Below are 57,671 nucleotides of genomic sequence, written 5' to 3'. Positions count from 1 at the left end.
GCCTTTAAAAATTAAACGCTAAAACAAGTTTGCCCAAGATTTTTCTTGGGCTTTTTCATTCAAAATCCCCGAAAAACCATTTCGATCTTTCGGGGATTTTTTTGCTTTCAGTTCACTGAATTCTTAATTGCCAATTAGAAAACGATACTGGCAAGCAAGAAACCGAACGGGATAGCGGCAGCCAAACCCAAGCAACCCGGCAGGAAGAAGGGGTGGTTAATCACAAACGAGCCGCTCCATTTACCCATGTAAGAACCCGTATCGTCGCAAGAAACGGCGAAAGCGGAAGTCGGGTAAACGTTCGTCACGAAGATACCGGACACGGCAACGAAGCAAGCCAAAATCATGGGAGCGTCGCAACCGAGGCTGGCAGCCACCGGGACGAGCAATGCGGAGGTCGCACCTTGCGAGAAGAGCAAAGCAGACACGCAGAAGAAAGCCAAAGCCAAGAGACCCGGGTATTGGCCGAGCAACACCGTAGCTTGTTCCTTAATAGAGGGAACATAAATTTCAATAACGGTAGAAGCAAACCAGCAGATACCGAGAATCACAACCAAGGATTCATAACCGCCATGGAAGATCGTGGATTCCTTAATCTTCGTGAGCTTGACATCACAGAACCAGTACATCAGCATCGAGATGAAGAGCATCGTGATAACGATGATGTCGCGAGAGCCTAATGTATGACCGATCTCTTGCTTAAAGAGCAACATCAAAACGATGAAGAGCACGCCCAAGAGGAACAAGCCCACAGAAAGCTTGGCTCCCTTCGGCAACGGCTTTTCAAGTTCTTCCTTACTCGTCATCGAAACGAGACCTTCCTTCATACGTTGTTGGAAGATCGGGTCCTTAGCGAGATCAACGCCTTGGAAGGCAGAGATCAAAGAAGCAACAGCGGCACCGAACAAACCGGCAGGCAAAATCACCATGAGGGCATCGCCGAAAGATACGCCCATCTTTTCAACCACGACATACATGGCGGCCGTAGCAGCAGAGATGGGAGAAGCGGAAATAGCGATTTGGGAAGCCACCACAGCCGAAGTCAACGGTTGAGAGGGACGAACACCATTTTGCTTAGCCACTTCTTGAACGACGTTCAAAATGGCCATCGTGGTAAAGCCCGTACCGGAGAAAATCGTCAACGTAAAGGCGATTGCCGGAGCGAGGATATTGATGTACTTCGGATTACTGCGCAAAATATGCGAAGCGACACGAATCATATAGTCCATACCGCCAGCGACGTGCATCACAGAGCATGCAAAAAGCACACTCATGATGATCAAAATCACGTCAAGAGGCATCGGTCCGGGCGGGATACCGAAAATAAAAACGGCGACCGCCATACCGAGGCCGCCAGCCATACCTACACCGATTCCACCCAATTTAGCCGCGTAGATAATAATGGCAAAAAGGAAAATAAAATGTAACCAAACCATAATATGGCTCCATAAAAAACAGGAGAGTTTTTATATTTTTTGTGTTTACTCCACTTAGAACGCAAACACACAGACAATAGACAACGTCCGCTTTCTATCATCTGCAATTTCGATTCTATTACTACGTACTATTGAGCTTTGTTCTTGTTATCGGTCTACTTGATTGCTATCAACTTAATTTACAAGGTTTTACTTATTATTCTGGCTATCCCTTAAGGGAGAACACTACCTCAAGCATTCTTATTTAAAACTCTTTTGTAATAACACTTCTTTAAGCGCTTTTATGTTGGGAGAGTTCTCTGCCCGCAAATACATTAAGTCAACTTGAACAAAGGCTAGGGACTTGGGCAAGGGATGAATCGAAACCATGTCAAAACAATTAAATTGTTCTAACCAATAAAAAGGCACAATGGCAAAACCCAAACCGCCAGCCACAGAACCGACAATGGCTGAATATGACTGAAGTTCAACGATTCGAGCTGGCATTGTTCCCATATAGTCAAACCACTCCAAACAACGGCTGTAATATTGACCCGTGGTATGAAACACCAAAGCGGTCTGTGTCGAGAGCTCTTCTTTTAAAACAAAACGATTTTTTTGAGTGATAACAACCAGTTTTTCTCTAAAAAGCGGAATACTTGTCAACCGTCCGTCACCCTTAGAGTGAAGCACAACACCGGCATCCAATTCTCGGCACAAAATAGCTTCTTTAATGCGCTCACTTGGAGCAACTTTCAATGACAAATCAATTTTTGGATAGTGCTTAAGCAACTTGGAAATCGGACGACTAAGCCGTGTCCCCACTAAGTGGTCCGTTGATCCAAAGCGCAGTACACCGTGAGGTTCCTCATCGAGGATTTTGCTTTCGGTCTCCCGAACAAGTGAAAGAATTTTTCTGGCATCTTCTGCCAGTGCTAAAGCGTGAGAAGTCGGAGACAATTGACGTCCGCGCTTTTCAAATAAAGTTACTGATAGACGATTTTCTAAATTCTGCAATCTCATACTGACAGCAGAAGGCACCCGATGCAGCGATTGAGCCGCTTTTATGACTCCGCCCGTCTCCACAACGGCCAAAACCGTCCGTAAATCATCAAGGTCAATCATTCAAGAAAATTGAATTAAATAATCAAGATAATTTCATTGTACAGAATATTAAACCCACCTATACTTCTTAAGGGTCAAACCCGATGGCATTTCCCCAATAGAATGTCATCGAATAATATAGCTCCTTCCTTAGGGAACTTTTTTGGTCCTGCCATGCGCAGGACTTTTTTTTCTCCGCATGAAACAAATGAGCAAAAATATGCTTTTACTGCGGAGGTTTTTGTCCGTTTCCGAGTCTAAGCTTTGGCTTGTCTTAAGCTTTTTATTGGAGACTGATGATGACAGGAGAAAAATTCGGACCTTTTGCCCGAGGAGCCAAAAATGATGCATACGCCCAATATTTTATTGGACAGAGTTATCTCAACATGCTCACAACGAGCGGTGTTGTGACAGCCAACGTCACCTTTGAACCCGGTTGCCGCAACAATTGGCATATTCACCACAAGGGCGGACAAATCTTATTAGTCACCGCTGGACGCGGCTACTACCAGGAATGGGGAAAAGAGCCGCAGGAACTTCATCCGGGGGATGTCGTCAATATCGCTCCGGAAGTTAAACACTGGCATGGAGCTGCACCTGACAGTTGGTTTGCTCACATCGCCATTGAAGTCCCTGCCGATGGGGCCAAAAACGAATGGTGCGAACCAGTCGGTGATGAGGAATACAGCAAATTAGCCTAAATATATTAATGGCCGCAGAAAGAAAATTTTGCGGCCATTGCCTTATCCGACACTAGGCTAGTTTTCTTGCCCCGATCCTGCTTCAGACTCAGCCTTTTCTTCAATGCAAGAGACCAACACTTTATCGATACGTCGGCCATCCATATCAACAACCTCAAAGCGCCAGTTGTCCCACGTTACGACATCTCCGGTCTTCGGTAAATGACCAGTCATCCAAATAATCATTCCGGCCAATGTGTTGTAACGGCCGTCAGCTTCATTGGGCAACTGTTTAAGGTTCAACTGGTCTTTTAACTCCGGCACCGGCATCATGCCATCGACCAAAAGTGACCCATCTTCACGTTTAATTGCCCAGTCTTCCTCTCCCGGAACGTTTTTAAATTCACCGGCAATAGCTTCGAGCACATCGCGAGGACTGACAATACCCTGCACGGAACCATACTCATCAACCACAATGGCAAGCGGAACGTCATTTTCTTTAAAGTTATCCAAAAGTTCCAAACCGGTTAAGGATTCCGGCACATAAACAGCCGGTATCAAGTGTGTGGTGAAATCCACTTCCCCGGTGTCTACAATCTGCTGCAAAAGGTAACGGGTAGAGCAAAAACCTTTGATATCGTCAAGCGAACCATCGCAAACCGGCAATCTCGAATGTTTCGAAGTCACCAATTTTTTAATGTTTTCCTGTGCTCCGTCCTGAATATCAATCCATTCCACTTCATTTCGCGGAGTCATTAATGTACCGATCGTGCGGTCATCCAATCGGAAAATATTGCGCACCATGTCACGCTCTTGCACTTCAATGGTTCCGGCCTCACTGCCTTCGACCACCATTTGGTGAATTTCTTCTTCAGTTACAGCCGCTTCCTCTACATTTTGCTTTCCAGTCAGTTTCAAAAGCAGATCCGTTGAAACCGACAACAATTTCACGAAGGGCGCCATTAAAACAGCTAAAAAATTAATCGGCGGAGCGATGCGGCAAGCAACACCTTCCGGATTCATTTGTCCTAAACGTTTCGGAACCAATTCACCCAAAACGATGGAGAAATAAGTCACTAAAACGACCACTAAAAGCAATCCCACTGCACGGGCCGTATTGACTTCTACACCGAAACTTTCATTTAACCAAGCCGCCACTGGCGTTGCTAAAGCAGCCTCACCGACAATACCGGACAAAATACCGATTGAGGTAATGCCAACCTGAATGGCAGAGAGCGCTCGTGTGGGTTCCTCGTTGAGTTTAAGAGCAACTTTCGCTCCGGAATTTCCGTCATCAATTTTCATCTGCAAACGGGCTTTTCGGCTCGTCACCAATGCGATTTCACTCATCGCAAAAATACCGTTTAAGAAAATCAGGGCTAAAAGGCAAAGAACATTAAACCAATTGTCCATTTTTCATTCACCAACGATTCAAAAATATTCCTATCAATTTTTCTCAATCAAATGACAAAGACCTTCAAGTGCCGTCCTTATAGTCGACTCGCGCACAGCGTTGCGATCACCGGAAAACTGATGTCGTTTAACAACAGGGATTTCTCCTTTTTTGCACCAGGCCAAATAAACGGTTCCAACGGGCTTGCCGGGAACAGCACCGCCGGGCCCCGCAATTCCGGTTACAGCCACCGCAACCGTTGCCGTTGATCGGCTTAAAGCGCCGAGAACCATTTCAGAGGCGGTTTGCTCACTGACAGCTCCGTAGCGACAAAGCGTTTCATGCTTCACACCCAGCAAATCCTCTTTAGATTGATTGGTATAGGTGACAAAACCTCGATCAAACCATTCACTTGATCCTGCAATTTGAGTGATTGCACAAGCGATGCCTCCGGCCGTACAGGACTCCGCCGTGGCCAGCACTGCTTTGTGCGCCGACGCGCACCGACCTACTCGCTCAGACAATTCAACAAAAAGTTCCATATCAGTACAACACCCACTGCACGGCAAATAAAATCAGCCAAGCGTAAACAGCCGCGATGGCATCATCGAGCATAATGCCAAAACCATTCTTCATTTTTTTATCGAAGTAATCCGCGGGCGGCAACTTGACAATGTCAAAGAAACGGAAAGCCACAAATGCGGCGATCTGCCACAAAAGAGTCGGCGGCATCAGCGCCAAAAGCAACCAAATAGCAAAGACCTCATCAATCACAATGGAACCGTGATCCTGAACCCCCAGGTCCTCTGAGGTCTTCTGACAAGCCCAAGCTCCAATAAAAAAGGTCGCGGCTACAATAAAAAACCAAGCCGTATATGGAATCCAAGGATCTAACAAAACGAACACAATCCAACCGGCCAATGTTCCCCAAGTGCCTGGGGCCGGACGAATCACTCCACTGGCAAAAAATGAAGCAATGATGTGCGCCGGGTGACTGAATGCAAAGGCACAAGTCATTCGGATCCTATTGACCGGATTGTTACTGCTATATTTTTCAAACATTTTCCTGAGCGAAATGATCAAATCCATAGAAAGTATTTTGAATTTCGCCACCATCATTATTTAAAAGTTTCAAACCGCTTGAAACAACCTTTCCTACTCTGGTCAGTAGTAGCGGCTGTCCATTTTCCTGACATTTTTGTGCGTAATCAATGATGCGTTGTCTGGCGCTTTCCGGAGCGGTCCAGACCAATTCATAATCATCGCCCCCTGCCAACTGAGCCTGTCGGCGCTCTTCTTGTGTTCGCCGGGCTAATTGCGGACTAACTGCTAGACGATCGACATAAACCTCAGCACCAACATTCGATCGTACAAGAATGTTGCCAAGATCTTTTAAAAAGCCATCGGAGATATCGGCGCAAGCCGTTGCAAAATGACTCAAAAATTGCCCCAACGCCACTCTGGGCACAGGCGTATCCATCGCCGCAGCCAAATAGCTGTCACAAGTTCCTGTCCACTGCCCCGTTCTTAGCATCAAAGCTAAATAAGCATCCCCTACCGTTCCACTTACCCAAATGTCGTCACCAATCTGTGCCCCCTGGCGGGTAAGTCCCCGCTCAACCTCTCCGATCGCCGTGATCGTGATACTGAATGGCGCTTGAGAATGACCAATTTTTGCAGTCTTTGTCGTATCTCCTCCGATAAGAGGACAAGCAAATTCCTTTGCACATTCGTAAAGACCACGGCTAAAGGCTTCAAGCCACGACGAATCACTTTTAGGCAACGACAACGCCAAGAAAAAACAACGAGGATCAGCCCCTGCGGCAGCCAAATCGGAAAGATTGACAGCTAAAGATTTTTTGCCAACCGTGTAGGGATCGGCATTGGGCAAAAAATGCGTTCCCGAGGCAACCGTATCTGTCGTTACCGCTAAACGCCTGTTTCCTACTTGAATGATCGCGCAATCATCCCCGATCCCTTGGGTAGGCCATTGACCGGGGATGTTGAAATTGAAGAAACGAGAAATGAGCTCTGTTTCACTAAGGCATGGGCCCATAAAATTACTTTTTCGCACCCACCTCAGTCGCACGCACATCAGCGGCTACTTTATCCAACACACCGTTGACATAGCGGAAGCCATCGGAACCGCCAAAAAGCTTAGCCAATTCCACAGCTTCATTAATCACCACACGGTACGGAATCTCAATATGAAATTTCAACTCGTAGGTACCCAACAAAAGAACCGAGCGTTCGACCAGGGACAAGCGTGAAATGTCGCGATCAACGTGCTTGGAGAAAATCGCTTGCAAATCTTCTGCGTGTTCAATGACACCGGCCAACAACTCCGAGAAGTGCTTCTTGTCGCAGCGCTCAAAATCGGCTGCATCAATAGCCGCTCCGGCAATGGGTTCACCGTCGTCACTTAAAACGCTCAAAAGCGTACGTTCAATTGTCACGGCATCCGCACCGCTTACCAACCATTCGTATACGCCTAAAAGAGCGAACTCTCTGGAAAGCGAACGCGCACCGCGGCTTGGGCGATGGGGTTTAACGTCTGTCATTGATTACTCCCCATCTTCCATGTCGTACTCAAATTCTTTACGAAGATTGGCCATCTCAACGGCAACCTGCGCGGCATCCGTGCCCTTTTGTTGCAAGCGGGCTTGAGCTTGCTCATCGTTTTCAGTGGTAAGCACGGCGTTTGCAATCGGGATATCAAAATCCAAACCAACCTGCATGATGCCGGAGGCCGATTCATTGGAAACAATTTCAAAATGGTATGTTTCACCGCGAATCACGGCACCGATCGCAATTAAAGCGTCATACTCTTCCGTTGCGGCCAATTGTTGAAGGGCAAACGGAATTTCAAGAGCGCCCGGCACGCGCATGAGCGTGATGTCTTCCTCAACCACACCCAATCGATCTAATTCTGCCAAACAAGCCTTTAACAGGCCTTCGCCGGCATACCCATTGAATCGAGATTGAACAATGCCGATTTTCAAACCGCGTCCGTCTAAGGAATTCTCAATAATGTCCATGGACATTGTGTTTCTCCGAAGAAATTCTGTTCTTTATGTAAATTGGCATATTGTACCGTGTTTGGGCGCGGACAACACGCCTAAACGGTACAAAAATTAACGAAAAATCAATTCGCTAGAGATTTTTTAACGGTGCATTCCCCGAACGTAAGAGGGTGGGAAATCCACTTTTTCTCCCAACTCCAGCGCAGCCTGCCAACCCCAATGGGGATTAAGCAACATTTGCCGACCAACGTCGACTAAATCCGCCGTTCCTTCCACGAGTACGCTTTCGGCTTGACGCGCGTCTTTAATTAAGCCGCAAGCAATTGTCGGAATCCCGGTTTGCAATCGAACAGCACGAGCAAACGGTAATTGATAGCCATAGGAAACGTTGATCTTTTGACTGCTGTGCAAGCCCCCTGTTGAGACATCAACAAACGCGCAGCCCCTTTCTTTAAGGCTTTCGACAAGCTCGAGGGTTTCTTTCAGATTCCAGCCGCCCTCAATCCAATCTGTAGCGGAAACTCTTACCCCGATTTCGACATTGGGGGCCGCCTTTTTCATCGCATCAAAAACAGCCAACGGCAAACGGGTACGATTTTCAAAACTTCCACCCCACTCATCGGTGCGAAGATTCGAAATCGGTGAGAGGAATTGGTGCAAAAGGTAGCCGTGAGCCATGTGAATTTCAATGGCATCAACTCCTGCGCGCTGAGCACGTTCGGCGGCGTTCGCAAAAGCCTGAATAGTGGCTTCTATGCCACCCGGAAGCATTTCCCTCGGAGTCGGCGCATCACCCCCGGCGCTCACCGCAGACGGAGCAACTGGCTCCCATCCGCCTTCTTCCGCTAAGAGATGGCCGCCTAACCAAGGAGCACGTTCAGAAGCTTTACGTCCCGCGTGACTAATTTGCACAGCAACTTTCGTTGTCGGATCTATCGCTTTCATTGTCTGAACGATTTCTGCAAAATAACCCGCCAACTCATCTGACCAAAGTCCCAAATCTGAACCGGTTATACGACCATCCGGCGTCACGGCCGTGGCTTCTATACAAACAAGTCCCGCACCGGATCCAGCCAATTTGCCATAGTGAACTTTATGCCAAGTTGTAGCCTTTCCATCAATGGCTTGATACTGACACATCGGCGGCACACTGATGCGATTGCGAAGTTGCATCTGACCAATTGTGTAAGGAGAAAACAACTGCGTTTTCATGATTGGATTCCTTTTGTATCAAAAGAGCCCATCATCGTTTTTAAGGCTCATCATTCGTTCCACGTAGCGAGCAATCGTATCGATCTCAAGGTTGACCCAAGACTGAGGTTTTAAGTGCTTTAACGTGGTAACTTCCACGGTGTGCGGAATCAAATTAATGGAGATACGAGTGCCCACCGGCGTATCTTCAACATCATTAATTGTCAAAGAAACTCCATTGACTGTCACCGATCCCTTATAGGCCAAATAGGCAGACAATTTCATGGGGGCACGAACCACTAAATGCCAACTTTCGGCCTTGGGTTCCATCACTTCCACCTGGCCCACACCGTCCACATGACCGGAAACAATATGACCGTCCAATCGATCACCAACACGGAGCGCTTTTTCCAAATTGACTTCGCCCCAGGTATCTAATCCACATGTTTTTGACAAACTTTCTGCGGAGACCTCAATTTGAAATGTATCTCCTTCAATATTAACAACGGTCATGCAAGCGCCATTAACCGCAATCGATTCGCCAATCTCGGTCCCCTTAAGCCAGCCTGCCGGTGTGTCAATCGTCAGGCGAACACCGTCACCTAATTTTTCAGGTTCGCGGACCTTGCCAATTGCTTCAATAATGCCAGTAAACATCGTTTTATTTCCTTTTTCGTAAGATTATTCGAACATCTTCGCCCACTTGGCTCGTCTGAACCGTTGTCCATGTTTCACAATCAGACAACGATTGAAGGGGCGGAAGATCGAAAGCACTTCTGCCCTGTCCTAATATTTTCGGCGCAATGTAGCATAAGAGCTCATCGACTAAACCTAATCGGACCATTTCACCGGTTAAAGTTGCTCCCGCTTCGACATGCACCTCATTGACTTCACGTCGTGCCAGTTCCTTCAAAAGCGCTTGCAGATCAACTCGACCGTTTTCGCCCGAAAGACTCAGAATTTTTGCGCCTTTTTCTCTTAATCGCTGGGATTTTTCGAGATCTTCCTTGGCACAAACAACAAGTGTCTGTCCTTCATCAAAAAAATGATTTTCAGGATTAACTCTCAAATGAGAATCGACGAGAACCTTCAATGGTTGCCTTGATTGAAGCTTTCCATCCACTCTAGCCGTCAACGACGGATTATCAGCCAATACCGTTCCAACACCCGTGAGAATTGCCCCGGCCTCACACCGGTAGCGCCTGCCGTCTTCCCTGGCTTCAGGTCCTGTGATCCACTGACTTTCTCCATTTGTCAGAGCCGTAAATCCATCTAGGCTCATCGCGACTTTCGCGCGCACCCAAGGGCGATTTTCTGTCATTCGTGTCATAAAGCCTGCGTTCATCTGCCAGGCCTCTTTTTGCAGCAATCCGACATCCACGGTGATTCCGGCTTGCCGAAGCATTTCAACACCACGGCCGGCCACAAGCGGATTGGGATCCAAACACGCGACAACGACTCGAGCCACTTGTTCTTTAATTAACCTTAGTGCACAAGGAGGGGTTCTCCCATAATGAGAGCAAGGCTCCAACGTCACGTAAACAGTCGCTCCCTTTACATCATGCCCTTTTGCCGCTGCATCTTTAATCGCTTGAATCTCTGCGTGATCAGAGCCCACCTTTTGAGTGAAGCCCTCGCCTAAAACAGAGCCCTCTCGAACAATGACGCAACCTACGGAAGGATTAGGCGGACTAATCGGACGGGCCTTAGCGGCAAGCGTTAAAGCCTCTCGCATATAGTCTCGATCTGAAGAGAACATCTCTGACTAGACCTCTCGAGCCATATCAGCAAATTTTTGAACGTCTTCAAAATTGCGATAAACGCTGGCAAAGCGAACATAGGCGACTTTATCAAGACCGCGCAGCTCTTCCATCACCAATTCGCCCAAGCGATCGCTTCGGACTTCCCGTTCTCCTAGTGCAAGCATCTTTTGCTCAATACGGTTAATTGCTTCATCCACCCGCTCGCGCGATACCGGACGCTTACGTAACGCGAGCATCATTGAAGCACGAAGCTTCTTTTGGTCATACTCGCAACGTCCGCCTCCACGCTTAATAATGGAAGGCATCGAAAGTTCCACTCTTTCATAGGTGGTAAAGCGTTTTTCACACTTTAAGCAACGACGACGTCTACGAATAGTCGTACCATCCTCACTTGTGCGAGAGTCAATCACTTGGGTTTGCTCATGTTTACAAAAAGGACAATGCATACCCCCATCTCCTTTGTATGACCACTAACGATAAAAACTTTTTAACCACAATATATGGTATTAAAGCATTTAGGTTTGATTGTACTCGTTGCCACACTATCTGTGGAGATTTTTTCGATTAATATGGAGAATTTGTGTTTTTATCGAAGATATTTCAAACGAAATACAATTGAGAGAGAATTTTTTAAATAACTAAATCTTGAGGGGTTATGTAAATAACTAAAATCAATTTCACAAGCACACTGCATGAGAAACCAGCGATCGGCTTACAAAATCTCGCATTTAAAATCAGCACTGCTCAAATACTAAAAAGGGGCAATCCCAAACGTCTTTGAGATCACCCCCACTTCAATCAAGTCGGCCGGAAGGTAGTAGAAAACCAGCGTTAACTTAGATTAGAAGACTTCTCAGATTAGAAGTTGTGAACGATACCGGCAACGACTTCTGTCGCCTTAGCTTCGACATCACGGTCTTCGCTCTCACCGCTAACCTTGGTATAACCAGCAGCCGTATAAACATTTGTACGCTTGCTCAACGGATATTGGTAACCGACGCCAAATTAGATCGTATCATTGGCGCCTGTTGGCTATGGCTAGCTGGCAGCATCCCACAAGCAACTGATCGACTTGGAGGTGGGTAGTCATTTTGAACCAGCAAATCAATGGGTTGTCTTCAGCTGTGACCTTTCACCAAAATTCACTGCTGGCCAAATCAAAAATGTGCATAGCCTGTTTTAATGGCCCTGTTTCCAATAAATACAGGGCTGCCAAAATGTTGCCTCAAAAGTAGGCCCTACCTGCGTTTTCTAATTAAAAACAAGCTCCATTTGCGGTATGTTTTTTGGAGGGGCTTGCTTTGGGATTCTGAAATCCGGGCGATCTATCCATACATCCAGTTTTTTATGAGTTAACAGATTTAATCTGACAAACTTCAGTAATCTGGAGAAACTCCAGTGATAACGGGCGATGCGTCGTAATATCTCAATTAATAACGTCGCCACGGCTGCTGTCCAGATCTGGTTCATCACGGCGTTTTCCGTGGTTCCAATGAAACTCTTTATCTTTAAGTTCTGTTTGAGTTTTTTGAAAAACAGCTCAATCTGCCAGCGCTTACGATACAAATCCGCAATCTGCTCGACCTTCAAGTCAAAATCATTACTCAAAAATTCAAACCATCGATCATTGTCCGAATCGTACCATTGCACCAGTCGGAATCGCGTGTCTCCACAAACTTTTTTGGCCTGCTCTTGGGTAAAACGAAAGCCATAATCCCCATATGATTGGGTTTCTTCAATGACATCGTCCTTTAGTTTCGTCGTCTTGGCATTGTCTTTAATGCGGGTAACAAACTTGGTTCCACGTTGGGTCAGCCACATAAATAGGGCGTAGTCGTTGTAGCCTCGATCCATGACTACGGTGATTTCTTTTGCACCAATAGCTTCAATCGCCCCTTTAGCCGCCTTAACATCGGCTCTTTTCCCATGGGTCATGTCCATGACAACCGGCAGTTGAATATCTTCATCCAACACGGTGTGCAACCTGAAACCGCCCTTGGCGCGGCGATAATAAGCCCATTGAAATCGAGATAAACACACAGAAATAGTCGTGGAATCCAATGCATAGACCGGTCGTTTGAAGTCTTGATCTAAATGCCCTCTAAATAGGTTGCCGTAAGTTTGCAGCAAACGAAAATACAGTCGCTTGGTCATTTCATAGGGACGATGTTCATTGGCGTAGGCCAAAGTTGTACGGCCCATGGCTTTGGCTGAGAGATGTTGAAGCTTGCCGACAGCAGAAATGAGTCCATCTTCAATCTCTCTGAGCGAATCACAACCAGCCAGATGGCAGAACAATAAGGAAACGATTTGATCCCACAGAGTAAATTTACGTGCGTTACACCTGGGACTGAGGCGTTTATCTTCTTCAAGAATCCAATCTTGGGGTAAATACTTCAGGATTTGAGCGAAGAAGCTGATGGGAGCATTTTGGTTGGCAGATTCGTTAAAATGAATATCCATGGCGGTTTCTTAGGTTTTTTGTGTGGTAACTAAAAATCTACAAAGAAAACCGCCATTTTTCTGTCCGTTATTTCCCTACTGTAGGCGAACAGATCTTGACTGTACTTTTAAAGGCCGATTTGGACACTACTGTTAAATTTTAGTAATAACGTTGACAGGATAGATTTAGCCGATGGTGCTGGAGCAATTAATTTAATTGATAGCACTGTGCAATTTGAATTGGGTACAGAAAATAGTCTTAAGGTAGCTTCTTTAAGTACTGATGCAAATTCTAAAGCGAGCTTCAAACTTAGTCGCATGGGTACTGAGCAAGAAAAAGTACTCGATGTCACTGCGGTGACGGGCGATGGCGATGTCAACGTCGGTTACACGGGCAACGTTAGTGATGAGTTGGCTGGTGGAGCTGATGAAGTTGATTTGTTCAGTGGCGTAAACCTGGGTGATCAAACGCTTGAACAAGTCAGCGTTGATGAAGGTATTTATGGAGACGGTGCCGTTTATACTCAAAATGCTGACGGAAGTGTTGTTAAAACAACGACCTCTACGAACTCTTTGTTGACATCTGCTCATGATTTAGCTATGGCGAATGCCTACATGTGGCGCTCCGAATTAACATCCTTGTCCGACCGCATGGGTACTTTGCGCACATTGCCCGAAACAGCTGGCGTTTGGGCTCGCTATACGGGCGGCAGTTTCGACGGTGATGATTTCACGCACGATTACAATACGATTGAAATCGGTGCTGATATAAGTGTTGGCAAGAATTTCTTGATCGGCATGAGCTTTGACTACACGCAAGGCGAAAGTGATCTCGCGGCCGGTAGTGCCGATAGCGATAACTACAGTGTGGGTTTCTATGGTAGCTATTTTAACGATAACGGTTGCTTCTTGGATGCAATGTTTAAGATCGGTAGCGTTGATGCCGATTACAAACTGAATAATGGTTTCGCAGAAGAGGGTGATTACACATTAACCGGTGTGATCTTCGGTATTGAAACCGGTCATCGCTGGACAGTGAATAATTGGTTCATTGAGCCACAACTGCAATTGACTTACAGTAACTTGGCCTCCGACAGTTATCGTACTAACTTGCGTGAAGTAAGCTTTGACACGATGGAAAGCTTGATTGCGCGAGTTGGTGTGATGAGCGGGTTAACGTTTGCTCAAGATAAGGGCTCTGCCTACGCTAAGGTATCATACAATCATGACTTCTTGGGTGATGTAGAAGACGACTTCACTACAGACGGAGTTACTCGTACGTTTAAGGACGAACTTGATGATAACTGGGGCGAAGCCTCTTTGGGTATGAACTACCGGGTCAATGATAGTGTCAACACTTTTGTTGACCTTGGTTGCACCTTCGGTGGAGACATTGACCAGGATTGGCGTGTGAACCTCGGTGCACGTTACATGTTCTAAATTAAATGTAAGCAAAAACTTCCGCTCAAATTCATGAGACGGATGTCTTAAACACAAGTTCGGGCAGGTCAAATGACTTGCCCGAGTATTTTAAAGATTAGAACAGATAACCCAAACGAGCTTGAGCATACCAAGTATTCTTCACGTCACCCGCAAAGTCTTTTGAGACTTGTACTTGAAGATTGACGTGATCTTGGATTTGCATATTGGCTGTTAAGCCGATATTTAACCAAGCGTGCCGATCTCCCCACGTGACATCAGTCGTGTTTGTGCCATCGGTGTAGTTGGCGTCTTGACCGTCTGTGAATTGATAGAAAACGTTTGTCGCCAGATATACCTCACCGGCAGTCTTAGCGGTGCTCCATTCTTTGCCGGCACGAACACCGGCGCGAGCCGTTAGCACGTTGGCAGAATCGATGTCTGCCCAAAGGTCTCGGTTGGTTTTGTAGCTTTCAGATTTGATATGCGTGTATTGAAGCTGTAATTGTGGCTCTAAGAAAACGTTTTGGTCATCGGTATAGCGGTAGCCATACTCACCGGATAGGGCAAAATAGTTTTGCTCAAAGTCACCGCTTGTCGACAATGTACCGATTTGATTAACGGCATTAAATTCCGTATCTAATTGTCCGATACGTCCGACAACGTCTATGTAATGAGAACCGAGCAACCACGTGTTGTACAGCATTACTTCATATCCGTCGGATTCCCCCGTACCTGTCACATCAACTAAGTTAACATCGGAGTTATTCAAAGAAACAGCAATGCCAGCGGATTGATCGTTGTTATGCAGCAATTGTGCCCCAATCGTAAGTGTGTCATAGTCTCGGCGGTATTGATTGTCGATGCCACCGTGGCCATAACGGTATCGAACCCAAAGTCCGTTGTTGGCACGACTTTGACCGTCAACTCGATCATGGTAACTATCCATTTGTGTGATGGTATCGTAGGCTGCGTAGCCGATGCCTGTCATCGCTAAACTGGCGGCGGAAGAGGAACGAATAATGCGGGTAATGATCCAGTTGGTGTAGGTATTATCAAAGGCAAGAGCGTTTTCGCCGTCATCAACGACACGATCTTCATATTGCGCATTGTTTGGATCGGCAGGATCATAAGTTTCTGATGCAATCTCAAGCTCATAATCGTAAAGCGACTCACCATAAAAGTTTTGCTTATCTGCGAAAGTTACGCCGGAGTCTGTTTTAACGGTGGCAAAACGCAACGTGTTATCAGGGGTAATGTCTGTGAGTTTTTCTAAATTGTAGGGTTCAATATAGTGCATGCCAGGCTTTGATGAGCCTTCGATAAAAATCATGTCACTATTAGCGACATTTTCTGCATCAAGGTCAAGACGGAAAATGCCACCTGAACCCTTAAGGTCACCGATTCGAACGTAATTGTGTTCAACATTGTAATGTTCGGCTTGTCCGCTGATTAAATCGGTCAGGCCGGTTTGATCTAAAAGCCAATCGACATGTGCATCAAAAAGGTTGATGACTCCACCGTTTTGTAGGGTGATTGACGAAATGCGTTTGACAATTGTATTGGCAAAATAGCTATCCGTTGTGCGGTCGGCATCAAAACCGAAATAGATCCATTGAGCGCCGTCTTCAAAGGTGAGGTTTAATTGATCTTTGTTCTGGGGCAGATCTTGATAAGAAATCGTTTGACCGTTTAGAGTAACATCAGCATTTTGCCAAGATAGCTCATCACCGAACCAATAAGATTCATCACCGCTGAAGGTAATCGTCACTGCCGAAGCATTATTACTACTTGATTGTGAACCTAGGAAATCGATGGAACCAACTAACTGGTTGCGTGTTGAGTGAACCGTTACAATACCACCGTCTTTGGCGGAAATTAGATCAGGCTTAGAAGAAATCGCCCAAAGGCGGGTCGTAGTATCTTTACCTTTGGTACCAAGGATTATTTCCCCATCGTTACGAGCATAAAGTGCATTTCCTCCGATTTCTTCTATCTCTATATTTGGCCCATGTGCTAAAACCAGGTCTACATTGCCTTGAAGGTGGATTAAATTTCCCTCATTGCGTGAGTAAAGAATGTAATTGCCTTGGTCCCAGCCAGACACTAGAGTATTTGCTGATACATGAATATTGGTGTTGCCAGTAACGATCACTTGGTTTGGATTATTCGCATTGCTAATATCGAACGCAAATGAATTCTGTTCAACTAATGCATTTCTTATATTGACGTTAATATAGTCTAAATTTGCAGAGTTGTTGATAATGGGGTTTGTGCGGAACGAATATAACTCATCAGTATCGATATTGATAAATGAGTCTCCATAAGCATATCCATGCGAAAAGGTCAGCATTACGCAACTGATAGCTCGATATAAGACTATTTTATTGATTTTAATTTGAGAGTTGTGTGCGGGGGGGGGCAGCTGTCTCATTTGAGTTCCTAACGAATAAATTAATAAATATGATTTATCAGTAGTGTCCAAATCAAACTTTAAAAATGCAGTCAAACTCTGTTCGTCTCCGGTAGGGAAATAACGGACAGAAAAATGGCGGTTTTCTTTGTAGATTTTAAGTTTCCAGACCAAAAATCAAAAAAACCGATATGAACGCTTATTGTAACGAATCTGCCAACCAAAATGCACCGATCAGCTTTTTTGCTCAGCTATTAAAGTATCTTCCCCGGGACTGGATACTTTAGGAAGATAAACGGATCAGTCCCAAATGTAATGCCCGCAAATTTTCATTATGGGATCAGCTCGTTTCTTTACTGTTCTGCCACTTAGCCGGCTGTGATTCACTAAGAGAAATTGAAGACGGATTGATTTCAGCCGTCGGCAAACTTCAACACTTATCAGCCAAAGCCATGGGGCGAACTACTCTGGCTTATGCCAACGAACACCGCGGCTATGAGAGCGCTCAGAAACTGTATTTTCGCTTGTTGCAAACTTATAGAAACCTCTTTAACGGTCATCTCGATCAAGACTATTTGCGTCCGGTCTATGCGTTGGATTCCACAACGATTTCGGTCTGCTTAACTCGGTTTAAGTGGGCGCATTACCATCGAGCCAAAGGTGGCTTTAAGTTACACACGGTTCTGGATGAGGACATCCAACTGCCGGTTGTTATGAACATGACTCATGGAAAAAGGGCCGATGTTAAAGAAGCCAAAGCTGTCATTGAAGCCCTCGGAAACAAGGATATTACGGTTGTCATGGACAGAGGTTATAACGATTATGCCCTTTTTATGTGGCTAACCCGTCGAGGCACCAAGTTTGTCACTCGAATCAAAGAAAATGCTAAAACTACTCGATTAAAAGATGATGTCATTGAAGAAACGCAAACCTATGGGGATTATGGGTTTCGTTTTACTCAGGAACAAGCGCAAAAAGTTTGTGGAGACACTCGTTTCAGACTGGTGCAATGGTACGACTCGGATAATGAGCGTTGGTTTGAATTTTTAAGTAATGATTTTGATTTAACGGCTCAACAGATAGCTGATTTGTATCGTAAACGTTGGGAAATTGAGCTGTTTTTCAAAAAACTCAAACAGAATTTAAAGATCAAAAGTTTTATTGGAACCTCTAAAAATGCGGTGATGAACCAAATATGGACAGCAGCCGTAGCTACCTTGTTAATCGAGATATTACGGCGTATTGCACGGTATCACTGGAGTTTCTCCCGATTATTGAAATTTGTGGAATTAAATCTTTTAACGTACAAAAAATTAAATGTCTGGGTTAATCGACCGGATTTCCGAGTTCAGAAGCAATCTCCGCCCAAAAATCTGCGACAAATGGAGCTGGATTTGGATTGAAAAGTCTCGGGAGGGCCTACTTTTAAGCAGCGCTTCGGGAAGCCTCATGTTTATTGAGGTGAGACCTCCTAAATTAGCCTATGCACATTTTCGATTTGGACAGAAGTGATGATTTATAAAGAACATTTTCCAATATTCGTTAAGCTTTTGCAAAAATTAGGTTGTACAGAACAATTGCATATGTTGTAAATTGATGCAATATCATTTTGAGGCTTCAATAGCCTCAAGAACAGCAGAAAAATTCACTGCTGGCCATCTATGGAACCCGACCGTTTGTCAAGGGTAAGAGGAAAAAATTTTCCCATTTAACAACAGCCAGTGGCTGTAGCTAACTAGTTGTTTTCTGAACGTGGTGGATGCAACCGTGTCAAGCCAACGTGGAATACCGAGCTCAGGTAACTGAGCGAGGATATGCCGCGAAAGGGCTTGCACACGCTCTTTTAAGAAATATCATCCACTAGGGGCAAGACTGAAAAGCGGCGCTTTGAGGTCTTGGCCTTAGTGACTTACATTTTCTCATTGTTAAAGCAGTCATTGAACTTGGTTACGTTAATGAAAGAGTCTGTTTCTAGCAATCTATCCGGGCTGTTTCAGAATTCCTAACGGATTTCATTTGCCCACTATGAACTTTCAGAAAAGGACTTCCAATGCCCAATAAAATGGATTGTCTGCAAGACAATGGACAGCAACGGGCTGTGTGGAAGCGCCTCTGGCTTTCTCATAACGTATTGTTCTTGATTGCTCCTCTGTTTAATCTTTACACTTTTATTGCACTGCGAGCAACACCGGCTCGGGCATAATCAAAACCCGTTCCATATTTCATCACCGGATAGGCGATTCTCAATAGTTTTGCCGCCAGTTGAATGATAAATTTTTGGTACGGCATGATTAAAAACTTCTTATCCATCCAACGTTTGAGCTTCCAGTTTGGTAAATTCCCGTGCTTGTTCATCCTGTAGAGACAATTGGCGGCAAGCACAACATTGCGTCGCATTAATCGATCGCCCCGTTTGGTGATGCCAGCTGTCTTTTGGTGGTGTCCGGTAGTTAGATTTCTTGGGACAAGTCCGCAATAGGCAACCAAATCTTTCGGTCCTTTGAAGTCTTGATCTAAATGCCCTCTAAATAGGTTGCCGTAAGTTTGCAGCAAACGAAAATACAGTCGCTTGGTCATTTCATAGGGACGATGTTCATTGGCGTAGGCCAAAGTTGTACGGCCCATGGCTTTGGCTGAGAGATGTTGAAGCTTGCCGACAGCAGAAATGAGTCCATCTTCAATCTCTCTGAGCGAATCACAACCAGCCAGATGGCAGAACAATAAGGAAACGATTTGATCCCACAGAGTAAATTTACGTGCGTTACACCTGGGACTGAGGCGTTTATCTTCTTCAAGAATCCAATCTTGGGATAAATACTTCAGGATTTGAGCGAAGAAGCTGATGGGAGCATTTTGGTTGGCAGATTCGTTAAAATGAATATCCGTGGCGGTTTCTTAGTTTTTTTGTGTGGTAACTAAAAATCTACAAAGAAAACCGCCATTTTTCTGTCCGTTATTTCCCTACTGTAGGCGAACAGATCTTGACTGTACTTTTAAAGGCCGATTTGGACACTACTGACCAAAATTAAATTTTCAATATTGACATATACCGTACTTTTGTAACACTGCGCTGCAAATTCTTTCATTAACCTCGTTCTGCCAACTTCTCTTGCTCCACAAATGACAAATGGATTCCTATTCCTTTGAGCGGTTCAATAACTTTGCGGTACATAAATCCGTGCCCTATTGCATTTAATGTACAAAAAATGAAAAACGTCTTGTCAATAAACCTAAGAACAACTTGGGGGAGCAACTCGCTCCCCCATTAGTCTATCCAGTGAGAATCGCTTAAAGCGGTTGCAACCTGGGATTCAAACTATAAATTCCTTGGATCGTTGCGCTGGCCAGAACATGCGAAGCCATACGTTGGCAAACTTCCTGCCAACGAGCCGTATCGGGCAAGTCCAATGTTTTGACATCAAGCGCATACACTCGGAATTCATAACCGTGAATACGAGCATCGAATCCCGGAGGACAGGGACCATCGTAGCCGCGATGAATTTCCGCCTCTGAGCTATAGTCATTGATCGCTTCAATTCCCATCGGTTTGGCAAAACGCTTACCGCTTTTTTCATCACCGACACTGGCTTCGCCTTTTTTCACTTCGCAAACGGCAGGATCCATGTCCCAAACCAACCAATGCACAAAGTCGCGTCTTGGTTGATCAGCAGGAATTTCACCCTCTTCATTCAAAGCCTTTCGGTCCGTCGGAACATCCGGATCAATACAAGCTAAAACAACGGATTGTGTTCCTTGCGGCAAACCGCTCCATGAAAGGTGAGGGTTTAAATTTTCAGCCAACGCGAATTTGCCGTCAACTAATTGCCCGTAGGCACATTCGCTCGGAATCCACTGTCCGTGCTCAAAATCTTGACTGGTTATTTTCATAGGCAATCCTCCCAAGATTACTAACTTGATTATTCGTTGCTTCAGACGCTTTTGTCAATGTTTTAACACTTTAGCCAAATCGTCACCGGACCGTCATTGATTAAGGCCACCTGCATATTTGCGCCAAACTGCCCTGTTTGTGTTTTAAGACCACTTTCTCTAACTCTTTCAATAAAGTGCTCATAAAGACGCTTTCCCGTTTCGGGATCCGCTGCAGGCGTAAAGCTCGGGCGAAGTCCTTTAGCTGTGTCCGCAGCAAGGGTGAATTGGGAAACGATTAATATTTCTCCACCGATATCGGACACACTCTTATTCATCTTGCCGTTTTCATCTTCAAAAATCCGATAGGCCAACACTTTTTTGACAAGCTTTTCACATTGCTCTTCGCTGTCGCCTTTTTCTGCACACACTAAAACCAAAAGACCTTTTCCCACGGCACCAATGACTTGGTCATTGACCGTCACGGACGCGTTTTTAACCCTTTGCAGTAATCCGATCATTATCCTATCCTTTATCAAAAAGCCGCGGCAAAACTTCGTTCGTCGCGGCTTTTGTTTTTCATCAAATGGTCTTAGTGAACCGTCACTTTAGCCCACTTACGCTTACCCACTTGAATGGTATACGTGCCGGCCTTAAGTTTTAATCCGCGATCGGTTACGCGGTCTCCATTGACGCGAACACCCCCTTGGTCAACGTTACGGTTTGCTTCGCCGACGCTGGGCACCATGCCGGCTTCCTTAATGAGTTTACCGATGCCGATTTCGCCATCCACAGCGGCCACATTAACTTCCGGGATTTCCGAGGGCATTTCGCCTGCGCGGAATCGGTTATTAAATTCCACTTCCGCGACATCAGCATCCGCGCTCGTGTGGAAACGTTCAACAATTTCTTTAGCCAAAAGAACCTTGGCTTCACGAGGATTTCTACCATTGGCACACTCATTCTTGAGCGTTGCGATTTCGCTGTTGCTCTTTAGGCTCAAGAGGTCGTACCAATTCCACATCAAGTCGTCAGAAATACTCATCACCTTGCCAAACATATCATTCGGCGTATCGGTGATACCGATGTAGTTGTGTTTGGACTTACTCATTTTGTTAACACCGTCCAAACCGACAAGCAGGGGCATGGTCAAAATGCACTGGGGCTCTTGATCGTATTGGCGTTGTAATTCACGGCCGACAAGAAGATTGAAGCGTTGATCCGAGCCGCCCAATTCCATATCAGCCTTCAAAGCCACGCTATCGTAACCTTGCATGAGCGGATACAATAGTTCATGCATGGCAATCGGGGCTTGTTCAGCATAGCGCTTGGCAAAATCATCGCGCTCAAGCAAACGGGCCAACGTATAGCGAGAGGCCAGTTTGATCATATCGGTAGCCGTCATCTTGTCGCTCCATTCGGAGTTGTAACGGATTTCCGTTTTTTCGCGATCCAAAATAAGGCTTGCCTGATCCAAGTAAGTCTTAGCGTTGACTTCAATTTGTTCGCGAGAAAGAGGCGGACGGGTCACGTTGCGACCAGAAGGGTCACCGATAGCGGCCGTGAAATCACCGATCAAGAAAATGACGGTGTGGCCCAAATCTTGCAATTGACGCAATTTATTCAACACAACCGTGTGACCGATATGAATATCCGGAGCTGTGGGGTCCAAACCGAGCTTGCAGCGCAAAGGCGTTCCCGTTGCCTGCGAGCGAGCCAACTTTTGCTCAAGATCCGATTCAATCAAAAGCGTGTCAACGCCGCGCTTAATGGTTGCCATGGCTTCCTTGACCTGTTCGGTCACAGGATATTTTTGTTCAGTTTCGCTCATAGATTTTTTACAAAAAAAATTACATAAAAAACAGAATATTCAATCGGTCTCGTAGAGTAATTCGGGTAAAATTAGTGCCGTTTTCCGATTGCGTATCGGCTTATTGTAACCAATCAATCCTCTAATGTCTGCGCCCAGTATCCTTGCTAAGAATTTACGTACCGTTGGCCAAGGCTTGTGCCTTGTCGCCCGCGGCTGCGCTCGTTCATGGGATCGGGTTGCTAAAAGCCCATACAGACGTTTGGTTTTTGGTATCACCTTCGGCATTTTGCCCGCTTCTGTTGCCATCGCTACCTATTCGGCCTATCCGTCCGATGATGAACAAATGGCAAGAAGCCTGCAAACGGAAATTGTCGCTCCGCTTCCCATTCCATCCATTGCGGACCAAATCACCGTTGTGACCACGCATAGTGCCGTAACGACACATACAACAATGATCCGAGTCAACGATACGCTCGGAGCTATTTTCTCAAGATTAAATATTGAAGACGCGGCGCTGCAGCGCTTCATTCGTGGTCAAACATTAGCTCAACCGCTCTCGACACCTCGAGAAGGCGTTTATGTACAGGCAAAAGTGACTGCCGACAAGAAAGCCCAAACCCTAAAGATTTTCTTGGAAAGCCGCTCAGCTAATCAAAAAAATTCTGTCGTCACGATCTCACGCAGAGGCGAGCGTTTTGTCATCAACTCAGCTCCCTTCGTCTATGAAACACAACAAGCAATGAGTGCCGGACTTGTTGAGGAGTCACTGATTGAGTCGGCCAAAGCTGTCGGAGTCCCCGGTGAGATTGCAGAAAAAATGCCCTTGGCGTTTGAACGCGCGATCAACAACGGCCTAGACATTTCAAAAGGCGACGATTTCCGCGTTATTTATGAGCGCCAGTTCCTCGAAGGAGACTTTGTCAGAAACGGAAAGATTTTGGCTGTCTCCGTGACCCATCACGGCAAAACATACGAAAGTTTCTGGGCCGATGACGGCACACGAAACGGAGGTTTCTATAGCCTGGATGGTACCTCCAACCGTACAACCTTTATCCGCGTTCCTGTTGAAGGCGCTCGCGTGACTTCCAGTTTTATGCCGATGAGACGCCACCCTGTGACGGGGGTGCTTCGTCCACACCAAGGTACTGACTTTGGCGCTCCCCGAGGCAACAAAATTTTTGCCGCTGCCGACGGCGTTATTTCCAGACGTTCTTTTGATAAACGCGGTTTTGGCAACTATCTCATGATTAAACATGATGATTCACGCACAACGTTGTATGGCCATATGTCCCGAATTGCCGAAGGCATGAAGGTCGGTGTCCCCGTTAAACGCGGGCAGGTTATCGGCTATGTCGGAGCCACAGGCTTGGCGACCGGTCCTCACCTTCACTATGAATTGCGTGTTAATAACCGTCAGGTCAATCCGTTGAAAACAAGTATTCCGGATAAAGAACATCTGACGAACGAAGAAAAACATAAACTTCTAGCCTCCGCCCGTCCTCTGACGGCTCGACTGGCTATGCTTAACCGTATTCAATCCGTTAAACCGCTGACACCGAGGGAAGCGGTTGCTAAAGAAGAAAGCACCCCGGAACAACCCAGGTCATAAGATGAGCAGGCGATCGGACATTTTCATTGGTTTGATGTCTGGAACGAGCCTTGACGGCGCCGACGCGGTGGCTTGCCAATTCAAGGCTGACCGAGTTCAATTTCTCGGGCACGAACACTTGTCTTACAACCTCTCACTGCGAAAAGCTCTTTTATCGCTTTTAACATCCGGGCCCGATGAAATTAATCGGTGCGGCCAAACGGCCATTCAATTGGCTCACTTTTACGCACAAGTGGTCAAGCGCTTGTTAGCCAAACTTAATCTCACTCCTCAGGATATCGCCGCCATAGGGGTTCACGGACAAACCATTCGCCATTGCCCGCAATTAGGGTTTACTGTGCAGCTGAATAATCCGGCCTTACTAGCAGAACTCACCAACATTGATGTCATCGCTGACTTCAGAAGTCGGGATATGGCCGCAGGGGGCGAAGGTGCGCCGCTTGTCCCCGCCTTTCACGCCTGTATATTCTCCGGCGACTCACCTCGAGCCATTGTCAACATCGGCGGCATTGCCAATGTGACCTTATTAAAAGGAAAGACTGTCTTAGGTTTTGACTGTGGCCCAGGCAACACATTGATGGATGTGTGGGTACAAAAGCACTGCGGACTGCTTTTCGATGAAAACGGACGTTGGGCTTCGAAGGGCAAGATTGTTGGCGCGTTACTTGAAGCGTGTCTGACAGATCCTTACTTCAAACGCAAACCTCCCAAGAGCACTGGTCGAGAATATTTCAACGAAAACTGGCTTCTGGAGCGCTTTCCTTTGCTCCCGTCGCTTAATCCTGAAGATGTTCAGCGCACCCTGATTGCCCTGGCCGCTCAAGGTATTCTCTCTGCTATCGCGCAAACGCAGCCTGATACGAAAGAACTTTTTGTCTGCGGAGGCGGAGCGCTTAATCCTTTGCTGATGCAGGAGTTGCAAAAAGGACCTTATGGCGTCTTCAGCACCTCTGTTTTAGGCGTTGACCCCATGCATGTTGAATCCATGGCTTTTGCCTGGCTTGCCTATCGTTTCGCCAATAAAAAAGCCGGGAATCTCCCGGCTGTTACGCGAGCTCGAGGCGAGCGCATCTTAGGCGCGCTCTACCCGGCTTACTAAACAGAAAAAGATGAACCGCAGCCGCAGGTTGTCACGGCATTAGGATTGCGGATAACAAACTGCGCTCCCGTCAAATCTTCCTTGAAATCAATTTCTGCACCGACAAGGTATTGATAACTCAAGGAGTCAATTAAGAGCGTCACTCCATCCTTAACCATTTTGGCGTCATCTTCGTTTTCTTTTTCATCGAATTGAAAGCCATACTGGAAACCTGCGCAACCGCCGCCTTGCACGAATACACGCAGTTTCAGATTGTCATTGCCTTCTTCTTCAATCAGGCTTTTAACCTTTGCTACCGCCGCATCGGTAAAGTGGATGGGATCCGGAGCCAAATTTGTTTGTGTGTTGTCTTGCATAGTGATTTTGTCCATCAGAAAACCTGTTGATTATACGTTTTTTAACACGTCATTTTTGTTGCGAAACGTTATCCTTCCAGTCCAACCAGTATCACACCTAAAGTCATCCCGATCACCCCGGCCAGACGTGTCACTGACAAGCGCTCTCGCAAAAGTAAACCGCCCAGGACTACCCCAATCATCATGCCGACTTCTCGGCTCGGGGCCACATAAGCAAGCGGAGCAATGGTCATGGCATAAAGTACCAGAATATAGGCTAAGGGAGAGCCCACGGTGACCACTGCTAAAGCCTTTTGCAAACGCGGTGTGGTGAGAATCTCTTTTGATTCTGCCTTCCAATTGGCATGCATCATAATAAAGGGGGCAAAGACGATCGCCCGCACCGCAATCGATGGGAAATAAAAACTCAAAGGCGTAAGCCCCGTTTCTTGCTGCACGGCCCAAGCATCACAAAATGAATACCCGGCAATAAAACAGCCCGTCAAGAACCCCCAAAATATCCCCGCGCGAATACGAAGATCCTGCGTTTGCTTATCTTGCTTGTGCGGCATCGCTAGAAGCACAATGGAGGCCAAAATCAAAGCAATGCCAATCCACCCCCAAAAAGAGGGTCTGTCACCCAAAATCAACACTGCACATAAAACAGTAATCAACGGGCCGGTTCCGCGTGCTGTCGGGTAAACAATGGAGTAGTCTGACTTTTTGTAGCCTATCTGCAAAACTTGCCCATAGATAACGTGAATAGGCGCAGACAGTGCGATGACCAGCCAACCGGTCGGAGTGATATTGGTGAGCGCTTGCGGATCGTAGATAAAAAGCGTCGGGACGGTAATGACCGCCGTGATGATATAAACCAACCACCAAAAGGGTCGGGTGGCGTTGGCTTTTTTAAGAAAATAATTCCAAGTTGCGTGCACCAGTGCCGCTGTCAACACCAGTGTCAGTGCCGTTAAAGACATTTTTAGACAAATAAAAAAACAATCTCGCTATTGTACGCCTACAAAAAAGGCTCTCCAACTTTGGAGAGCCTTTCTGTTGCCAATCCCGCTTGAGGCAGGATTGAAGCAATTTGCAATCGTAAAACGATTAGCGCTTGGAGAATTGCTTACGGCGACGGGCCTTGCGAAGACCGACCTTCTTACGTTCGACTTCGCGAGCGTCACGGGTCACGAAGCCCGCGGCGGACAACTGGGCCTTCAAGCCTTCGTCGTAGTCAATCAAAGCGCGGGTAATGCCGTGACGCACAGCGCCGGCTTGACCCGTTTCACCACCGCCACGCACGTTGACCATCACGTCAAACGTTTCAACGTTTTCGGTGAGTTCCAACGGTTGCATCACGACCATACGGCCGGTTTCACGGTGGAAGTATTCATTCAAAGGACGACCGTTGATCACGATCTTGCCGGAACCACGCTTAATAAAGACGCGGGCCACGGAGCTCTTGCGACGGCCGGTGCCGTAATTGTAATTGCCGATCATGCCGAATCCTTATTAGATGTCGAGGTTCTTAGGTTGTTGAGCCGTATGCGGATGTTCTTCACCAGCATAGATCTTCAACTTCTTAATCATGGCGTAGCCCAAGGGTCCCTTCGGGAGCATGCCCTTAACAGCGATTTCAAGGGCGCGACCCGGGTGGCGTTGTTGCATCTTTTCGAAAGTCGTTTCGATGATGCCGCCAGGATAACCCGTGTGGCGATAGTAACGCTTGTTCTTAGCCTTGTCGCCACTCATCTTCATCTTGGAAGCGTTGATCACAACGATGAAATCGCCCGTATCAACGTGCGGCGTGTATTCAGGCTTGTGCTTGCCACGCAAACGGGCAGCAATTTCAGCAGCGAGGTGACCGACGATCTTATCGGTAGCGTCAACCACGTACCATTCGCGAGTCACTTCGAGCGGCTTAGCCGAGAAGGTCTTCATTATTCATTCACCTATCAATGAAAACGCACGACATTTTCATTCAAGTCGCGCGCAAACGGATTGTCGCTTAAGGCCGCAAGCACCAGCGACAGAGTCCAAAAATTCGTTTCCCGTTAATTCAAAAAGGCGACAGAGAAACACCTATTGAAATAACAAGGGTTGGGATTTTACCTAAAAAATTGAAGAAAAACAAACCTGTTAGAGGTCCGCCAGCCAAAATCTTTTTGCGCTGAAAAGAGCACTGACACAGCCCTTAAACGAAGCCTACAAAACAGTTTGTAGACTTCGTAAACGGACATTTTTATTTGGCAGTCTCACGGTAATTAAGAGCGGCCCTAACAAACGCTTTAAAAAGCGGATGCCCAAAACGCGGAGTTGAGGTAAATTCCGGATGAAATTGCACGCCAAAAAAGAACGGATGATTAGGCAACTCCATCATTTCTGGCAAATGTTCCTCCTGCGTGCAGGCAGAAATGACCATTCCTGAAGCTTCAAATTGGGGAACATAGGTATTGTTGACCTCATAGCGATGGCGATGACGCTCTGCTACCGTACCGCCATAGATTTCGTAGGCGAGCGTTCCCTTTTTTACCGGCACTTCCTGCTTGCCTAAACGCATCGTTCCACCTAAATTGCTTTGCTCATCGCGTTTTTGCGTAGCTCCATCCCGATCAGTCCATTCTGTAATTAAAGAAACAACCGGGTGTGGTGTATCAGGATTAAGTTCTGTTGAATTGGCTTGATCCAATCCGCAAACATGCCTGGCAAATTCAATCACGGCCAATTGCATTCCAAGACAAATACCCAGATAGGGAATCTTATTCACACGCGCATATTCAATAGCTCGAATCATACCTTCAGTGCCACGCTTTCCAAATCCGCCCGGCACCAAAATAGCGTCCATGCCTTTGAGCTTATCTGTGCCTTTTTCTTCAATTTCCGTTGCATCCACAAAAATGCGATTCACCCGTGTGTGAGTATGGATTCCTGCATGCAAAAGCGCTTCGTTCAAACTCTTGTAGCTATCGGCATAGTCAACATATTTTCCTACCAGCGCGATATTGACTTCGTGTTGAGGATTTTGTAATTCTTCGCAAATTTTCACCCAAGCAGAAAGGTCTGCTGATTTGGATTGATCTAATCCGAGCCGTTTGCAAATAATCTCATCGAGATGCTGCTCATGCAACATCAGCGGCACTTCATAAATTGTTTTAGCATCCCAAACGCTGATAACGTGATCAACCGGCAAATTGGCAAAGAGGGCAATTTTGGCTCTTTCATTCTCGGGAATAGGGCGATCCGCGCGACACAAAAGGACATCAGGATAAACGCCCTCTTCCCGAAGCTTTTGCACTGAGTGCTGGGTCGGTTTGGTCTTTAGCTCACCTGCGGCCGCAATCCAGGGGCAAAGCGTTAAATGAACAAAGCAGCTGTTTTCACGCCCTACCTGTAAACTCAACTGGCGAACCGCTTCAACAAAGGGAAGTGATTCAATATCCCCTACCGTTCCGCCGATTTCGACAACAGCAATATCGGCACTGCCCGCTCCTCGCTTCACAAATTCCTGGATTTCGTTAGTTACATGCGGGATAACTTGCACGGTCTTACCCAAATATTCCCCGCGGCGTTCTTTGCGCAAAACGCTCTCATAGATCTGACCGCTCGTGAAATTATTGGCCTTGTGCATTTTGGCTGAAATAAAGCGCTCATAATGCCCCAAATCCAAATCGGTTTCCGCTCCGTCCTCGGTTACAAACACCTCTCCGTGCTGAAAGGGACTCATGGTGCCCGGATCTACATTTAAGTAAGGATCCATTTTGATCATGGTGACGCGATAACCGCGCGATTCCAAAATGGCAGCTAGAGATGCGGCGGCCACACCTTTGCCTAAAGAAGACACAACGCCGCCTGTGACAAATACGTATCTGGTCATTTGTCAATCCTTTCGGAAAAGTATCAAACCAACCGTCGATTTTAGTAACCGAAAAAAGTAAAACGCCACATCGCCACTGACTATTTTTGAGTTCCCTAACTATTTTGTTTTAAGCACTTCATCCCATTTAAAACAACCGTGTTATGCAATAAGAAAATCGGTTATCTCAACCATCAAATACTCTCAAGCAATCCTTCTTTTTTCACAGATTTGTAATCCTTCTGACATCTTTTTCAAACAGTTCTGTCATTTTGTAAGCGCATACTGCCGCCAACTGCACTTGTGTGTTCACTCTTATTTTGTTCAGATAACGACGTTTTTATCATGGAATACTACTTTCTCGCTCTACTTGCCTTTCTCGCTCTGATAGCTGTTTTCGATATTTTTGTCGGGGTCAGCAATGACGCCGTCAATTTTTTAAATTCGGCGTTGGGCTGCCGAATCGCTTCTTTTAAAACCATCATGCTCGTGGCGAGCATCGGTGTCATGTTGGGCGCAACATTTTCGTCGGGCATGATGGAAATTGCCCGCTCTGGTGTTTTTAATCCGCAGATGTTCACCTTTTCCGAAATCATGGTGATCTTCTTTGCGGTAATGGTCACGGACATCATTTTGTTGGACCTTTTTAATTCACTTGGCCTGCCGACATCAACCACGGTATCCATTGTTTTTGAATTATTGGGAAGTGCTCTGGCTGCCGCGGCTTATACACTCTTAATGGATGGAGCGTCGCTTGCGAATGTTATCGATTACATCAATAGCTCCAAGTCTCTGACAATTGTTTCCGGTATTTTGATTTCCGTTGCCGTCGCCTTCGTAACGGGCGCAGTTGTTCAATACATTACCCGCCTGATATTTACTTTCAATTTTGAAAAGATGTACCGCCGCGTGGGCGGCGTTTTCGCCGGCATCGCTTTGACGGCCATTTTCTATTTTCTCGTGATGAAAGGAGCCAAGGGGGCAAGCTTCATGCAGCCCGAATGGATCCTGTTCATGAATGAAAATACTTGGCCAATTGTTGGAACCTTATTTGTGGTTCTTTCAGTTGTTTTTCACCTTCTCATCATTGTCTTCAACGTCAATATCTTCAAAATTGTGATTTTGGCCGGCACATTCTCTTTGGCTTTCGCCTTTGCCGGCAATGACCTCGTGAACTTTGTCGGTGTTCCCCTTGCGGCTTGGGACTCCTATCAGGAATGGGTAGCTTCAGGCGCTGCCGCCGAAGCCTTTACCATGGAAGGCCTTTTAAAACCGACTGTGGCTGCCACCGGCTTTCTGCTTTTCTCAGGCCTTGTCATGGTGCTCACGCTTTGGTTCTCAAAGAAAGCTCAAATCGTCATTCAAACATCCATTAACCTTTCTTCCAGCAATTCCGGTGAACAGGAACAATTCGGAAGTTCCTTGCCCGGCCGCATGATTGTTCGTGCCAGTATGGGACTGGGGCAAGTCATTCACCAGATCATTCCGATTTCCGTACAAAAAGGTATTGATCGCCGCTTTGAGCCCAAGAAACTTCAACGCGGTGAAACACCTCTGCCTTTTGACTACGTTCGCGCCTCGATTAATCTTGTCGTCAGCGCGGCATTGATCGCCTCGGCCACGAGCCTTCAGTTGCCGCTATCGACCACGTATGTCACCTTCATGGTTGCCATGGGTTCATCCTTTGCAGATGGCGCCTGGGATCGTGAAACAGCGGTTTACCGTATTTCCGGCGTGCTGACGGTGATCAGCGGTTGGTTCCTGACTGCTTTGAGCGCCTCAACCATGGCTGCCATCGTTTGCGGTTTTACGCTCTGGGGCGGACCGATTGCGGCACTAATTTTGGCCGTGGGATCAACCGTTCTCTTAATCCGATCCAACCTTCGTACAAAACTTGACACCGTCAATATGCGGGCCGATCTTGACACGCGTTATGACGCGAAAAAGGTTCAAGAATTGGTTGATCAAAAGGCTGACGCCAGTTTTGAAAAAACGCTTACCGTTTTCAATCAATTGGTCCATGAATTTCTCAATGACAACGAAAGCGCTCTGCGTCGTGTCAAAACCAGTAGTTCTGATTTGTTCGATGAAATGAGTGCTGATCGGGGACTGTATTACCGCATGGCTAACTCAAGCTTTAAGCCTACCAAGGATGACTTTGACGCCCGCTATTGCTACTACCGAATTTTCACCAATATTCGAGAAATCGGTCGTTCGCTGCAATCTTTGAGCAAACAGGCCACTGATCACGTAGCCAATCGCCATCGTATTTTCCAAGGTGACTTGAAAAATGACCTTTTAAGCCTCGTAGGTTATCTCGACAAAATTGCAACAGGTTCCGACAAAAAGTTGGATATCCACGCCATTCTTACCCACTCTCATGAAGCCATTGAGTTGATTGACCATATGCAGGCTGAGCTTTTGCGCAAAATACCCAATGCCGGCTTATCCGTTCGTGGCAGTGAGCTTTATCTAAATTTCCTGGTTTTCGCCCGTGAGCTTGTTAATCGTTGTGCGATTGCAGCCGCGCTTGAAAACCGACTGGCAACAATTGTTGCCCAACCGTCCTCGAAGTAAGAGCTAGTGTGTTCTTGCTTCTTTCTCCACGTCGGGCAACTGACGTGGAGTTTTTTTTCTTTTGTTGGGCCTCTCTATAATTCAATACCTCTTTAACTGAAGTTTGATTTTTATGTCGGATCATCGTTTAGGGATTGTTGTTGAGGGAGGTGGCATTCGTGGAATTTATGCCGCCGGTGTTTTAGATGTCCTGTCAGACCTTAATCTTCCTGTCAAAGGCGTCATTGGCGTATCAGCAGGCGCTGTTCACGGCTGTTCATTTGTTTCCGGCCAAAAAGGCAGAAGTCTTCGTTTCTACAAACGCTTTTGCGGCGATGACCGTTTTTTCAGCTTTAAAACGTTAATCAAAACTGGCAATATCGTAGACACCCAGTTTTGCTACCACGATATCCCCTACATCTACGATCCGTTCGATAACGATACCTTTAAAAATTCCGGCATTGCTTACTATGTCACCTGTACCAATGTTGAAACCGGAGAGCCAGAATATCTGCATTTAACGGATATGGAAAAAGAAATTGACGGTTTGAGAGCTTCAGCGTCTCTGCCCTACGTTTCTCAAATCGTGGAATTTCGAGGTAAAAAGCTGCTCGATGGCGGCTGCTCTGACCGTATTCCTTTAAAAGCATTCGAAAAATTAGGATTTGACCGCAATATCGTTATTTCCACTCAACCGCGTGAACACAAGGTCAAAGATCGGGATGCGTATCTGGCAAAACTCTTTTACAGAAAATACCCCCAGTTCTGTGAAACATTTGCCCATTCCCCTTTGACCTATGAACAAACACAAAAAGATATTGACGAAGCGTCTCAAAAAGGCAATGCATTTGTCATTCGGCCACAGACGTCTTTGGGTATTAAACGTCTGACTCATGATCCTCAAGATGTGCAGCGCGGCTACGATGCGGGACAACGAGATGCTCTGGCCCTAGTCCCTGCTCTGAAAAACTGGATTCAACAAGCTCTTTAACGGTTTAACCAACGGCAAAATGCTTTGCCGTTTGAATTGACGCTTAGCTTTATTTTGCGTACATCTGCCTTTCGGGGCTTCACGGAAAGTTCCTTCAAAAGACCGCTTCTAAATACGTGCAGGGAGAAAGATTTTGCTTGGCCGTAGCGCTTAAGAAGCTTCTCTAAATTGCTCTTGGTAACGCGGATGGAATCAATAGCAAGGAGTTCATCACCAACACAAAGCCCCGCAAGCTCGGCGACTCCCGCTTCATCGAGTTGACTGACTTTAAGTGCGTTTGTTCCGGACAAGGTCGCCTGCAACACTTCCCGTTCAATGGGAAGTTTCTCTTCGGTCAAGTCAATGCCCATCGTTTTGAGTACACGCTTGTAGTCCGGTTCCTCGCAACCGTAAACCCAACGGTCGATTTCCTCACTCACGTCAATTCCGGTCGCCTCGAAAATGATCTCCGGCATCATCTCTTCATCTAGGCCGGCATAGTCTTTGCCCACCTCTTTAAATTGCTGCCACGCAAAACGCAAAACATCATCTAAAGAGTGTTTGCCTACGCTTTCTTTCTGAATGAAAGCGTCCAAGGCCATGGCAACAAGCGCCCCTTTGTCGTAGTAACTCGTGACCGAACGGCTTCGGTTGGTTCTGACTTTATAGTATTTAATCCAGGCGTCAAAGGAAGATTCGGCCAAACTTTGTCGATTTTTCGCACTGCCCAAATAATGGCGGTTTAAGGTTTCGGACAAGGATTTCAGATAGCTTTCTGTATCCGTCGCACCACTTCGCGCGGTCAACAGCGCATCGTAATAACTTGTGAAACCTTCAAAAACCCACAACAGGTTCGTGTAAGTTTCCTGCGTTAAGTCATAGGGAATAAAAACGGAAGGCTTGACCCGCTTAACCCACCAAGCATGAAAGTACTCATGGGTAAAAAGCTCCAAAAGCTTAGCGTAACCGGCACTGATGGTTGTCTCACTCTCAATGGGTAAATCAAAAAAGGAAGCCGCCAGTGCAGTGCTTGCGCGGTGCTCGAGTCCTCCGTATAAATTCTCACTTAAATTTAAGAAGAAACAGTAAGATGCAAAAGGAGCTTTGCGTGTCTTTGGCTCAAAAAACGAAATAACCGTTTCCACACAACGCTTAACATCGCTTTTGAGTCGTTGCCGGTCAAACGGCGGCACCTTCCCACTTAAAATGATTCGGTGGCAAACGCCATAAGCTTTGAATTCAATAGCTTGCCAGGGACCAATTTCCATCGGCGAATCAATTAATTCGTCGTAGTTTTCGGCTTGATAGCGCCCAAAACCATTTTCTTTGATTTCAAGAGGTGAAAGCTCTGTTGCCACTTGCCAGCTACCTACCCCTTTGGGTTCACAAATCTCTACTTCTATCGCCTCTTTTTCGCTTCCGATCGGGTACAGACACAAACTTGAGAAGGTTAAAAAACCTCTGTCAGTATCTAAATAAGCCCGCCGAACTGATGGGTCCTGGGCAAAGACTTCATAGCGGACGGTCACTCTCCGCTGTTTATCACCGAGCTGTACGCGCCACGTGCTTTTATCGACTTTGCGGCAGTCGAAAGACTGGCCGCCGCATAAAACATCCAAGGACTGAATTTCTGCTGCCATATCCCGAATCATGTAGCTGCCGGGAAGCCAGGCAGGCAGACGCAACAATAATTCATCGCAAGCGCTCAGTACCAATTCAACGTGAAATGTTCCTGAGTAAGGAACAGGAGTAACTGTATAACGCAATGTCATTTCCACACACTCCTTGGCTGAGCGCTTTTTCTTATCACTCGGCCTTTTCACCCTCTACAGGCAAATCAAACCATTCTTCATCCTCGTCGGTCGTCTGGAATTCTGCCACCGGTTGAGCCTGAACAGCCACGGGTTCTTCGGGCGACTGTTTTACCTCCTCGGCCTGAGCATTTTCAATTTCACGGGTTGCTTGCTTAATGGCATCTTCACCCATGATGCCGGCCAAAGCAATCAAATGACGCAAGACGGCATTGACAGCCTCGCTGGTAGCGAAAACGCGAGCCACATCCGCATCAAGCGTAATGAGCGCATTGCGGCTGGGAGCTGTTTGGCGACGGGCAACCGTGCCGCGTCCTGCCATAGCGGCACGGGCTCGGGGACCGGACCGTACTCCGTATAGATTCTCAGCGAAATCATCGCGACGCTTAGAGAAACCACCCCTGCGGTCATCTCTGCGTTTATCACGGCGAGCAAAATTATCGTCACGACGTCCAAAGCCGTCTTCTCGACGATCAAATCGACGATCAGAACGGCGCTTGAAACCATCACGATCGTCAAAGCGGCGGTCTGAGCGACGCGGACGATCCTCAAAACCAAAATCATCACGATGGCTGCCCGCTTCTTCCCAAGGTTTACGCATTTTTTGTTTTCCTTTTATAAACGCGCTTTGTAATCAATCAGTTGCGCGAATAGTTTATGTAAGATGGGCGCGATCTTAGCAGAAAACACAACAAGTCATTGGAAATCGTGCATTAACATTTTCTTTCTTCTTTGCGCAATCTTTTGCTTAAAAGCACAATTTGCTCGGAATAACTTCAGTACACTATGAAGTAGGAAGGGAAGAGAGCCATCTTCCCACTCTTTCTAATAACAAAACAAAAAGAGGGATCTATATGGCACAAGCATTACAAGTAACATTCCATGGTATCAGTCGTTCCGAAGCGGTAGAACAAGCTGTACAAAAAGAATTGAACGATTTGAGCAAATTTGACCGTAACTTGGGCCCCTGCCACGCCACCATCACTCAAGAAGGCCATCAGACGATGGGCGCCTACACTGTGCGTGTCACAATTGTTGCCTCCGGCAGCGACTTGGTGGTCTCCCGCACCAACAATGACGTGATGCTTGCCATCAGAGAAGCCTTTGATACGCTACGCCGCTCAGTGAAAGACGCTGCGGAAAAATTGCGCGGTCATTAATCATTACTGATTAAGTCAAGGGGATCTCTAAAAAGATCCCCTTTTTTCTGAGCTACACTTAGCCCAATCAACCTTTTCTAACAAAGGAAATAAAAATGCCTTCCATCGCTCGTATTGAAGAGTTGGCTCAGGAATTCACCCGCATCCGCCGTGAATTCCATGCCCATCCGGAATTAAGCAACCAAGAATTTGAAACTTCTAAGAAAATCGCCCAATACCTGACTCAATGGGGTATTGAAGTTCACACCGGAATCGGCGGAACGGGCGTTGTCGGGGTTCTGAAAAACGGAAACGGCACTAAACGCATTGCCTTGCGTGCTGATATGGATGCACTGCCCATTACAGAAGCCAATCATTTTGAACATGCTTCAAAAAATACCGGAGTCATGCACGCCTGCGGCCACGATGGTCATATCACGGGACTTTTGCTGGCTGCCCGTTATCTTTCCGAAACGAAAAACTTCAACGGTACGGTCATTTTTGTCTTCCAACCCGGTGAAGAAGGCGGATTCGGCGCTCAACACATGATTGCCGACGGGCTTATGGAGAAGTTCCCGGCTGACTTCTACCTTGGCTGCCACAACTGGCCTGAAACACCGGCGATGAAAATTGGCATTAACAAAAAGGCCATGATGGCAAGCGGCAACGTCTTCAAAATTGATGTTGATGGCCGCGGCTCTCACGGCGCCATGCCCAATTTGTCCATTGATCCCGTGTTCACGGCTATTCAAATCTGCGAATCTATTCAGGGCATTATCACTCGTATGAAACGCCCGATTGACCCGGCTGTTTTAAGTATTTGCAAGATTGAAGCCGGTACGGCCTATAACGTGGTGCCCGATCATGCTAGCATTTTAGGCACCGTCAGAACGTTTGACGATAAGGTCACTGACATGGTCGAGGAAAAACTTGATCAAATCAGCCGCAACGTCGCACAAGCTTTCGGTGCAAAAGCCCATCTTACTTTCACGCGTCAATACGCTCCGGTTATCAATACGCCGGAATGCGTTGACCGAGTTCAAAACGCCGTGAAAGAACTCTATGGAGAAGACCGCCTGCACGAACAAGAACCGGTCATGCCTTCGGAAGACTTCGCGGACTACCTGCAAACCACGCCCGGCGCCTTCTTCTTCGTGGGTTCCGGCGACGGTTCGCATCGCTTAGAAGGACACGGAGACGGCCCGTGCTTATTGCATAACTCGTCTTACGATTACAACGACGCCTGCTTACCGATTGCGGCAAGCGTTTTTGCCCGTGTGACAGAAGACTACTTGCGTTAATTCTCTGATTTATTCTTCCCCTTGCTGAAGTTTTTCAACAAGGGGATTTTTTATCCTTTCGGATTGCCACAATTGGATTAATCCCAGCCCCCAGGCTCGCTAAAATCATTCCCATTGGAGTGATCAACATGGCGCTAAATACAAACTTTAAAACCCTTGATATTCGTGAAGTGCTCGATGCCACTCACATGAGGGGAAGGGACATCACCTTTATTGATGACTTTTCTTCTGAAGAAATCCTCAGTCTGTTTCAAGCAGCGGAAATGTTCGAGCCCTTTATGCGAACGGGGTTAAATCTTTTAAATGGGAAAGTACTCTACACCTTGTTTTTTCAGCCCTCTACCCGCACACGCTGCTCGCATGAAAACGCCATGCTTCGCTTGGGAGGCTCTGTTATCACTGAAACGGATCCCTTGCACAGCGCCTCTTTTGCCAAAAATGAGTCCTTAGCCGACAGTCTGCGAGTGACTTCAGAATATGCCGATGTCATTGTCATGCGTCATCCCGATGACAAAGAGGCGCTGCAAGCATTAAATGCCACTGAAGGTTACTGCGCTCCGGTTATTTCCGGAGGCTACGGTCATGTAACTCATCCGACTCAAGGCCTTTTGGATGCCTATACTTGTTGGCGGGCCTTCGGCGAGCTATCCAAAGTCACTGTCGCCATTGCAACCCCGGACTTATCACGAGCTCGCTCCGGTCACTCATTTGCTTTAACACTCGCCGCCTTAGGCGCCAAAATCATTTACACCGGAACCAGTGCCTTACCGATACCAGAAATCGTTCGTCATAAATTGACGGTCATGGGAGCTCATTTTGAAGAGCATTTTGATTTGACAAAGAAAGAAAATGAAATCCTCTACATGGATGAAAAGGCTGACTTAATTTATCTACCCGGCTGCTCAGTAAAAAAGGATGATCCCAACCGGGCGGATTTTGAAAGAAAAATGGCGAATTTCTACATCTCGCTGGAAATGCTCCAAACCATTAAAGATAAAACTGGCAAAATAGTTGGACTTCATCACTCTTTACCCCGCAATCCTGGCGAATTCGATTTCACCATCGACAACACCGAACATCAACTCTACTTTAAAGCCATCGGCTTTTCTGTAGCTTTGCGTATGGCACTGTTGGCTGCGGTTGTAGGGGTTCATTAGCTTCTGGGAATTTTAAACATGCGCATTGTGATCGCTCTCGGAGGGAATGCTCTTTTAAAGCGAGGAGAACCCATGCACTATGAAGTGCAGCAGACCAATGTGCGCATGGCGTGTCAGCAAATTGCGAAAGTTTTACCTGGCAATGAACTCATCATCACGCACGGAAACGGACCTCAAGTAGGACTCATTGCGCTACAACAGAATGCTTACCCCAATGTACCCATGTATCCGCTTGATGCAATTGGCGCAGAATCTGTTGGTATGATCGGTTACATGATTGCTCGGGAACTCACCAATGTCGTTTCCCGATCCATCACTGTCATCAATGTTTTGACGCAAACAGAAATTGATCCAAATGATCCGGCTTTTAAACACCCGACCAAACCCATCGGTCCCATCTACACAAGAGGAGAAGCTGAAAAACTTAGTCAAACACACGGTTGGACAATGGCCTCTGACAACGATAAATTCCGACGCGTTGTAGCCAGCCCCGATCCTCAAAGGATATTGGGATTGTCAGCGCTTAAGACACTAATTGAAAACAGGCATCTTGTCGTTTGCTGCGGCGGAGGCGGTGTGCCAGTTTATTTTGATAGTGAAGGACAGCTTAACGGAGCCGAAGCGGTGATTGATAAAGATCTTGCTTCTTCACTTCTGGCCATCTCGATTAATGCAGATCTGTTTGTTATTGCAACAGATGTCGATGGTGTTTACACGGACTGGGGAAAGCCCTCGCAATCACTAATCAGACAAATAGATGCCACTTCTCTACGAAGAATGTCTTTTGCTCAAGGCTCCATGGGCCCTAAAGTTGAAGCCGCTTGCCGTTTCGTTGAACAAACAGAAAGAACAGCAGTTATCGGGGCATTGGATCAAATCGAAAAGATTATTAATGGGGAGAAAGGAACACAAATACACCTATAAAAAGCCAATGCCGTAAATGCATCAAATTGTATATAAATAGATGCATCCGCACATTAATTTATATAAAAATTGATGCATATATGCATCAAAATATAAAAATAAATAACAAGTTAGGAATTATCATAACAAGGCAAAGCCACAGAGTCCTTTACCTCCCCCTTCGTGAAACGATCATCCTGAAATTATTTCGGGTACCCCACCGTAAAGAGCAAAATCGGTTCAAGATACTCAGTCAAGTTTATAGCCTTGCGAAGTTCTTCATGGTCAAATGAGGCACGAATGCATCCAGCCAGCCCCATGGCAGTGGCTGCCAAATAACAATTCTGTCCCATTGTGCCAGCATCCACATAAACACCTGTCGGGCGGGCCGTCTTAGAGCGTTCTTTATCGGCCACGAAAACGATCGTTACCGGAGCTGTCTTAACATAGTCAAATTGACGAACGGTAGAGACTTCGCGCACATCTTTGTCGGTTGTTTGTTCCAGACAATTTTGGGCCGCGTTGTAACGCCAGGCGCCATCAGCGCGCAACACATAAGACGTTACCGCGCGCAAATCCATCGTTGAAGGAACCGTTCTGCGGCCGTCTTCGTCGGTAATCCCCGCACAAGCCCAAAGAAGTGTTGATAAAACCTCTTCATCTAATTGTTTGCTTTGACAATCTCGATTAGTGCGACGTTTTTGAAGAACCTCCCCCAATGCCATATCCAATTGAAGATGAGCTTTCAAATCAATGGTTTTCATTTTCCACTTCCTTATTCATATGTATGACGAGGACTCGGTCAGAGTTTTCTCAACTTTTTCGATAATAGTCCCGCATTTTCTTTCTGTGTGCGAAATTTCCCTAAAATGCGCCTTTCTATGATTTTCTACCACCATTCCCCTGCTTTCTGAAGTGACTGTCGAAATTGTTTTTTTCTATTAAGTCATGAGGAAAAAACCATTGGATAGAATCGGCAAAGGACCATTAAAATCAGATGGCGTTGTCAATGTGCAATTTTTGATACGGATAATTCCTCTGGACTGAGCAATGGATAAGAACATCAAGATTTTCGGTGCCAAGCAGAACAATCTGAAAAACCTCAATGTTGAATTTGAAACTGGGAAAATCACGGTTGTCACGGGTGTGTCGGGTTCGGGCAAAAGCTCTTTGGTTTTTGACACGCTCTACGCCGAGGGACAGCGCCGATACGTTGAAACATTCAGCCCCTATGCTCGGCAATTTTTAGACCGCATGGATAGACCGCAGGTCGACCGTATCGAAGGGGTGCCGCCTGCCATTGCCATTGACCAAACCAATCCCGTCAGAACGTCTCGCTCAACCGTGGGCACCATGACGGAAATTAATGATCACCTGAAACTCTTTTTTGCCAGAGAGGCCAAACTCTACTGCTCTCAATGCGGCAAACTCGTCCAGGCTGACACTCCGCTCTCCGTTTACAAGGCTCTGACTTTGTGGACAACAGAGCTTGATGATCCGCGTCTTTCCATCCTTTTTGATGTTCCGGTTCCGGCAACAATGACTATCGAAGAGGTTACTGCCGGTCTGGCCGCTCAGGGATTTACCAAGATTTATGGAGAAAAAGACCATAACGGCACGCGAATTTTAGAGGTGGTCGCCGATCGATTCCGATTCAGTAAAGCCGATAAGCCGCGAGTAATCGAAGCACTGGAAAATGCGTTTAAGTTTGGAAAAGGCGAATTAACCGTCGTTGCTCAAATGGGAAACGATGAGGAAGTGCGGCGTCGCTTTTCCAACCGACTATCTTGTGCCGACTGTGGCATTGAGTATCAAAAGCCCACCGATGCGACTTTCAGTTTCAACTCACCTCTTGGTGCCTGTGAAACCTGCCGAGGTTTCGGACGAGTCATCGGTGTGGATTACTCCCTGGTCATTCCGGATGAATCGCTTACGCTTGAAGGCGGTGCGATCAAACCGTGGAACACCAAAACAAACGCCGAATGTCTCAAAGACATGAAGCGTTATGCCAAGCGTGACGGCATTCGCTTGGATGTTCCGTACCGGGAGCTCACACAAGAAGAAAAAGACTGGGTCATTAACGGAGAACCCGGTTGGAGCCGCAAGTGGACTCGACAATGGTACGGTGTCAAGCACTTTTTTGAGTGGCTTGAATCCAAAGCTTATAAGATGCACGTCCGGGTACTGCTTTCGCGCTATCGAAACTATCAGGAGTGTCCGGACTGCCACGGCGCGCGTCTGAAACCGGAGGCTCTTTTATGGCGTGTCGGGTCAGAAAAGGCGGCCGAGCGTGCTTGCCAAGGATTAAATTTCAAACGTCACCGCCCTGCAGGCAGTACCTACTCCGAAGAAATTCTTAGCCATCTTCCGGGGCTTAATCTTTATGATTTGATGCGGCTGCCGCTATCGAGACTATTGGAATTCTTTGAAGTCATTCGAGACGAAGGGCAAACGGATGAAGCTGGCAGCATGGTTGTTGACGAGATTCTCTCACGCCTTCGCTACCTCGTCGATGTGGGCGTAGGTTATCTCACGCTTGAGCGGCAAAGCCGGACACTATCGGGCGGCGAAGTGCAACGTGTCAATCTCACCACGGCCTTGGGAACTTCTCTCGTTAATACCCTTTTTGTACTTGACGAACCCTCAATCGGCCTGCACCCGCGCGACATGGACCGAATCAACCGTGTGATGCAACGACTCAAAAAATCCGGCAACACTTTGGTTGTAGTTGAACACGATCCCCAAGTTATGCTCGCCGCCGACACCATTTATGACATGGGTCCCGGCCCCGGAGAAAAAGGCGGCTCGATTATTTTCAAGGGAACGCCGAAAGACATTATTCAAGCCGATACATTAACCGCCCGTTATTTAAGCGGACGAGAACGCATCAGCGCCACGGCAACTCTCAGAAAAATAAACGCCAAAACGCCCAGTTTAATTTTGAAAGGCGCCCGACAGCATAACTTAAAAGACATCTCTCCTCGCTTTCCGATTGGTGTTCTGACCGTTGTGACCGGCGTTTCGGGTTCAGGCAAGTCCACTCTTATTGAAAACATCTTAGTGCCGGCTCTTTACAAAGCCAAAGGCATGCCAACGGAATCCCCCGGTCAATTTAAGGAATTGATCGGAGCCGATTTGATTGAAAATATTCACTACGTGGACCAATCACCCATCGGTAAAACCACAAGGTCTAATCCGGCTAGCTACGTTGGCGCCTTTGATGCCATCCGTAATCTCTTTGCACAAACCGACACGGCCAAAGCGAGAGATTACAAAGCCGGAACGTTTAGCTTCAATTCGGGCGATGGCCGCTGTCCGGTGTGCGGCGGCAACGGCTTTGAGCATATCGAGATGCAATTTCTCTCGGATGTTTACCTGCGCTGTTCAGCCTGTAACGGCACCCGCTACCGTCCGGAAATACTGGAAGTCACGATTGAACGGGAAGGTAAGTCATTCAATATCGCCGACGTTCTCGATTTGTCTGTCTCTCAGGCTTGTGAATATTTCAAGAATGACCCGGCCATCGTCTCAAAATTAGAACCGCTCCGTAAGGTCGGTCTGGATTACATCAAACTGGGGCAGCCGGTTCCAACCTTGTCCGGTGGTGAGGCTCAGCGCTTAAAGATTGCGGGCTTTTTGGCTCAGAAAAATTCCCAAGCCAGTAAAAATGATTTGTTCATCTTTGACGAACCGACGACCGGACTTCATTTCGATGACATCGACAAACTTATGCGCTCTCTTCAAGAGCTTATCGACCGAGGCAACACCGCCATTGTCATCGAACACAATCTCGATGTCATCAACTGTGCCGATTGGGTCATTGACTTAGGTCCCGAAGGTGGGAATGCGGGTGGTGAAATCGTTGTTCAGGGCACCTTGGATGACTTAATCGCTGAAAAGAAGTCCTACACAGGTCAGGCGCTTCAAACATACAGAAAAACGCTCACTCAAGAAAATACTTCGGCTTATTTCATTGAAGAAAGTGCTAAAAATGCTGCTTTGACGACAGCGACCGCAGCTTCGGACGTTATTGCGATAAAAGGCGCCAAAGAACACAATTTAAAGAATATTTCTGTCGATATTCCTCACAATCGTTTTACGGTGGTGACAGGGGCATCGGGTTCGGGCAAGTCGACACTGGCTTTTGACATTGTGTTTAAAGAAGGTCAGCGCCGCTACTTGGAATCACTCAACGCCTATGCTCGCTCCATTGTGCAGCCTGCCAGCAAACCCGATGTGGATTCCATCACCGGCATCGCGCCGACCGTTGCCATTGAGCAGAGGACATCACGTGGGGGACGCAAATCCACCGTTGCCACCATGACCGAGCTCTACCACTTTATGCGACTGCTTTTTGTAAAGCTCGGACATCAATACTGTCCTGACTGCGGGGTCGAAGTTGAGCCCAAATCGTTCCCGGCCATTGTTTCAACCGTGATGAGTCGCTATAAAAATGAAGCGATTCACATCATGGCCCCATTGGTCAGTAAGCGCAAAGGCATTTACACCGATTTGGCTAAATGGGCGCAGAAAAAGGGCTATCCGCGACTTTATGTTGACGGTAAATTCGTGAGCACGGAAAAGTTTCCGAAACTAGCCCGCTACAAGGATCACACAATTGAATTACCGGTTGCGGAAGTGACCGTAAAAGCTGAAGATGAAAAGACTCTCAAGCGTGCCCTTCAAGAAGCAATCACCATTGGCAAAGGTGTTTTAACGGTCCTCGATGAAAACGGTTCAGAAACGATTTTCTCCACCCATCGGGCTTGCCCCATCTGCGGCAGAAGTTTTCCGGAATTGGACCCGAGACTATTTTCTTACAACTCATCGATGGGGTGGTGCCCGACCTGTTTCGGCACCGGTCTTTTGATTGAAGGCTTTGATGAAAACGCGACTGGAGAAGAAAGAATATGGGCCGATGCTCAAGCGAAACCCTGTCCCAGCTGCCACGGCGAGCGCCTCAACGAAGTGGCTCGTGCGGTGAAATTTGCAGGCTTAAACATTTCGCAAATGGCACACATGACCGTAAGTGAGGCTTCAAACTTCTTTAAGAAACTTAAGCTCTCAGGACGTGAGGCCAATATCGCTGAAGATGCGTTAAAAGAAATCGTATTAAGGCTGCAATTTTTGGAAAAAGTGGGACTGGGCTATCTGACGCTTGACCGCTCATCTCCCAGTTTGTCCGGAGGAGAAGCGCAGCGCATTCGTTTGGCTTCGCAGCTTGGCAGCAATCTTCAAGGGGTGTGCTACATCCTTGATGAACCGACGATTGGCTTACATCCGCGCGACAATCGTCTATTGCTTGATTCTCTTAAAGCGCTTGTCGATAAAGGCAACACGCTCTTAGTGGTCGAACACGATGAAGATACGATCCGTGAAGCAGACTATGTCATTGATGTTGGGCCTGGGGCCGGTGTGCGAGGCGGTGAAATTATCGCCACGGGCACAGTCTCCGATATCGTGAAAAACAAACGCTCTTTGACGGGCCGCTATCTGCGCAAGCCGATTGAGCATACATTTATCCCGCAAAGACCAGTTGACAGCAACACACAATGGCTCACGATTAAAGAGCCGCGACTCAATAACCTTAAAGCTAACGAGGTTCGAATCCCTCTTGGCAGGCTCACTGTTCTTACCGGCGTATCGGGTTCTGGTAAAAGCAGTTTTGCCCGAGGGGTGCTCCTGCCCGTTTTAACGGAAACACTATCGGAAAAGAAACCCTACGAGGGTGAACTTTGCAAGAGCATTGAAGGCTTTGAACATGTCGATCGTGTTTTAGAGGTGGATCAAACGCCGATTGGTAAAACACCTCGTTCGTGTCCTGCCACCTACATTGGCTTTTTGGACGCCATCCGACGTGTTTTCGCAGGCACCAATGAGGCTCAGGCCAGAGGCTACGGCATATCGCGCTTTTCTTTCAATATGAAAGGCGGACGCTGCGAGCTTTGCGAAGGGCAAGGCGTTCGAACCATTGAAATGAATTTCCTGCCGGACGTGAAGATTCCGTGCGAAGCATGCGGCGGACTTCGTTACAACGCTCAAACACTTGAGGTTCTTTGGAAGGGAAAATCCATCGGACAAATCCTCGCCATGGACGTGGACGAAGCTGTTGACTTTTTCAGCACCCAGTCTTCCATCGCTCATGCGCTCAAACTGATGCAGGATGTCGGATTGGGGTACTTAAGTCTAGGGCAACCCTCGCCTACCTTGTCAGGAGGCGAAGCCCAACGCATAAAACTGGTCACTGAACTCATCAAGGCTCGCGACGACATTAAGCGACGAGGTTACAAGGCCCCCAGAACGGTCTACGTATTAGACGAACCGACCGTCGGTCTTCACATGGCCGATGTTGAAAAATTGATTGCCGTGCTGCATCGATTGGTCGATGCCGGCAACACAGTTATTGTGATCGAGCACAATCTCGATATCATGGCTCAAGCGGACTGGATTATCGACATGGGACCGGAAGGTGGTGTTGACGGCGGCAATGTGGTTGCCTGCGGAACTCCTGCTGAAGTTATGAATGCGCAGTCGCACACAGCCAAAGCGCTAATCGATTTTAAGCGGGCGCATGACAAAATCAAGCGGACTTAATCAACCGAACTGGAAAAATCTTATAGTCCACCACGGAATTTTCCTATAGTGGACAGGAGATTTTTTGTCGCCAAATTTCAGGGGAATTCCCCCTGAACGTGATTAAATTTCGTTGCTAAAATGCAAGTTTAAGCATAGTCCTTGAGCATCTCCCGTTCTTGCGCCGCGCACCGGTCTGAGCTCATTTAAAGGACTGCGCCTTGCTCTGAAAATAAAACACCACTTACTTCGAGGAAATCGATATGTCAAAGAAACTCTCTGCACTTTTGGCGGGGCTTGTTGTGTTGACCGCTTCGGCTAACGCTGCTGAACTCAACGCCTATACCATCATGCCTGAGAAGTACGCCTCCCAAATCTTTGCGCAATTCACAAAGGATACGGGCATTAAGGTGAACTTCCTGCGCTTCTCTACGGGTGAAGCATTGGCAAGATTAACAGCAGAAAAAGGCAATCCTCAAGTTGACGTTTTGTTAGGCGGCCCGGCTGACATGTATGCCGCAGGTGTCACGGAAGGCATTTTGGAAGCCTACCGTCCTGCCAACTCTGATGCGATTTCTTCGGCCTATCGTGATCCCAATAACTACTGGACCGGTATCGGTTTGATTCCGCTTTGCTTCCTCACCAACACCAAGTTCTTGGAAAAGAACAAGATGCAAGCCCCGACCAAGTGGGCTGATTTGCTTGATCCGCGCTATAAGAACAATCTGCAAATGGCCGATGCCCGCACGTCCGGCACGGCTACCGAACGTATTTATTCGCTTGTGAAAGTGATGGGCGAAGATGAGGCGTTCAAGTTCCAAAAAGCCATGAACGCCAACGTTCAGATGTACACCAAGAGCGGTGCGGGCGGTGCCATGCCGATCGCCACGGGTCAATGCGCATCCGGCATTTTCTACATTGTGGACGCTCTCGATATCCAACAACAAGGTTATCCGGTCACGATTACCTATCCTGAAGACGGCGTGAGCTTCGGTATTGAAGCAACGGGTGTTGTCAAGGGTGGTAAGAACAACGCCGAAGCCAAGAAGTTCGTTGACTGGGCAACCTCTAAGAAGTTCGCTGAATTCATCGTGGCTAACAAGATCAACTATGTGCCGACACGCAATGACGTGAAGACCAGTAATCCGATTTTGGACCTCACGAAGATCAAGACGATTTCTGTCGATGTAACGTGGAAGGGTGAAAAGCGTAAAGAATTCACGCAACGCTGGATCAATGAAGTGATCAAGTAGGTTGCTTAACATTTGCGCTTAAACTCACCAGAGACAGGGTCGGCAGTGGCTAGATCCTGTTTCTGGCGTTCGTTTTTCATTGCTGATTAATTTCTCCATGAGTTCGTCTGCATCATCTGCTAATAGAGACACGGCTACCAAGCTAACGGTCGTTATGCTTTGGCTCTTGTTGGGTGTCTTTGTTCTTTATCCGCTGTGCCGTTTGTTTGCCATGACCTTTTGGGTTGACGGCAACTTCACCTTTGAAAACCTCCGCCCCTTCTTGGATAACTGGTATGACAGACGCTCTGCTGTCAACAGTATTTTGCTGGGCTGCTCAGTTGGAGTGGCCGGTACGGCATTAGGTTTCGTTTTCGCATTTGTAACAACGCGCTTGAATCTGCCCACCTGGCTCAAGTTCGCGTTAAGCGCCATTACTATTCTGCCCCTTATTTCTCCTCCGTTTACAAGCAGTATCGCCTTGACTCTTTTGCTTGGTCCCAACGGCATGGTGTTGCAGTTTTTTGGGCTGGATAACTTTAATTTCTATGGCTTCTGGGGAACGTTTATTTCAGAAACGCTCACTTTCTTCCCCGTTGCCTTTATGACGATCTCCACGATTTTGGCTCGCATCGATCCGAATCTTGAAGACGCCGCTTATTCGTTGGGCGCCTCTAGCTCCGAAGTCTTCAGAACGGTGACGCTGCCGCTTGCCGCTCCCGGTATTGCCAACGCATTCTTGTTGGTTTTCTCCTGCTCGCTCGCGGACTTCGCTACACCTCAGGTTTTGGGCGGTCACTCTTTCCCTGTTCTGCCGACGCAAGCTTATTTGCAAATCACCGGCATGTACGACTTTAAGGGTGGTGCGGCTTTATCCTTCATGCTCTTAATCCCGGCCTTGGTTGTCTATGCGTTGCAGCACTACTGGGTCAGCAAAAAGAGTTACGTCACCGTAAGCGGTAAAGCGGGCGGCAAGAGTAGCATCAAGGGACCAGGCATTGCGCTTACCTCTTTGATGGCTTCAATTGTCGCGGTTGTCGTGGCTTTCATCATTGCCATTTACGCCGTCATTTTGGTTGGTTCGCTCGTTAAGGTTTGGGGCGTCAACAATACCATCACGTTTGATAACTACAACTACGTGTTCACTCACGGCATGAAGGCGATCAAAGATACGCTCATCATCGCCTGTATCGGCACACCGTTGGGCGGCCTTTTGGCGGTTCTCGTCGGCTACGTGACGACTCGTCTGAAGATTCGCGGACACAAGACGCTTGAGACGGTTTCGCTATTGAACTACACGCTGCCGGGTACGGTTGTCGGTATCGCCTACATCATTGCCTTTAACGATAAGCCGATTGTGCTCACCGGTACGGTTTATATTTTGATTGCCGCTTACCTCTTCCGATACTCGTCAGCCGGTATCCGTAATGTGATCGCCGCGTTAACGCAGATTGATCCTTCCATTGAAGAGGCTAGCCGCAGTCTTGGTGCCGGATCGACTCGTACCTTCATATCGATTACGATCCCGCTTGTGCTGCCGGCAATCCTTGCTGGTATGAAGTACCTTTTCATTCACTCCATGACGGCCATCAGCGCAACGATTTTCCTCATTTCCGTAAACTGGACGCTGATCACAACGCGTATTTTGGAATGCATGACTGAACTTCAGTTCGCACAAGCCTGCGCCTTCTCTGTCATCTTGATTTTGCTCGTCTTCGCGGCCTCCGGCACGATGACGCTGCTTGCTAAAGTACTCTGCCGTACCGGCGACCATATTGGAGCCTGATAAATCATGTCCGTATCTCTTACTTTGAAAAATATTTCTCGCCGCTACGTCAAAGACAATGAAGAGTTCATGGCGGTTAATAACGTTAACCTAGAAGTTAAGCCCGGTGAGTTTTTAACGTTTCTTGGACCGTCCGGATGCGGTAAAACGACGACCCTTCGCATGATCGCCGGCTTTGAAACACCGACAAGCGGTCAAATTTTGATGGATGGCGTTGACATCACCCATGTTCCGGCCAATGAACGCGGCTTGGGCTTTGTGTTCCAAAACTATGCCCTTTTCCCGCACATGAAGATTTTCGACAATGTTGCCTACGGTTTGAAAATTCGTGGAGAAACCGGAGAGGCGGCTGCTAAGAAAGTGCGTGAAGCGCTTGCCATGGTGGGGTTGACCAAAGAAGAAAAACGTTACCCGAATCAACTCTCGGGTGGCCAGCAGCAACGCGTTGCCTTGGCCCGTGTATTGGTTCTGCGTCCCAAGCTTTTACTCATGGATGAACCGCTTTCCAACCTTGACGCCAAGCTTCGTCTTCACATGAGAAGTGAAATTCGCCGAATTCAGCAAGAGTTGGAAATCACTTGTCTATATGTGACGCATGATCAAAAAGAAGCCCTGACAATGTCAGACCGCATTATGGTGATGAACCGCGGACACATTGACCAGTTGGGTACGCCTATGAATCTCTACGAAGATCCGGCAACACCTTTCGTGGCAGACTTTATCGGTCAAGCCAACCTCCTGCAAGGGAAACTGGCGAGCGTTGACGAAAACGGTTGGGGACACTTTGCTGTGGCCGGCAAAGAATTGCTCGCCCGCATGGGAAAGCAAAATCCGCCTGCTATCGGTGAAAACGCTTTGCTTGTTGTCCGACCGGAAAATCTGACGATGAATGAATCCGACAACGCTATTGCGATGCGCATTGTCAATCGTCTTTTCGAAGGCGACCGCATTGATTATCACGTCGTCATTGAAGGCTCCGGACAAGAAAAACCCTTTAGCATGTCCGTTCCTTTCCTGCCCGGCACTCAAATCATTGACGAGGGCTCTACCGTCAATGTTTCCTTTAATCCACAAGCCGGCGTGATTATCAAGGGTTAATGCTTTTGCTGTGAAGCGACAAGATTTCCAACGTCTTGTCGCTTCTTGTTATCTTTTTCGCACTCTCAAGTTATCTTTCTATCCTTCTTATTGAGTTCTCATTGACTCAATCGTCAACCCACATGAATTGACCCAACCGTTAGCGACAACAATAGTCATTTAATAGCTCTAACTATTGCGTACAGCGTTGATTTCGCTAAAATCAATCCGTTTTTGTAATACCGCTGACTGTCGCAGTCATCGAATCTTTCTTTTTTCTTGATCAAAAATTTGCCATGCAAAATTGCACTCGCAGCAAAATAGCCGGCGCTATCGCTGGCATGGTGTTGGGCGACGCTCTGGGCGTGCCCGGAGAACTCTGGCCTCGTGAGAAAGTACGTGAACGCTTCGGCTGGATTGATACATTTTTAGATGGTCCTGAAGATAACATCGTTGCATGCTACTTCAAGGCGGCTCACTACACGGATGATTCTGCTCAAGCCTTTGTTGTCTTGAAAGCTCTTTTGGAATACAAGGCCGTACCGCCTGTTAAGGAATTAGCAAAGCGCTTAATCGACTGGGTCATCTCGATGAATGGCTTTGAAATTAATCTCTTGGGACCCAGCTCCAAAGCTAGTCTTTTGGCTCACAGCGAAGGCCGCGATCCGAGTCAATATCTCAAAACGGCGCTCACCAATGGAGCGGCCATGCGTATTGCACCTGTCGGCTGCTTGATTGATGCGGACAACCCTGAATTGCTGGCAAAAACTGTCGCTGACATCTCCAAAGTTACGCATGGAACTGACGTGGCCATCGCCGGTGCTGCCATGGTTGCTCAAGCCGTTGCAAGTGGCGTTGCCGGACGCTCTTGGGATGAGGCTGCCGATGATGTTTTAGCGATTTTTGATATCGCTAAAACTTATGGCGAACCTACTTGGGCAGCTTCGGTTAAACGTCGTTTTGAATTAGCGTTGGATGCAGCCCGCAATATTCATGATCCCGAAGAATATTCACGCTGGATTTACGAAGTCATCGGAACGGGGACGATGACAAGCGAGTCTGTGTCGGCTGCTTTAGCCGTGGCTTGGTTCTGCAGGGATGCAAAAAAAGCCGCCATCATGTGCGCCAACATGGGTGGAGACACCGATACGATGGGGGCAATGGCCGTAGCGATATGCGGAGCCATGAATGGCATTGAGAGTATTCCTGCTGATTGGTTAAAGACACTCGAAGAGACCAATAACCTTAATTTCTTGGAGTTGGCTGATCAAATCATCGAAACGCGCCCTGCGTTTAACAAGGATTGACTATGCGAGCCGTAAAAGAGTTGGTTAATGCCCTTAACCCTCAGAAAAAAGTCTTCATTTTAGGCTCAGCCTTTGTGGACATGATTTTAAGTGTCCACGAAATGCCGCACGCGGGCGCCGATATCGAAGGAAAATTTAAGAAAACAGTTGTAGGTGGCTGCTCCTTTAATGTAGCTGACGTGCTCTGGAAATTAGGCCTTCCGTTTGACTCCTATATGCCTGTGGGTGAAGGACAATTTGCCGATCTCGTTGAGCAGACACTCACTCGGCGCAACCTTCCCGTCTATCGTGAGCAAGGAGCAGGCGACAACGGTTGGTGCCTCTCGATTGCAGACCACACAGGAGAGCGGACCTTCATTTCGATGTTTGGCCTGGAACGGCAAATGAAGGCTCAATGGTTTGACCGATTCAACCTTTCCCAATACGACTATATCTACGTCTCGGGTTACCAAGCCGAAGGGAAAAACGGTGAAGTGCTGCTCTCCGTTCTTAACCGAAAAGCTGATAACGCTTTAATTGTTTTTGATCCGGGTCCTCGTGTTACGGAAATGGGACAGGAACGGCTTAAAGCTTTCGAAGACTTAGGCTGTCTTTATACCGTTAACTGCAGTGAAGCGATGTGGATGACCAATACGCACAATGCGACCGATGCCGCCATCGCCCTTTCGGTTCGCTCGGGCAATCCGTCTGTTGTCACCGATGGCAGGAACGGCGCGGTTTATACAGAGAAAAAACCGTCTGGATGGACGGCTAAACGCATCCCCAGCTTCAAAGTTAATCTCGTTGACACAATCGGCTCAGGCGACGCTCACACGGGCGGCCTTTTGGCTGGCCTCATGTGCGGTTTAACAATGGCCGAAGCCACGCTTATCGCCAACGCCGTTGCAGCTCATGTCACGGCAAGCGAAGGCGCCGCAACCGCTCCCACTCGCTCAGAGCTTGAACAATATTCTCTTTAATCTCTTCATTTATCATGGCTAACGACAATAACATTTCACAAATCGAAACCAACGGCGTTAATCCCGTGCCGGATAGTGAGCGCTACGGCAAACCAGCTGATCTGTTCCCAATTTGGTTTTCTTGGAATATTTCTATTTTCGGCATCACCTGCGGGATGTACGTCTTCGGCTTGGGACTTTCTGTCGCCCAAGCGATGGCAGCAGGCGTTATCGGTTATTTCTTATCTTGTTCATTAGTGGGGATCTTGGCGGTCGGCAGCGTCCGTACCGGGCTTCCGACATTAGTGCAATCGCGCTTGGCTTTCGGCTACCACGGCAACAAAGTCCCCACCTTCTTCGGTTATGTGGCGAACATGGGCTGGAAAGTGACGATGCTTTCCATGGCTTCAACCACTTTTGCTGACTTAGTGGCTAAATTGATTCCCGTGATGGCAACGCCGCAAGGAACAGCCACAACAACGTGTTTGCTCGTGAGTTTTGCATTTGTGCTCTTTTTTACGATGATCGGCGCCGTTTACGGTCACGCTTTCATTATGAAGATTGAGAAAATCATCGCTTGGATCACGGGCCTGATGACTTTGGTTTATCTCTTTTTCTTCATACCGCAAATCAACTTTGCAACCCTAGGCGATGCGCCCTCTGGCTCTTTTGCCACGTTCTTGGGTGGAATCGTGCTCGCCATGACCATGGTTGGCTTAGGATTCTTAAATTACGGCGGTGACTACTCTCGCTATCTGCCACGACACACGCCCGGCCGCGGAGTCATTTTCTGGACCACGGTCGGTATTGCCTTGCCTGTTTCCGTTCTTTTAATTTTGGGGGTCATGTTAAGTGCCGGCAATCCGGAACTTTTAGCTCGTGCTTCTCGCGAACCGCTTGCGGCCTTAACGGGAATTTTGCCTTTCTGGTTCTTTGTTCCGTTCTCTATTGTGATCGTGACCTCATTAATGTCTGCTGGCATGACAGGGGTTTATAGTTCAGGGCTTGCCTTAATGGCTATGGGTGTGCCCATGAGTCGCGCCGCCACAACAATAATGAATGCCGTCATTATTGCTTTGGGTGCCTTCTACTTAACGTTTATTTCCGACTCGTTCTTATCCACATTCACATCGTTCTTAGCGGCCATCTCCGTCATTATGGGATCTTGGGGCGCGATCGAAATCGTGGACCTTTTGCGTCAAAAGCGCCTGTCTTGGAATGTTAACTTGGCTTTGCCGCCTTCTCAGGGTGGGAAAAATTTACGCTGGAGTGCCTGTCTGTCACTGCTGGTCGCAACGCTTGTCGGATTAGGAACGATCACTTCAAGCGACCCCTACATTGGCAAGATTACAAGCTTCTTATTAAGTGAAGAAGCAAAGGCAAGCGTTTTTGCTCAAGCCAATATCGGCGTGGTTGCCGCGATGATTATCGGCGCGGTGCTTTACGCAATCCTCACCTATGTTGTTAAAGCCGAGCGTTAAAAGACGCATTTGGATGCAAACGGTTGACAGATGATTCTTTCCACCTGCCAACCGCCTGCGACTTGATTGATGGGAGCCCCTCTCGGGGCTCTTTTTATTAGGTTAGAAGTTATAGCGGACACCGAAATTCACGCGCCACGGCTCTTCAATTTCTCCGCCGGTGGTGTGTTCCACATCCGCGTACACATACGTGTTGTCAGACACACTGACATTGGCACCAATACCGAATTCTCCCCAGGTGCCGCCAAAATCATTGCTGACCGTGCGAGACATATGGGCGTTACTGACCTTAACGTCTGTTTCGCCTAAGAAGTCATGCACCACGGAAGCTCTCACATAGACGTTGCCCTTGTTATCCGGACATTGGATACCTGCCATGAAGCCAGCGCGAGCAATGAAGGAATCCGTTGATTGCAGCTCGTACTTACGATCACCATAACGGAAGCTATCCGAATCAATGTAGCTGTAAGTGGCTTCAACTTGCGGCTCAATGAAGAGGTTATAAGGCAGGGCAAATCGCCATCCGGCCTCTGCCGACAAAGATAAGCCCGTGTTATCCATCTTGCCGTCATAGGCCTTACCTTGTCCAGTCAAGCTTCTGGCATTGGCGTCATTCTTAATGGACGCCACGCGGCCGATCACATCAACGTATTGTCCTTTGTCACCTAACCAAGTGCCGTACAACGCTAAGCTGTAAGTATCCAAATCAGCACTGCCTCCATTGAAATCAGCATCACCCTTGGTGTAGCTGAAAGCGGTACCAAAGCGGATATTGTTTTCTGTGGGCAATGTATCGATACCGACTTGGATCATGTGGAAGGCGTTTTCCAAATCACCATCGGACCACTTGAGTTTACCGCCGTTATAGCGCACCCATGCGCCGCTCTTATAAGGCGTTGCACGAAGATCACCCATGCGTTTATAAAGATCATTTAATTCGGCGCGCCAGGCAACAACAAGAAGATTAGCAACGGCGGTTAGCGTACGGTTTGTTTCATTGACATCTTCAGTCTGGCTGATCTTATTGCCCTTGGCGTCGTAAACCGCTTCAATGCGACCGGTCATGTCATTGGCGCCGATCACAACCTTCATACCTTCGGCATCTTCTGCTCCATTGGTATTCAGATCAACGGTTGCAGCTAAATCAGCGACGCCTTGATCAACACTTGACATGGAATTACCATGAGAGCTGTCAGAACTTACCAAGGTAAAGTTGGTACTCATGTTTTTCCCAATGCTTATTTGATTTTCTGCGGTATCCTCAACAGACAAAATATTTGAACCAGTCGGTTTACCAATATTGATTTTCCCATTAGCTTGGTTAACAATCGTGGAATCTGCGGCATTAATATTTTTAAAATCAACAGTCTTAAATACCGGCTCTAAGCCTTCATCTCTATTGATATTGGAAAAAGTTGTCCCTGATTTAAATTCCGCATCAGTGATATGAATGGCAGTCCCCCAACCTTCAGTATCGTTGATTCGAATATTCGAGTTTTCTTCTGTAGTTAATTTGCCAATTTCTAAATCCGAAGCTTCTTTACCGTAGGCCTGAATAAACAATTCCCCATTAACATTCAGCTCCTCAATTGAGGCTTTGGCGACTTTTGTCTGGAATCAATAGAAAAAGAGCCCGATTTCTCGAGCTCCAGATGTTAGCGTCTTTCGACAAACCACATGCCGATCATGGCCAAGACCAGCATACAGGCGGTCGGAACCATCGCCACCACCAAAGGTGGCCAGGTATTGAGCATACCGATGTAAGAGAAAAGGTTGTTGATCGTGTAGAAAGCCAAACCGATCATAACGCCCGCAAAAATCTTAATACTCACACCGCCTGAGCGACGGTTCATGTAAGCAAAGGGCATCGCTAAAGCAATCATGACCAAAATAGCGATCGGATAGAACGCCTTATTCCATAGGGCAATCTCATAACGATCCGATTCTTGGCGACTTTGCTCCAAGTGATTGACGTAGCGATAGAGTGACCTCATGGACATATTTTCAGGTTTAAGCATCATCACACCGAAAATGCTTGGGTCAATCGCAGATCTAAACATCATTCGAGTGGGATTACTCACCATGACGCGATCCATGATCGGGGTTTGAGTGAGATTTTCCAGAAGAGGCAAGGCAGTATTAACAGCTCCCTGCAAAATCCACCCCTGATCATCAACATAATTACCAGATTCTGCGGCAATCACTCTCGTCAGGCGCTGCTTTTCATCAAAGTCATAAATACGCCAATCAAGGGCCTCTTCAGTCGGCGTCATTTTTTGGATATTGATATAGCGAACCTGAGGACCATTGGGAGAATCGATCGTTTCACGAACCCATGCTCCGGTGTCCGATCCTCGGATATCCATTGTCTTATGCTGAACAGTCGCACGATACTCACGCGAATAAGAATCCGAAGACGGGGCAATGAATTCACCAAAAGCGTAGGTAAAGGCCACCAGAATGATACCTGGTACCATTAAGATGGCTGCCAAACGCACAGGTGACAATCCCGCCACACGCAAAATCGTAAATTCAGAGCGAGAGGCCCACTGACTCATTACAAAGACCGTACCCAGTAATGCCGCAATAGGCATCACCTCATAAATTCGCATGGGCAAACTTAAACCAGTGATGACAAAGGCATCTAAAAGACCATAGCGGCTACCGATACGACCAAGCTGACCGACTAAGTCAAAAAAGGCAAACAAAGCCACAAGAGCTAAGAGCACAAAGCCCGTAGCCTGCAAGATTTCTTTAGTCAGGTGCTTGGTAATAACTTTCATCGCTTATTTCCTTGCACGCCAATAACTCAGTGTCAACCACACAGGCACCCAACGCTGCATAATCGTGCGACGCAAAAAGAGTACAACAGCTAAAACAGTGAATGCACCGTTTAAAAGGATGATGGCAGGAATCAAGTGGAAAGTTCCATGTTCCACCCAAGTTCTACCCACACTAATTCCGTTCAGATACAAAACAAAAAGCAAAAGTGCCACAACCATATTCAGACTGCGACCGGCTCGAGGATTTGTGAAAGAGAGCGGAATAGCGATCAATATTAAATTAAGTGCCGCCAAAGGCCAAGAAATTCGCCATAGCAACTCGCCTTGGGCTTCCAAATTATCTTTTTGCATGACAAGCAGCGGTAAGGGCTGGGTGTCCACATCCTTCATCTGAATGGCACTTTCCGGTTTTACATCCAGGCGAATACCGTAGGTTTTAAATTCCGTCACACGATACTCGGGCGTTCCGGCTTTACCCTCATAGCGATGCCCGTCATGCAAAATCACATAGCGGTCGCCTTGTTCATTCGTTGTCACTTCCCCCGTCTCTGCCATTAAAACCATTTCGGATTTAGGATCAGTCTCTGTGAGAAAAACATTTTTTACGGACAGACCATCAGCGGAAACTTCCTCGATAAAGAAAACTTGTTTGCCACCAGAAATTTCAATGAATCGACCGGGCGAGAGTCTATCGACATCATCACGCTGAGACCAGACTTCTCGGTTCATCTCACTTTGTCCTTTTGCCCATGGTGAAATAACCAGCGACAAGGCAGTAATGAGAAGAATAATAGGGATACTAAAGCGCAGAACCGGACGAATCCAGGAGACTAAACTGATGCCACCCGAAGAAAACCAGACCACCATTTCGCTATCAAGCCAGCTTCGGGTAAGCGTGATTAAAACGGCAATGAAAAGGGAAACCGCTAACAGAGGGGCTAAATTGACGAGCGCCTCATAAACCACCATTTCCATCACGGTCCCGCTGTCAATACGGCCACCAGCAGCCAGACCCAAAATACGGACCAGCCCGATCGTAAGCACAATCGAGAAGATAACCGTAAACACAGCACCGGCTGTGTTAGCGAGTTCAGAGACGAGTGAACGTCTGAATATCATGCGGATCCTTTATAACAACAGCGAGGAGCAAACAAAGCTCCAATCCGTGAATTTTATCGCAGTTTTAGTCGCAATATGCAATAAAAAACCCCGAAATCATAAAGACTCGGGGTTTTTTG

49 protein-coding genes (1 of these 49 running past the window's edge) are annotated in these 57,671 nt (G+C 47.2%); 19 read left to right on the top strand and 30 right to left on the bottom strand.

The annotated features are described in order from the left end of the window. Positions 1-8, top strand: the end of a protein-coding gene (pyrF, locus tag NW199_RS02145) for an orotidine-5'-phosphate decarboxylase (protein ID WP_258333499.1). 811 nt of this gene lie to the left of the window's left edge; 8 of the gene's 819 nt are visible here — the last part of the coding sequence; the start codon falls outside the window, past its left edge; it ends in the stop codon at positions 6-8. 126 nt (positions 9-134) lie between these two features. Here pyrF and NW199_RS02140 read toward each other — a convergent pair whose 3' ends face one another. Beyond that, complete coding sequence (locus NW199_RS02140; protein WP_249092589.1) at positions 135-1,436, bottom strand: anaerobic C4-dicarboxylate transporter; 1,302 nt, start codon at positions 1,434-1,436, stop codon at positions 135-137. A gap of 240 nt (positions 1,437-1,676) precedes the next feature. Further along, positions 1,677-2,540: a LysR family transcriptional regulator gene (locus NW199_RS02135; RefSeq protein ID WP_258333498.1), complete on the bottom strand. Its 864-nt coding sequence runs from the start codon at positions 2,538-2,540 to the stop codon at positions 1,677-1,679. A 278-nt stretch (positions 2,541-2,818) separates the two neighbouring features. Between NW199_RS02135 and NW199_RS02130 the strand changes: the two genes are divergently transcribed. Continuing rightward, a complete protein-coding gene (locus NW199_RS02130; RefSeq protein ID WP_258333497.1) occupies positions 2,819-3,220 on the top strand; it encodes a cupin domain-containing protein in 402 nt (133 codons plus the stop codon). 57 nt (positions 3,221-3,277) lie between these two features. Here the strand turns inward: NW199_RS02130 and NW199_RS02125 are convergent, their stop codons facing one another. From NW199_RS02125 to NW199_RS02070, 12 genes are all read right to left on the bottom strand, one after another. After that, a complete protein-coding gene (locus NW199_RS02125) occupies positions 3,278-4,612 on the bottom strand; it encodes a hemolysin family protein (protein ID WP_249092586.1) in 1,335 nt (444 codons plus the stop codon). Between the two features lie 33 nt (positions 4,613-4,645). Beyond that, a complete protein-coding gene (locus NW199_RS02120) occupies positions 4,646-5,134 on the bottom strand; it encodes a CinA family protein (protein ID WP_022473156.1) in 489 nt (162 codons plus the stop codon). 1 nt (position 5,135) lies between these two features. Next, the gene (locus tag NW199_RS02115) at positions 5,136-5,609 is read right to left on the bottom strand and encodes a phosphatidylglycerophosphatase A family protein (RefSeq protein WP_249092584.1); all 474 of its coding nucleotides are present in this window, start codon (positions 5,607-5,609) and stop codon (positions 5,136-5,138) included. Between the two features lie 37 nt (positions 5,610-5,646). Next, positions 5,647-6,648: a thiamine-phosphate kinase gene (gene thiL, locus NW199_RS02110; RefSeq protein WP_258333496.1), complete on the bottom strand. Its 1,002-nt coding sequence runs from the start codon at positions 6,646-6,648 to the stop codon at positions 5,647-5,649. 4 nt (positions 6,649-6,652) lie between these two features. Then, positions 6,653-7,153: a transcription antitermination factor NusB gene (gene nusB / locus NW199_RS02105; protein WP_022473154.1), complete on the bottom strand. Its 501-nt coding sequence runs from the start codon at positions 7,151-7,153 to the stop codon at positions 6,653-6,655. 3 nt (positions 7,154-7,156) lie between these two features. Beyond that, complete coding sequence (gene ribH, locus NW199_RS02100) at positions 7,157-7,636, bottom strand: 6,7-dimethyl-8-ribityllumazine synthase (protein ID WP_258333495.1); 480 nt, start codon at positions 7,634-7,636, stop codon at positions 7,157-7,159. Between the two features lie 120 nt (positions 7,637-7,756). Further along, the gene (locus NW199_RS02095; RefSeq protein ID WP_258333494.1) at positions 7,757-8,827 is read right to left on the bottom strand and encodes an NADH:flavin oxidoreductase/NADH oxidase; all 1,071 of its coding nucleotides are present in this window, start codon (positions 8,825-8,827) and stop codon (positions 7,757-7,759) included. Between the two features lie 18 nt (positions 8,828-8,845). Then, complete coding sequence (locus NW199_RS02090; protein ID WP_249092580.1) at positions 8,846-9,463, bottom strand: riboflavin synthase; 618 nt, start codon at positions 9,461-9,463, stop codon at positions 8,846-8,848. Positions 9,464-9,467: 4 nt separating this feature from the next. Next, positions 9,468-10,565 carry a bifunctional diaminohydroxyphosphoribosylaminopyrimidine deaminase/5-amino-6-(5-phosphoribosylamino)uracil reductase RibD gene (gene ribD / locus NW199_RS02085; protein ID WP_258333493.1) on the bottom strand — a complete coding sequence of 366 codons (1,098 nt, stop codon included), beginning with the start codon at positions 10,563-10,565 and terminating at the stop codon, positions 9,468-9,470. Between the two features lie 6 nt (positions 10,566-10,571). Further along, positions 10,572-11,015 carry a transcriptional regulator NrdR gene (nrdR, locus tag NW199_RS02080; RefSeq protein ID WP_022473149.1) on the bottom strand — a complete coding sequence of 148 codons (444 nt, stop codon included), beginning with the start codon at positions 11,013-11,015 and terminating at the stop codon, positions 10,572-10,574. 412 nt (positions 11,016-11,427) lie between these two features. Continuing rightward, complete coding sequence (locus NW199_RS02075; RefSeq protein WP_258333492.1) at positions 11,428-11,550, bottom strand: hypothetical protein; 123 nt, start codon at positions 11,548-11,550, stop codon at positions 11,428-11,430. A 270-nt stretch (positions 11,551-11,820) separates the two neighbouring features. Beyond that, the gene (locus tag NW199_RS02070) at positions 11,821-13,032 is read right to left on the bottom strand and encodes an IS4 family transposase (protein ID WP_258333491.1); all 1,212 of its coding nucleotides are present in this window, start codon (positions 13,030-13,032) and stop codon (positions 11,821-11,823) included. Between the two features lie 207 nt (positions 13,033-13,239). Between NW199_RS02070 and NW199_RS02065 the strand changes: the two genes are divergently transcribed. Next, positions 13,240-14,451 (top strand): autotransporter outer membrane beta-barrel domain-containing protein, encoded by a 1,212-nt coding sequence (locus tag NW199_RS02065; RefSeq protein ID WP_258333490.1) that lies wholly within the window; start codon positions 13,240-13,242, stop codon positions 14,449-14,451. A 97-nt stretch (positions 14,452-14,548) separates the two neighbouring features. Here NW199_RS02065 and NW199_RS02060 read toward each other — a convergent pair whose 3' ends face one another. Continuing rightward, a complete protein-coding gene (locus NW199_RS02060) occupies positions 14,549-16,537 on the bottom strand; it encodes an autotransporter outer membrane beta-barrel domain-containing protein (protein WP_258333489.1) in 1,989 nt (662 codons plus the stop codon). Between the two features lie 605 nt (positions 16,538-17,142). Here NW199_RS02060 and NW199_RS02055 point away from each other — a divergent pair. After that, on the top strand, positions 17,143-18,246 hold the full coding sequence (locus NW199_RS02055; RefSeq protein WP_258333638.1) for an IS4 family transposase: 1,104 nt from the start codon (positions 17,143-17,145) through the stop codon (positions 18,244-18,246). Positions 18,247-19,003: 757 nt separating this feature from the next. Here the strand turns inward: NW199_RS02055 and NW199_RS02050 are convergent. The 4 genes from NW199_RS02050 to tyrS form a co-directional block, all read right to left on the bottom strand. Continuing rightward, positions 19,004-19,687 (bottom strand): DUF4372 domain-containing protein, encoded by a 684-nt coding sequence (locus NW199_RS02050; RefSeq protein ID WP_507237024.1) that lies wholly within the window; start codon positions 19,685-19,687, stop codon positions 19,004-19,006. 444 nt (positions 19,688-20,131) lie between these two features. Continuing rightward, the gene (locus tag NW199_RS02045) at positions 20,132-20,731 is read right to left on the bottom strand and encodes a YbhB/YbcL family Raf kinase inhibitor-like protein (protein WP_258333488.1); all 600 of its coding nucleotides are present in this window, start codon (positions 20,729-20,731) and stop codon (positions 20,132-20,134) included. 62 nt (positions 20,732-20,793) lie between these two features. After that, on the bottom strand, positions 20,794-21,231 hold the full coding sequence (dtd, locus tag NW199_RS02040; RefSeq protein ID WP_258333487.1) for a D-aminoacyl-tRNA deacylase: 438 nt from the start codon (positions 21,229-21,231) through the stop codon (positions 20,794-20,796). A gap of 71 nt (positions 21,232-21,302) precedes the next feature. Then, a complete protein-coding gene (gene tyrS / locus NW199_RS02035) occupies positions 21,303-22,541 on the bottom strand; it encodes a tyrosine--tRNA ligase (protein ID WP_258333486.1) in 1,239 nt (412 codons plus the stop codon). A gap of 124 nt (positions 22,542-22,665) precedes the next feature. Between tyrS and NW199_RS02030 the strand changes: the two genes are divergently transcribed. Continuing rightward, the gene (locus NW199_RS02030) at positions 22,666-24,132 is read left to right on the top strand and encodes a M23 family metallopeptidase (protein ID WP_258333485.1); all 1,467 of its coding nucleotides are present in this window, start codon (positions 22,666-22,668) and stop codon (positions 24,130-24,132) included. A 1-nt stretch (position 24,133) separates the two neighbouring features. After that, a complete protein-coding gene (locus NW199_RS02025) occupies positions 24,134-25,231 on the top strand; it encodes an anhydro-N-acetylmuramic acid kinase (RefSeq protein ID WP_258333484.1) in 1,098 nt (365 codons plus the stop codon). Here NW199_RS02025 and erpA read toward each other — a convergent pair. The 5 genes from erpA to pyrG all read right to left on the bottom strand — a co-directional run bounded on the left by erpA (position 25,228) and on the right by pyrG (position 29,440). Next, entirely contained in the window at positions 25,228-25,602 is a 375-nt protein-coding gene (erpA, locus tag NW199_RS02020; RefSeq protein WP_258333483.1) for an iron-sulfur cluster insertion protein ErpA, read from the bottom strand. The two genes, NW199_RS02025 and erpA, sit on opposite strands and share 4 nt — an antisense overlap. Before the next feature lie 53 nt (positions 25,603-25,655). After that, entirely contained in the window at positions 25,656-26,546 is an 891-nt protein-coding gene (locus NW199_RS02015; RefSeq protein ID WP_258333482.1) for an EamA family transporter, read from the bottom strand. A 127-nt stretch (positions 26,547-26,673) separates the two neighbouring features. Beyond that, a complete protein-coding gene (gene rpsI, locus NW199_RS02010) occupies positions 26,674-27,066 on the bottom strand; it encodes a 30S ribosomal protein S9 (protein WP_249092572.1) in 393 nt (130 codons plus the stop codon). Between the two features lie 12 nt (positions 27,067-27,078). Next, positions 27,079-27,507 carry a 50S ribosomal protein L13 gene (gene rplM / locus NW199_RS02005; RefSeq protein WP_022472466.1) on the bottom strand — a complete coding sequence of 143 codons (429 nt, stop codon included), beginning with the start codon at positions 27,505-27,507 and terminating at the stop codon, positions 27,079-27,081. A gap of 301 nt (positions 27,508-27,808) precedes the next feature. Then, positions 27,809-29,440: a CTP synthase gene (gene pyrG / locus NW199_RS02000; RefSeq protein WP_022472465.1), complete on the bottom strand. Its 1,632-nt coding sequence runs from the start codon at positions 29,438-29,440 to the stop codon at positions 27,809-27,811. 324 nt (positions 29,441-29,764) lie between these two features. Between pyrG and NW199_RS01995 the strand changes: the two genes are divergently transcribed. After that, a complete protein-coding gene (locus tag NW199_RS01995) occupies positions 29,765-31,996 on the top strand; it encodes an inorganic phosphate transporter (protein WP_258333481.1) in 2,232 nt (743 codons plus the stop codon). A gap of 112 nt (positions 31,997-32,108) precedes the next feature. Then, complete coding sequence (locus tag NW199_RS01990) at positions 32,109-32,966, top strand: patatin-like phospholipase family protein (protein WP_249092569.1); 858 nt, start codon at positions 32,109-32,111, stop codon at positions 32,964-32,966. Here the strand turns inward: NW199_RS01990 and NW199_RS01985 are convergent. Together NW199_RS01985 and NW199_RS01980 are read right to left on the bottom strand one after the other, a co-directional pair. Further along, positions 32,963-34,717, bottom strand: a complete 1,755-nt coding sequence (locus tag NW199_RS01985; protein ID WP_258333480.1) for a M61 family metallopeptidase — start codon at positions 34,715-34,717, stop codon at positions 32,963-32,965. The genes NW199_RS01990 and NW199_RS01985 overlap by 4 nt on opposite strands. A gap of 34 nt (positions 34,718-34,751) precedes the next feature. Further along, the gene (locus NW199_RS01980; RefSeq protein WP_258333479.1) at positions 34,752-35,357 is read right to left on the bottom strand and encodes a hypothetical protein; all 606 of its coding nucleotides are present in this window, start codon (positions 35,355-35,357) and stop codon (positions 34,752-34,754) included. A 253-nt stretch (positions 35,358-35,610) separates the two neighbouring features. On the opposite strand from NW199_RS01980, the gene NW199_RS01975 reads away from it, so the two are divergent. From NW199_RS01975 to arcC, 4 genes are all read left to right on the top strand, one after another. Beyond that, on the top strand, positions 35,611-35,916 hold the full coding sequence (locus NW199_RS01975) for an HPF/RaiA family ribosome-associated protein (RefSeq protein WP_249092566.1): 306 nt from the start codon (positions 35,611-35,613) through the stop codon (positions 35,914-35,916). A 95-nt stretch (positions 35,917-36,011) separates the two neighbouring features. Further along, positions 36,012-37,196, top strand: coding sequence for a M20 metallopeptidase family protein (locus NW199_RS01970; RefSeq protein ID WP_258333478.1), 1,185 nt, complete (start codon positions 36,012-36,014; stop codon positions 37,194-37,196). A gap of 128 nt (positions 37,197-37,324) precedes the next feature. After that, positions 37,325-38,353 carry an aspartate/ornithine carbamoyltransferase family protein gene (locus NW199_RS01965; RefSeq protein ID WP_258333477.1) on the top strand — a complete coding sequence of 343 codons (1,029 nt, stop codon included), beginning with the start codon at positions 37,325-37,327 and terminating at the stop codon, positions 38,351-38,353. Between the two features lie 18 nt (positions 38,354-38,371). Next, on the top strand, positions 38,372-39,277 hold the full coding sequence (gene arcC / locus NW199_RS01960) for a carbamate kinase (protein WP_258333476.1): 906 nt from the start codon (positions 38,372-38,374) through the stop codon (positions 39,275-39,277). A 182-nt stretch (positions 39,278-39,459) separates the two neighbouring features. Here the strand turns inward: arcC and NW199_RS01955 are convergent, their stop codons facing one another. After that, positions 39,460-40,020: a nitroreductase family protein gene (locus NW199_RS01955; protein ID WP_258333475.1), complete on the bottom strand. Its 561-nt coding sequence runs from the start codon at positions 40,018-40,020 to the stop codon at positions 39,460-39,462. Between the two features lie 286 nt (positions 40,021-40,306). On the opposite strand from NW199_RS01955, the gene uvrA reads away from it, so the two are divergent. From uvrA to NW199_RS01920, 7 genes are all read left to right on the top strand, one after another. Further along, positions 40,307-45,850, top strand: coding sequence for an excinuclease ABC subunit UvrA (uvrA, locus tag NW199_RS01950; RefSeq protein WP_258333474.1), 5,544 nt, complete (start codon positions 40,307-40,309; stop codon positions 45,848-45,850). A 242-nt stretch (positions 45,851-46,092) separates the two neighbouring features. Next, entirely contained in the window at positions 46,093-47,082 is a 990-nt protein-coding gene (locus tag NW199_RS01945) for an ABC transporter substrate-binding protein (protein ID WP_249092559.1), read from the top strand. Positions 47,083-47,179: 97 nt separating this feature from the next. Beyond that, positions 47,180-48,847 (top strand): ABC transporter permease, encoded by a 1,668-nt coding sequence (locus tag NW199_RS01940; protein ID WP_258333473.1) that lies wholly within the window; start codon positions 47,180-47,182, stop codon positions 48,845-48,847. A gap of 6 nt (positions 48,848-48,853) precedes the next feature. Continuing rightward, the gene (locus tag NW199_RS01935; RefSeq protein WP_022473446.1) at positions 48,854-49,945 is read left to right on the top strand and encodes an ABC transporter ATP-binding protein; all 1,092 of its coding nucleotides are present in this window, start codon (positions 48,854-48,856) and stop codon (positions 49,943-49,945) included. A 275-nt stretch (positions 49,946-50,220) separates the two neighbouring features. Further along, complete coding sequence (locus NW199_RS01930; protein ID WP_258333472.1) at positions 50,221-51,231, top strand: ADP-ribosylglycohydrolase family protein; 1,011 nt, start codon at positions 50,221-50,223, stop codon at positions 51,229-51,231. Positions 51,232-51,233: 2 nt separating this feature from the next. Continuing rightward, positions 51,234-52,190 (top strand): PfkB family carbohydrate kinase, encoded by a 957-nt coding sequence (locus NW199_RS01925; RefSeq protein ID WP_022473444.1) that lies wholly within the window; start codon positions 51,234-51,236, stop codon positions 52,188-52,190. Between the two features lie 14 nt (positions 52,191-52,204). Further along, positions 52,205-53,650 (top strand): purine-cytosine permease family protein, encoded by a 1,446-nt coding sequence (locus tag NW199_RS01920; RefSeq protein WP_258333471.1) that lies wholly within the window; start codon positions 52,205-52,207, stop codon positions 53,648-53,650. Between the two features lie 102 nt (positions 53,651-53,752). Here the strand turns inward: NW199_RS01920 and NW199_RS01915 are convergent, their stop codons facing one another. From NW199_RS01915 to lptF, 3 genes are all read right to left on the bottom strand, one after another. Continuing rightward, positions 53,753-55,213, bottom strand: coding sequence for an autotransporter outer membrane beta-barrel domain-containing protein (locus tag NW199_RS01915; protein WP_258333470.1), 1,461 nt, complete (start codon positions 55,211-55,213; stop codon positions 53,753-53,755). A gap of 92 nt (positions 55,214-55,305) precedes the next feature. Next, positions 55,306-56,433, bottom strand: a complete 1,128-nt coding sequence (gene lptG, locus NW199_RS01910) for an LPS export ABC transporter permease LptG (protein WP_022472312.1) — start codon at positions 56,431-56,433, stop codon at positions 55,306-55,308. Between the two features lie 3 nt (positions 56,434-56,436). Continuing rightward, entirely contained in the window at positions 56,437-57,552 is a 1,116-nt protein-coding gene (gene lptF, locus NW199_RS01905) for an LPS export ABC transporter permease LptF (protein WP_258333469.1), read from the bottom strand. Between the last annotated feature and the right edge of the window lie 119 nt (positions 57,553-57,671).

Origin of the sequence: Parasutterella secunda (assembly GCF_024733725.1) — a bacterium.
Classification (GTDB): Bacteria; Pseudomonadota; Gammaproteobacteria; order Burkholderiales; family Burkholderiaceae_F; genus Aphodousia; species Aphodousia faecalis.
This window is presented reverse-complemented; position numbering and strand designations above follow the sequence as displayed.

Excerpts from the sequence above, each read along its gene's own strand:
- NW199_RS01955 (WP_258333475.1), bottom strand. The coding sequence starts at position 40,020 with ATGAAAACCATTGATTTGAAAGCTCATCTTCAATTGGATATGGCATTG.
- thiL (WP_258333496.1), bottom strand. The coding sequence starts at position 6,648 with ATGGGCCCATGCCTTAGTGAAACAGAGCTCATTTCTCGTTTCTTCAAT.
- NW199_RS01940 (WP_258333473.1), top strand. The coding sequence starts at position 47,180 with ATGAGTTCGTCTGCATCATCTGCTAATAGAGACACGGCTACCAAGCTA.
- NW199_RS01935 (WP_022473446.1), top strand. The coding sequence starts at position 48,854 with ATGTCCGTATCTCTTACTTTGAAAAATATTTCTCGCCGCTACGTCAAA.
- NW199_RS01930 (WP_258333472.1), top strand. The coding sequence starts at position 50,221 with ATGCAAAATTGCACTCGCAGCAAAATAGCCGGCGCTATCGCTGGCATG.
- NW199_RS01980 (WP_258333479.1), bottom strand. The coding sequence starts at position 35,357 with ATGCGTAAACCTTGGGAAGAAGCGGGCAGCCATCGTGATGATTTTGGT.
- NW199_RS01945 (WP_249092559.1), top strand. The coding sequence starts at position 46,093 with ATGTCAAAGAAACTCTCTGCACTTTTGGCGGGGCTTGTTGTGTTGACC.
- ribH (WP_258333495.1), bottom strand. The coding sequence starts at position 7,636 with ATGTCCATGGACATTATTGAGAATTCCTTAGACGGACGCGGTTTGAAA.
- NW199_RS01975 (WP_249092566.1), top strand. The coding sequence starts at position 35,611 with ATGGCACAAGCATTACAAGTAACATTCCATGGTATCAGTCGTTCCGAA.
- NW199_RS01985 (WP_258333480.1), bottom strand. The coding sequence starts at position 34,717 with ATGACATTGCGTTATACAGTTACTCCTGTTCCTTACTCAGGAACATTT.
- erpA (WP_258333483.1), bottom strand. The coding sequence starts at position 25,602 with ATGGACAAAATCACTATGCAAGACAACACACAAACAAATTTGGCTCCG.
- NW199_RS02125 (WP_249092586.1), bottom strand. The coding sequence starts at position 4,612 with ATGGACAATTGGTTTAATGTTCTTTGCCTTTTAGCCCTGATTTTCTTA.
- rplM (WP_022472466.1), bottom strand. The coding sequence starts at position 27,507 with ATGAAGACCTTCTCGGCTAAGCCGCTCGAAGTGACTCGCGAATGGTAC.
- NW199_RS01965 (WP_258333477.1), top strand. The coding sequence starts at position 37,325 with ATGGCGCTAAATACAAACTTTAAAACCCTTGATATTCGTGAAGTGCTC.
- nrdR (WP_022473149.1), bottom strand. The coding sequence starts at position 11,015 with ATGCATTGTCCTTTTTGTAAACATGAGCAAACCCAAGTGATTGACTCT.
- NW199_RS02090 (WP_249092580.1), bottom strand. The coding sequence starts at position 9,463 with ATGTTTACTGGCATTATTGAAGCAATTGGCAAGGTCCGCGAACCTGAA.
- NW199_RS02015 (WP_258333482.1), bottom strand. The coding sequence starts at position 26,546 with ATGTCTTTAACGGCACTGACACTGGTGTTGACAGCGGCACTGGTGCAC.
- lptF (WP_258333469.1), bottom strand. The coding sequence starts at position 57,552 with ATGATATTCAGACGTTCACTCGTCTCTGAACTCGCTAACACAGCCGGT.
- NW199_RS02135 (WP_258333498.1), bottom strand. The coding sequence starts at position 2,540 with ATGATTGACCTTGATGATTTACGGACGGTTTTGGCCGTTGTGGAGACG.
- NW199_RS01995 (WP_258333481.1), top strand. The coding sequence starts at position 29,765 with ATGGAATACTACTTTCTCGCTCTACTTGCCTTTCTCGCTCTGATAGCT.
- rpsI (WP_249092572.1), bottom strand. The coding sequence starts at position 27,066 with ATGATCGGCAATTACAATTACGGCACCGGCCGTCGCAAGAGCTCCGTG.
- tyrS (WP_258333486.1), bottom strand. The coding sequence starts at position 22,541 with ATGAGCGAAACTGAACAAAAATATCCTGTGACCGAACAGGTCAAGGAA.
- arcC (WP_258333476.1), top strand. The coding sequence starts at position 38,372 with ATGCGCATTGTGATCGCTCTCGGAGGGAATGCTCTTTTAAAGCGAGGA.
- nusB (WP_022473154.1), bottom strand. The coding sequence starts at position 7,153 with ATGACAGACGTTAAACCCCATCGCCCAAGCCGCGGTGCGCGTTCGCTT.
- ribD (WP_258333493.1), bottom strand. The coding sequence starts at position 10,565 with ATGTTCTCTTCAGATCGAGACTATATGCGAGAGGCTTTAACGCTTGCC.
- NW199_RS02070 (WP_258333491.1), bottom strand. The coding sequence starts at position 13,032 with ATGGATATTCATTTTAACGAATCTGCCAACCAAAATGCTCCCATCAGC.
- NW199_RS02030 (WP_258333485.1), top strand. The coding sequence starts at position 22,666 with ATGTCTGCGCCCAGTATCCTTGCTAAGAATTTACGTACCGTTGGCCAA.
- pyrG (WP_022472465.1), bottom strand. The coding sequence starts at position 29,440 with ATGACCAGATACGTATTTGTCACAGGCGGCGTTGTGTCTTCTTTAGGC.
- dtd (WP_258333487.1), bottom strand. The coding sequence starts at position 21,231 with ATGATCGGATTACTGCAAAGGGTTAAAAACGCGTCCGTGACGGTCAAT.
- NW199_RS02095 (WP_258333494.1), bottom strand. The coding sequence starts at position 8,827 with ATGAAAACGCAGTTGTTTTCTCCTTACACAATTGGTCAGATGCAACTT.
- NW199_RS02120 (WP_022473156.1), bottom strand. The coding sequence starts at position 5,134 with ATGGAACTTTTTGTTGAATTGTCTGAGCGAGTAGGTCGGTGCGCGTCG.
- NW199_RS02045 (WP_258333488.1), bottom strand. The coding sequence starts at position 20,731 with ATGAAAATAACCAGTCAAGATTTTGAGCACGGACAGTGGATTCCGAGC.
- uvrA (WP_258333474.1), top strand. The coding sequence starts at position 40,307 with ATGGATAAGAACATCAAGATTTTCGGTGCCAAGCAGAACAATCTGAAA.
- NW199_RS02130 (WP_258333497.1), top strand. The coding sequence starts at position 2,819 with ATGACAGGAGAAAAATTCGGACCTTTTGCCCGAGGAGCCAAAAATGAT.
- NW199_RS01990 (WP_249092569.1), top strand. The coding sequence starts at position 32,109 with ATGTCGGATCATCGTTTAGGGATTGTTGTTGAGGGAGGTGGCATTCGT.
- NW199_RS01925 (WP_022473444.1), top strand. The coding sequence starts at position 51,234 with ATGCGAGCCGTAAAAGAGTTGGTTAATGCCCTTAACCCTCAGAAAAAA.
- NW199_RS02025 (WP_258333484.1), top strand. The coding sequence starts at position 24,134 with ATGAGCAGGCGATCGGACATTTTCATTGGTTTGATGTCTGGAACGAGC.
- NW199_RS02140 (WP_249092589.1), bottom strand. The coding sequence starts at position 1,436 with ATGGTTTGGTTACATTTTATTTTCCTTTTTGCCATTATTATCTACGCG.
- NW199_RS01920 (WP_258333471.1), top strand. The coding sequence starts at position 52,205 with ATGGCTAACGACAATAACATTTCACAAATCGAAACCAACGGCGTTAAT.
- NW199_RS02115 (WP_249092584.1), bottom strand. The coding sequence starts at position 5,609 with ATGACTTGTGCCTTTGCATTCAGTCACCCGGCGCACATCATTGCTTCA.
- lptG (WP_022472312.1), bottom strand. The coding sequence starts at position 56,433 with ATGAAAGTTATTACCAAGCACCTGACTAAAGAAATCTTGCAGGCTACG.
- NW199_RS01970 (WP_258333478.1), top strand. The coding sequence starts at position 36,012 with ATGCCTTCCATCGCTCGTATTGAAGAGTTGGCTCAGGAATTCACCCGC.